This window comes from Leucobacter chinensis (assembly GCF_019049105.1).
GTDB lineage: Bacteria > Actinomycetota > Actinomycetes > Actinomycetales > Microbacteriaceae > Leucobacter_A > Leucobacter_A chinensis.
This window is the reverse complement of record NZ_JAHQZR010000002.1, coordinates 286920-344590: the sequence shown is the minus strand read 5'-3', so window position 1 is coordinate 344590 and position 57671 is coordinate 286920. Positions and strand designations below refer to the sequence as shown.

Genomic DNA, 57671 nt, shown 5'->3' with positions numbered 1-57671 from the left:
TTGTTGCGTCGCTCGGCTTTCCCGATTCGTACACGAGCGGCACGACCTCATCGGTGAGTCTCGTTCGTGAGATCGAAGAAGCGGCCATTCGAACCCTCCAAGTAGCACCTTCAACGGGCACGTTTGAACCCCTTCCCATATATTCCGAATAGAGTAGGTGGGTGCATTACGTGAAACGACACTTTCAGCGATCAGGGCTCACCGCATGAGCGAGGGAATGACGATCAGGCCAAAACGGGGGGAACCGGCCGAGACCAGGGCACTTGCTGCAGCGCACGGTCTACGTATCATCGAGGCAGCTGCGCCTCAGGCGAACGAGGCTACGATCTCGGGAATCACGCTCGATTCGCGAGATGTGAGGCCCGGCGATCTCTACGTCGGCATGCCCGGTGCCAAGCAGCACGGTGCATCGTTTGGCGCGCAGGCGATCGACAACGGTGCTGTCGCGATTGTGACCGATGCTGCTGGGGCTGAGAAGCTCGTCGGTGTGAGCGTTCCGGTGCTCGTGACCGAGGTTCACCCGCGAACGCTGCTCGGCGCTCTCGCGGCCGACATTTACCGCACCAGCGAGCTCGACGCCAAGGTCTTCGGTATTACGGGCACGAACGGCAAGACGAGTGTGGTCTACATGCTCGATGCGCTTCTGCGGCTGGTCGGCCACACGACCGGTATTTCGACGACCGCCGAGCGTCGCATTGGCGACGTCGCGATCGAGAGCAACCTCACCTCTCCTGAGGCCTCAGAAATGCATGGACTGCTCGCTCGCATGATCGAAGATGACGTCACCGCCGTGGCACTTGAGATCTCGGCTCAGGCGGTCGTGAGGCACCGCATCGACGGCATTATGTTCGACGTCGTTGCCTTTAATAACTTCTCGCAGGATCACCTCGACGAGTTCGGTGACATGCAAACCTACTTTGCTGCGAAGCAAGCGCTCTTCACGAAGGAGCACGCGGCACGCGGCGTCGTGGTCGTTGACTCACCGCACGGGAAACGCATCGCGAAAGAGAGCGAGATTCCGGTGACGACGCTCTCGACCGCCTACGGTCAGTCGGCTGACTGGCACCTCGCGATCACGAACCACACGGTCGATGGGGTCTCGTTTGTGTTGCAGGGCCCCGACAACGCGTATTTCCGCGGGCGGGTTCCTCTCTTCGGCACCTTCATGGCAGAGAACGCAGCGCTCGCGATCATCATGATGCACGAGGCAGGAATCGACCTCTCGAACCTTGAAGCGTTGCTCGCCACAGAGCCGATTCCCGTCTCGATTCCTGGCCGGCTTGAACTCATGAACCCCGGTGCAACCGGCCCGAAGTTCTTCGTTGACTACGGTCACACCCCCGGCAGCTTTGAATCGATGCTTGACGGTCTCGGCGATGTCGCGACCGGCAACATCATCTTCATGTTCGGTGCCGATGGCGACCGCGACACGACGAAGCGAGCCGAGATGGGACGCATCGCCGCTGCTGGCTCGAACACCCTCATCATCTGCGACTACCACCCGCGCTTCGAAGACCCGGCGTCAATTCGGGCGCAACTGCTCGAGGGAGCACGGCAAGCCGGTGGACGAACGAGCATTCACGAGATCGCTGACCCCCGCGAGGCGATCCGCTTCGCGATCAGCGAGGCAGGACCCGACGACATCATCGTCTATGCGGGGCCGGGGCATGAGACCTACCAGGAAGTGGCGGGGCAGATGCTCCCGTATTCAGCAAGGGATGAAGTACGCGGGGCACTCCGCGAGGCAGGACTGATGGCGTGATTACACTCACACTCGCCGAGATCGCAACCGCGGTCAACGGTACGTTGCTTTTGGGCTCAAGCGGGCTCACGGCCGATGCCACGATTGACGGTATCTCACAGACCGACTCACGAGAGGTGGGGCCTGGCCAGATCTTCTTCGCCCGCCGTGGTGAAGAGACCGACGGCCACCGCTTCGTGGAGTCTGCGGTCGAACGAGGCGCAGCGCTGCTCGTCGTTGAGCGCGATGTGCTCGACACGGTGCCGCAGATCGTGGTGAGCGACGCGACTGACGCGCTTGCGATGCTCGCGACCGAGGTGCTCGCTCGCGTGAACGCGGGAGGCCAGCTCCTCACCGTAGGTGTGACCGGCTCGAACGGTAAAACCACCACCAAGAACCTCCTGCAGCGCATGGCCGAAACGGTCGGAGCGACCGTGGCGTCAGAGAAGTCGTTCAATAACGAGGTCGGAGGGCCGCTCACGGCACTTCGTGTCGAAGAAGATACTCGGGTGCTTGTCGCCGAGATGGGGGCGAGCGTCGAGGGTGATATTGCTCGTCTCGTGCGCATGGCGCCCCCGAGCATCGGTATTGTGCTCACGGTCGGTCTCGCTCACGCGGGCGAGTTCGGCGATATCGAAGCAACGTTCCGAGCAAAGAGCGAGATGGTTCGTGATCTTGCGCCGACTTCGGTTGCAGTGCTCAACATTGACGACCCCCGCGTTGCCAAAATGGCGGCGCTCACGCAGGCAAGGGTGCGCTGGTTCGGCATGTCAGACCGTGCTGATGTCTGGGCCGACGACGTGACGACGAGTGCTAAAGGCACCCGCTTCACGCTGCACGCCGACGGGCAGCAAGCACCCGTCACGTTCCCGGTACTCGGTGAACACCACGTCATGAATGCCCTCGCGGCTGCGACCGCGGCGCTCGAGCTCGGCGTGACGCTCGACACGATCGTCGCAGTGCTCGAAAAGACCACTCGGCCAGCGAAGTGGCGCATGGAGGTGCTCGGTGGCCGCGATAACATCACGATCATCAATGACGCTTACAACGCGAGCCCTGACAGCATGGCGGCTGGACTCAAAACGCTTGCACAAATTACGCCGCCAGAAGCGCGCACCGTGGCCGTACTCGGCGCGATGAGCGAGCTCGGTGAGTATTCGGGTGCTGAGCATGACCGGATCGGTCTGCTCGCCGTGCGCCTGCGTATCAGCCAGCTCGTGATCGTCGGTGCCGAGGCTCGCCGCATGCACATCAGCGCGATCAACGAGGGAGCATGGGACGGCGAGAGCGTGTTCTTTGAAACCCAGGACGAAGCCTTTGAATACGTCCAGGGGCTCCTGCAACCCGGCGACACCGTATTGGTAAAGTCGTCAAATGCCGCTGGTCTGCGCCATCTCGGGGATAGACTTGGGAAGGAATTCTCATGATTGCTATCATCGTTGCCGCAGCCTTCTCGCTGCTTTTCTCACTTACTCTCACCCCGGCCTTTATTCGGGGTTTCAAGCGACTGCAGTGGGGCCAGTTCATTCGTGAAGACGGGCCAAAGTCGCACTACTCGAAGCGGGGCACCCCAACGATGGGTGGCCTCATCTTCATCTCTGGCTCGGTGATCGCCTACTTCGTCGGTCACCTTGTTGCGGGTTCGCCCCCAACCGCCTCGGGCCTGCTCGTCATTCTCATGACGGTCGGCCTCGGCATCGTCGGCTTCATCGACGACTTCCTCAAAACCCATAAGCAGCAGTCACTCGGGCTCGGCGGCTGGGCAAAGATTTTTGGCCAGGTCGTTGTCGCGGTGCTCTTCGCGCTGCTCGCGATCCGCTTCGCGAACGCTCGCGGTCTCACGCCTGCTTCGACGAGCATCTCGCTCTTTCGAGACCTGCCCTTCGAATTCATGCAGTTTGGCCTCATCGCAGGCACGATTCTCTTCGTGATCTGGATCATCGTGATCGTCACGTCGACCTCGAACGCGGTCAACGTGACCGATGGCCTCGACGGTCTCGCAACGGGAGCCTCGATTCTCGCGCTCTCGGCATACGTCATGATCGGCTTCTGGCAGCATAATGAGGCCTGCGCCATTCGCATTGAGCCCGGCTGCTATGACGTACGCGATCCGCTCGATCTCGCCGTCATTGCCGCAGCACTCATCGGCGGCCTCATCGGCTTTCTCTGGTGGAACACGAGCCCCGCACACATTTACATGGGCGATACCGGGTCACTCGGCCTCGGCGGCGCGATCGCGGCACTCGCTATTCTTACGCAGACCGAGCTCCTGCTCCTGCTTATCGGTGGCCTCTTCATCATCGAGACCGGTTCGGTCATCGTGCAGAGGCTTTACTTCAAAGTCACGAAGGGGCAACGCATCTTCCTGATGAGCCCGATTCACCACCACTTCGAGCTCAAAGGCTGGGCTGAAGTCACAGTCGTTGTGCGGTTCTGGATCATCGCCGGTGTGCTCGTGCTCGCGGGCATCGCGCTCTTCTACGGTGAATGGGTGCTGCAGCAGTGAGCGAGTGGAATGCAGAGCGTGTTCTCGCGCTGAACAGCTGGCACGACGATTGGAAGGGCCTGCGTGTCGCGGTGCTCGGCCTCGGGGTGACCGGTTTCTCGGTTGCAGACACCCTCGCTGAGCTCGGGGCAACGGTGCGGGTTATTTACGCCACGCCTGACCCCGACAACGAACGCATTCTCGACGTGCTCGGCGTCTCGCACACGGCAATCGCCGATACCGAGGGGCAGCTTGCCGACCTCAAGGCTTTTGCAGCCGACCTCGTGGTCGTTTCACCCGGCTATCGCCCCGATCACCCGCTCACCGTGTGGGCAGAGCAAGAGGGCGTTCCCGTGTGGGGCGATATTCAGCTCGCCTGGCGGCTGCGCGACAAAACCAGCCGCATCGCCGAGTGGGTATGCGTGACCGGGACCAACGGCAAAACGACGACCTCGCAGCTCACCGCGCACATGCTTCAATCAGGTGGGCTCAAAACCGCGCCCGTTGGCAATATCGGCGTGCCCATCCTCGACGCGATCCGCGACCCCGAGGGCTTCGATGCGCTCGTGGTTGAACTCTCAAGCTTTCAGTTGCACCGCCTCGGTGAAATCTCGCCGCACTCGAGCGTCGTGCTCAACATCGCCGACGATCACCTCGACTGGCACGGTTCACGCGAGGCCTACGAGCTCGCAAAGGGCCGCGTGTACGAGAACGTGCGCTTTGCCTGCGTGTACAACCGGGCCGATGCCGTGACTGAGCGACTCGTGGGCGATGCCGACGTGGTCGAGGGAGCACGGGCCGTGAGCTTTGGGCTTGACACCCCGCCACCGAGTGGCCTTGGCGTCGTTGAGGGCTTGCTTATCGATCGTGGATTCCACGAGGAGCGCCGCTCGACGGCCCTCGAACTGCTCAGCGTCGAAGAGCTCGAGGAGCGTGGCATGGCTGCGCCCCACCTCGTCGAAGACGTCCTCGCAGCGGCAGCGCTCGCGAGGTCGCTCGGGGTGACCCCTGAAGCGATTGCGGCCGCGGTACTCACCTTCGTGCCTGACGCACACCGTGTACAGCGTCTTGGAACGCATGACGGAGTCGCTTGGATCGATGATTCGAAGGCGACGAACCCACACGCGGCTGCGGCCTCGCTTCGGGCGTTTAGCAGGGTGGTGTGGATCGTCGGTGGGCAGCTGAAAGGTGCATCGATCGATGAACTCGTGGTCCAGAATCTTGCGCGGCTGCGCGCGGCAGTCGTGATTGGTGAAGATCGGGGGGAGGTTCTCGCGTCACTCGGCGCGCATGCCCCCGAGCTCACGGTCGTGGAAGTGTCAGAGACCCAGACCGAGGCGATCATGCCGCTGGTTGTCAAGGCTGCCAGTAAGCTCGCGACCTCGGGTGATACGGTTCTGCTCTCACCGGCCGCCGCCTCGCTTGACCAATTCGCCGGATACAGTGACCGCGGTGAACGCTTTCAGGCAGCGCTTCGAGACATGATGGAGGGGGACGATAATGCCGAACACCGAGCAGAATCCCCAGGAGCCACAGACGACGCCGCTGACCGCTAGGGTCGTTCGCATTCGGCTCACGAAGGGTCGTGTTGCCGAGTCGAACGTCACCGTGCTCATGCTGTGGGGCATCACCCTGCTCTTTGTGGCTTTCGGGCTCATCATGGTTCTCTCGGCATCGTCAATTACCTCGTACCTGAACGGTGCTGGTTTTCTCGGTGGCTTTCAGCGCCAGGCGATGTATGCGCTCTTCGGTCTCATCTTGATGGTCATTGCTTCTCGTATTCCGCTGTGGTTTTGGAAGAAGTGGGCCTGGGGGTTTTTCGGCCTCGGTCTGGTGCTGCAAATGCTCGTGTTTACGCCACTCGGCTTCGAGGTTGGCGGTAACCGCAACTGGGTGCGCATTACCGAGACGATCGGCCTGCAGCCCTCGGAGTTCTTGAAACTCGCGATGATCGTGTGGATGTCAGCGGTTCTGCAGTTTAAAGAGAAGCTCATCGCGAAGCCGATTCACGCGCTCATTCCAGCGGTCATTCCTGGCGCGGTGCTCGCTGTCGCAACCGTGCTCTTCGGCGGTGACCTCGGTACCGCAATGGTCATGTTTGCGATCGTTATTGGCGTGCTCATTTTTGCCGAGATCGACTGGAAAACACTCGGTCTCGTGATCGCGGCGGCTATTGCCGCGGCTCTCCTTTTCCTTGTGACGAGCGAGAACCGTATGCGTAGGCTCATGGGCCTCGTGAGTAATGAAGAAGACTACAGCGGTCACGACTGGCAGCCATTGCACGGCATCTGGGCGCTCGCTGGGGGAGAGATGTTTGGCTCGGGCCTCGGGAGCTCGAAGGCCAAGTGGTCCTGGCTTCCTGCCGCCGACAACGACTACATCTTCGCGATCATTGGAGAAGAGTTCGGCTTCGTCGGCGCTGTTGCCACGATGCTGCTGTACGTCGGCCTCGCCTACCTGCTTTTTAAAGTCATCGCGATGTCACGCGACCGCTTCGGTAAGGGCGTCGTCGGTGGGGTACTCGTGTGGATCGTGGGGCAGGCACTGCTCAACATTGGTGTCGTCGTTCGGCTGCTTCCCGTCATCGGCGTTCCCCTGCCGCTCATTAGTTCTGGAGGAACAGCCCTCGTCGCGACGCTCATTGCGATGGGCGTTGTCTTATCGATTGCGCGTGACGGCGCACAATATCAAGAGGAATTGCGCACGGGAGCCGTGCCAACGAAAGGAACGGGTGCATGACGACGTATCTTCTCGCGGGGGGTGGCACCGCGGGGCACGTGAACCCGCTGCTCGCCCTCGCCGATCTCATTCGTGAGCGGGAGCCCGAGAGTAAGATTCTCGTTCTCGGAACCAAGGAGGGGCTCGAGGCGCGCCTCGTACCCCAGCGCGGTTACGAGCTGCGCACCATCGACCGGCTCCCGTTCCCTCGAAAGCCGAGTGGGTACGCACTCAAGTTTCCAGCGAAGTACTTGCGGGCGGTCTCGGTCGTGCGCGAGATGATCCGCGATGAAGCCGTTGATGTTGTTGTCGGTTTCGGCGGGTACGCTTCTGCTCCCGCCTACCGCGCCGCAAAGCTCGAGAACGTGCCGACGGTCATTCACGAGGCGAACGCGAAGCCTGGGCTCGCGAACCGTCAGGGCGCGAAACGAGCGGCCGCCGTCGCCGTGACCTTTCCCGGCACCCCGATTCAGGGCGCGATTGTCACGGGCATGCCGCTTCGCCCTGAGATCACCTCGCTCGACGTTAAGGCTGCGAGGCCTGCCGCGCGCGAGCACTTCGGGCTTGACCCCGAACGCACCACGCTGCTCGTGACGGGCGGCTCGCTCGGCGCAAAGGCCATCAACGAGGGCATCTCGGCAAACGCGCGTGCGCTCGTTGCCGAGGGCATCCAGGTGCTGCACGTGTGGGGCGGGCTCACCGAGATCGTCGACCCCGGCGTCGAGGGCTACCACGTCATCGAGTACTGCGATCGCATGGACCTCGCGTTTGCGGCCTGCGACCTCGTGGTTTCGCGCGCGGGCTCAACCGCGGTGAGCGAGATTTCGGGTCTCGGCATTCCGTCGATTCTCGTTCCCTACGGCTTCGGCAATGGTGAGCAAGCGTTCAACGCGAGTTCGGTTGTTGAAGCGGGCGGCGCGATTCTCGTCGCCGACGAGGTGCTGACGCCGGAGTGGGTGCTGCGCGAACTTATTCCGCTTGCGACAGACGAAGAACAACTTGAACGCATGGGCGCCCTCGCCAAACAGGTCGGCACGCTGACGGGCACGGAGCAGCTCTATGACGTCGTGCTCGACGTGCTACGAGCACGCTAACACCCCAGAGCCGCGCGGCTCAGCCCGACTACAGCCGTAACGCGCTACCCTCGACATCGAAGAGCTTAGGAGCCCAGCCCATGATCTACCCTGACCTGAACGTCACGATTCCCGAATCGCTCGGTAACGTTTGCCTCGTTGGCATCGGCGGATCGGGCATGAGCGGTATTGCGCGAATGCTACACGCCGCTGGTGTTCAGGTGAGTGGGTCAGATCGAAGCGAGAACGCGAACACCAGGGCGCTTCAGGAGCTCGGCATCTCGATTGGCATTGGGCACGACGAGAAGCACGCGCACGGGGCAGATACGCTCGTCGTGACCGGCGCGCTGTGGCAGGACAACCCTGAGTACCAGTATGCGCTTCGAAACAACATCCCGGTGCTGCACCGCTCGCAGGCGCTCGCGTGGTTGTCGCGCGGCAAGCGAACGATCGCCGTTGCTGGGGCTCACGGGAAGACCACGAGCACCGGTATGACAGTCAACGCGCTGCATGAGCTGAAGCGTGACCCCTCATTCGTGAACGGCGGTGTCATCGAATCGCTCGGCGTGAGCGCGGCGCACGGCGACGACGATCTCTTTGTGCTCGAGGCAGACGAGTCAGACAAGTCGTTCCTGCTCTATGACACGGCGATCGCGCTCATTACCAACGTTGACCCTGAGCATCTTGATTTTTACGGCAGTCGCGAGGCGTTTATGGACGCGTTCGTCGAGTTCGCCGACGGTGCTCGCGAGCGCATCGTCATTTCGGGCGACGACGCCGGAACCCGCGAGATTCTGCCGCGGCTCGATGCCAAGAAGGTCTTTACGTTTGGCGAGAGCGAGGGCTGCGACCTGCGCGTTGTCGATATCGACGACACCGACACGGTTCGGCTCACGCTCGAGTACGACGGTCAGCGCGCGACTACCGGTCTGTCGGTCTACGGCAGGCACAACGCCGTCAACGCTGCGGGTGTTGTCGGTGTGCTGCTCACGCTCGGCTTCACTCTCGAAGAGGCTGCGGCCGCGGTGGCATCGTTCGGGGGAACGAGGCGCCGGTTCGAGTTTCACGGCGAGGTCGCGGGCGTTCGGGTCTACGACGACTACGCCCACCACCCGACCGAGGTCGAGGCGCTGCTCAGCTCGATCAGGCCAGTGGTAGGTGAGGGGAGATTGATCGCGATCCACCAGCCTCACCTCTTTAGCCGCACGCAGATGTTCGCGCAGGAGTTCGCCAACGTGCTCGAGCAGAACGCCGATTACACGCTCGTGCTCGCGATCGACGCTGCCCGCGAAGACCCTGTTGAGGGCGTCACCGGCGAGATCGTGAGCTCGAAGTTTCGCGACGAAACGAAGGTGTCGTTCCAGCCTGAGTGGCAGGGCGCTGCCGAGCACCTTGCTGAGATCGCGCGGCCCGGTGACGTGTGCGTGACGATGAGCTGCGGCACGGTGTACCAGATCATTCCGCAGTTGCTTGAATCGCTCGAGCGAAAGTTTGCCTAGGGGCGCCCTGTGAAACGGCCTAAGGGATTTCGGTATTCAGAAGGAACCCCGGGCGAGTGGCCACGGCCTCGTGATCACGAAGAACCGAGGGAAGCGGAGCCGGCGGGCGAGCCCGAGGCGCCGAGCATTGCCCCTGGAGATGCCGGTGTGGAGCACGACGAGACAACGGCTGAAACGGTGCAGCTTTTAAGTGCAACTTCGGTGCGTTTCGATCGGTTTGGTGAGCTGCCAAGTCTTGACGACGACCTCGACGCTGGAGCCTTTGACGCACGGTTGGGCGACAGTGAAGCTCACACTGATGCAAATGAGAGCGCATGGGCCGAAGATGAAGACGCCCAGCCAACGGTCTCGATCGTGCCCGCCGGAGGTTCGCGCCTCAGGGGCAAGGCAAGCTCTCAGCTCGAGGCTTTCACTGACCGTCGTGCTGCTGATGCCCAGTACCGTGAGGCAAAGAAAGAAGCTCGGGCCGCAGAACGTGGCCGGAAAAAACGCGAGCGTCACGAGCGCTTACGGTTCTCGCATCATCAGCGGTTAAGGAGACGGAGGCAACTCATCGCGTTGAGCGCAGTAAGCATTCTTGTGCTCTCTGTGCTCGTCGGGGTATTTACGCCGCTTATGTCAGTTCGGGTTATCGAGGTGCGTGGGGTAGATCGCGTGCCCGAGGCTGCAGTCATCGATGCGCTCGAAGGGGTGAAAGGTCGGCCGCTCGCGCTCGTGACCGATGATTCGGTGCATGAGAAGCTTGAGGGGCTCACGCTTTTGCAGAGCTTTGAAGTTGAGAAGATTCCGCCGCACACCCTTGCGGTTGTTGTTCAAGAGCGCGTGCCCGTTGTTGCCGTGCCACAGAACGAAGAAGTCATGCTCGTTGATGCATCTGGAGTTCGCATAGACGTGGTGCCACAGGCCGAACGGCCAGAGGGCATTCCTCTGGTGCGTGGCGTCGGAACCGACTTTAGCTCTGATGCGTTTACGGCCATGGCGACCGTATTGAGCGCGATGCCCGAGGTGACGCGAAACCGCATCACTGAGATCAGCGCAGAAACCCCGCAGCAGGTGCAGGTTACGCTGGGGTCTGGTGTGCCGGTCTTGTGGGGCGACTCGGCAAATAATGCGAGAAAATCTGCGGTTCTCGAAGCGATGCTCACGGCGCTCGGTGACGTGGCATTGCAAAGTATCGATGTTTCTTCGCCTGACGCACCCGTGTACATTCCTGCGGGGTAGCGTCGAATCTCAATGTTTCAGCAAAAAAGTTGTCTCATCGGTGTGTCGTGCTGAGCCTTCGGGCATCACGCCGTACCGTGAAGGCATAAAGGTATACGCAGCATATACTTTAACCCTCTAGTTGAGGTTTAAGGTTGCAGAAAGAGCGGAGACGAACTTGTCCACCCAGAACAACCTCGCCATTATCAAGGTCGTCGGCGTTGGCGGCGGCGGCGTCAATGCGGTGAACCGCATGATCGAACTCGGGCTTCGCGGCGTCGAGTTTATCGCGGTCAACACTGACGCTCAGGCCATGCTCATGAGCGAGGCCGACGTTAAGCTCGGCATCGGGCGAGTGCTTACCGGTGGGCTTGGAGCCGGGGCAGACCCCGAGGTGGGGCGGCGCTCTGCTGAAGATCACGCTGACGAGATCGAAGAGGCGCTCTCGGGCGCTGACATGGTCTTCGTGACCGCGGGTGAGGGAGGCGGTACCGGAACCGGTGCGGCTCCCGTTGTCGCTCGCATTGCTAAGTCGGTTGGGGCTCTCACCATTGGTGTTGTCACGCGCCCCTTCGGCTTCGAGGGTAAGCGTCGGTCGGCGCAGGCCGATGCAGGCGTTGAAGCTTTGCGTGAAGAGGTCGATACCCTCATCGTCGTTCCAAACGACCGACTGCTTGAAATTACCGACCCCGGTATCAGCATGATTGAGGCATTTGCCGCAGCTGACCAGGTGCTGCTCGCCGGTGTGCAGGGCATCACTGATCTCATCACGACCCCCGGTCTTATTAACCTTGACTTCGCCGACGTAAAATCGGTCATGCAGGGTGCCGGGTCGGCGCTCATGGGTATTGGCTCGGCGCGCGGTGCTGACCGCGCGATCAAGGCGGCTGAGCTCGCTGTTTCGTCACCGTTGCTTGAGGCTTCGGTTGAGGGTGCGCACGGTGTGCTGCTCTCGATTCAGGGCTCATCGAACCTTGCGCTGCACGAGATTCACGAAGCTTCATCACTCGTGCAAGAGGTCGTGCACCCCGAAGCAAACATTATCTTCGGTACGGTCATCGATGACACACTCGGCGATGAGGTGCGCGTGACCGTCATTGCGGCAGGCTTTGACGACAATAAAGCCGTGGCTGAGCCGCAAGTCGAGCGTGGCCGTCGAGGCATTCACGTTGATCCCTTCACCGCAGCGGCCGAGGCTGAAGAAGAAGTTGTTGCTTCAATTACGGGAGACTCGTCACGAGATGCGGCTGTTGAAGGGCTCCTCAGTGCCTCAACGCCGACCGAAGATGATGCTTTCGTGAGCGGCGATGACAGTGACCTCGACATTCCCGATTTCCTCAAATAGGCCAACGTATCTGAGCCCGAACGCGAAGAAAGGGTATTGCTGTGACTGAAGAAGCGCATGTTTACGCCGAGCGGATCGCCGAAATCGAGCAGCGCATTGAGCGGGCATGTCGCGAGAGTGACCGCTCGCGAGATGAGGTGACGCTCATCGTCGTGTCAAAGTTTCACCCTCAAGAGACGGTTCGCGCTCTGGCGAGCATTGGAGTCAAAGACTTCGGTGAGAATCGCCACCAGGAGGCCAGAGCAAAAGCCCGCGAGACTGAAGACCTCGACATTCGGTGGCACTTTGTCGGGCAGTTGCAGAGCAACAAGGCCCGTCAGGCTGCGCAGTATGCCTCGTCGATCCACTCGCTCGACCGTGAAGCAGTCATTGACGCCTTGGCGACAATCGAACAGCCCATTGATGGATTCTTGCAAATCAATATGACGGCAGACGAGGGACGCGGGGGCGTTGAGCCGGCTGACCTTGAGCGCATGACCGAGCACGTGCTCGGTGTCGAGACAATCACGCTGCGCGGTGTCATGGCGGTTGCGCCTCTCGATGAAGAGCCGGGGCGGGCATTTGAACGCTTGCGCGGCTACTCTGAACGGGTTCAAGCGCTTGCTCCCAGCGCCTCATCGATTTCTGCTGGCATGACCCACGACTTCGAAGAAGCCTTGCGATGGGGTGCGACACACCTGAGAATTGGCAGCGCAATCACCGGAAATAGAGCTTACTAACACTACGCTCGAAGTATCGAGACACGAAACGCAGGGAGAAATCCATGAGCAATCCACTCAAGAAGACGATGGTCTTTCTCGGCCTTGCCGAAGAAGAACTCGAAGAGATGCCCGTGGAGCAGCCCAAGAACCAGGCGCCAAAAGAAGAGAAGAGTGCGCCGGTCGCGCCTGTCGCCACTGAGGCGAAGGCCCCCGTCACGCCTCTGCGTCGCGTGACTCCAGTCACGAAGCCAGCAGCAGGGACGATGAACGAAATTTTGACCATGCACCCCACGCAGTACAGCGACGCCCAAACCGTCGCCGAGAACTTCCGTGCGGGCATCCCAGTCATCTTGAACCTCTCACGAATGAATGAGAACGACGCTAAGCGTCTCATCGACTTCTCGAGTGGTCTCGTGATGGGCCTCGGCGGCAAGATCGAGCGCGTCACAAGCAAGGTTTTCTTGCTGAGCCCCGAGCACATCGAAGTAAGCGGCCCGCAGGAGCAGGTGAGCCACGAGTCTGGCTCAGGTTCCTTCTTCGTAACCGCTCAGTAAGCCGTGTCGATTCTTTTCGGTATCAGCTTCGGTCTCCAGATCGCGCTGCTCATATACACCTACGTTTTGTGGGCGAGGCTCATTCTCGATTGGGTTGTTGTACTTAAGCGCGACTTTCGGCCAAAGGGCTTTTTTCTCATTCTCGTTGACGGCGTCTACCGTCTGACTGATCCACCCTTGAGGCTCGTGCGCAAGGTGATTCCACCCATCAGAATCGGCAACATCATGCTTGATATTGCGTGGATCGTCGTGATTGTTGCCTGCCGGATCATCATCGCAATCCTTCCGTAACCGAGTGCCGTTACCCGATCTGATTGCGCTGCTCTCTCATTTATTTGGTAGCGTATATGCAGAACGCTTGGCATGAAATCCCAACGAAAGAAGAAGTAGGACATGGCCCTTACCTCAGATGACATTCTGAACCAGAAGTTTGCCATCACGAAATTCCGTGACGGCTACGACATGGATCAGGTTGACGACTTCCTCGACAAGATTGGCGAAGACCTGCGCCAGGTTGAGGTCGAGCGTGACGAACTGCGTGCCAAGGTTGAAGAACTGACCGCACAGCTCGAAGAGCAGCGCGCTGCCGCTCAGGCACAGCCAGTCTCAGCCGTTCCTGCAGCGCCGCAGGCTGCCGCTGCTCCCGAGGTGCCTGCAGCAGCCACCGCAGAGGCTGTTGGCGCGACCAATCCCGATGCGATCAAGTCGAGCGCAATGCTGCAGCTCGCACTCGAACTGCACGACAAGTACGTCAACGAGGGTGAATCGACCCGCGACGAACTCATCTCAGTTGGCGAGAAGAAGGCACGCGAACTCGTTTCAGAAGCAGAGAAGCAGCGCTCAGACGTGCTCGATGACCTCAACGGCCGTCGCCTCGACTTGCAGAACCGCATCAACGACCTTCGCGACTTCGAGAGCGAATACCGCGGCACGTTGCGCTCATACATTGAGGCGCAGCTGCGCAACCTCGATGGTTCGCCAGAACCCGGCGATAAGCCGGGCAACCTGAACTAGTCGCGTATTTTGGAGCCCCTCGCGTCTCCGAACGACAACGTGGCAGCGAGCACGGTGGCACCACGCTACCGTGCTCGCTGGACCGTGTTTGCCGTTATCGTTGCGGCCTTGGTCATTACCACTGATCAGGTAACGAAACAGTGGGCACTGCACAACCTCACCGAGGGAACTCCGGTTCCGGTGTTCGGCGAGGCTCTGCAGTGGATGCTCATGTTTAACTCTGGAGCTGCATTCTCATTCTTGAGTAACGCGACCTGGCTCTTCACGATCGTTTCGAGTCTCGTTGTCGTCGTAATCGCCTTCTACCTACGTAAAGCGCAGTCGACTGTGTGGGCTGTGGTCGGAGGCCTCGTGCTCGGTGGTGCACTCGGGAATGTGCTCGACCGGTTCTTCAGGGAGCCCGGTTTTGCGCAGGGCCATGTGGTTGACTTCGTCTACACGCCATGGATGCTGCCAGCCATCTACAACGTCGCCGATATTGCGGTTGTCTCAGGCATGGGCCTCTTTCTTATTTGCATGCTCTTCGGTGTGGGGTTCGATGGCAAGCGCGAGCCCCATGAATCAAAGGCCGCAGATGCTGCAACCGACACTGCGCATGCCGACGGTGAGATGGGCCTTGAGCAGCGATGAGTGAGCTTCGCCATCTTCCCGTGCCCGATGGGCTCGTGGGGGAGCGTGCCGACGCTGCCCTCGCAAAGCTGCTCGGCTTTTCTCGGGTCTTTGCTCAGCAGGTGATTGCAGCCGGGCAAGCAACGCTCGACGGTGTGCAACTGCAAAAATCTGATCGTCTGCACGCTGGGGGCATGCTTGTGGTCGAGTGGACCCCAAAGGCTGAGCCGACGATTGAACCCGTCATAGTTCCCGAACTCTCGGTCATCCACGACGATGAGCACATCGTCGTTATCGACAAACCGGCCGGTGTCGCAGCACATCCATCGCTTGGTTGGAGTGGCCCAACGGTGCTTGGTGCGCTCGCGGGAGCGGGTTTTCGTATCTCGACCTCGGGCCAACCAGAGCGACAGGGCATCGTGCAGCGTCTCGATGTCGGAACGAGTGGGCTCATGGTCGTCGCGAAGAGTGAGCACGCCTACACGATGTTGAAGCGAGCCTTTCGTAATCGAGAGGTCGAAAAAACGTACCATGCGGTCGTTCAGGGGTACCCTGATCCGCTTTCTGGCACCATCGATGGCCCGATTGCACGCAACCCAAAGCATGAGTGGAAGTTCGCGGTCGTGCACGGCGGGAAACCCTCGATCACGCACTATGACACACTCGAGGTGTTTCGCGCTGCTTCGTTACTCGAGGTCGGTCTTGAGACCGGACGCACGCACCAAATTCGTGTGCACATGTCAGCACAGCGGCACCCGCTCGTGGGAGACCCGATGTATGGCAGTGACCCTGTGATCGCTGAACTCGTTGGGCTCGACCGCCAGTGGCTGCACGCGGTGAAAGTGGGGTTTGACCACCCTGCAACGGGCGAGTGGGTCGAGTACGAGAGCGGCTATCCCGACGACCTGCAACACGCCCTAGAGATCCTTCGCGCACAGTAGTCTCAGCGCAAACGTCAGTGGGGCGCGGTACCCTTGAGATGCGTGATTTGGAGGATGAGTGGCCGAAAAAAGTTTTGTACACCTGCACTCGCACAGTGAGTACTCGATGCTTGACGGGGCTGCCCGCGTTAAGCCCCTCATTGATGCGGTGGCCGAGCAGAACATGCCGGCGGTCGCGGTAACCGACCACGGTAATACCTTTGGCGCGTTCGATTTTTGGAAGACGGCAACCGACCGCGGTGTGAAACCGATCATCGGTATCGAGGCGTATGTGACGCCCGGCACGCACCGTTCAGAGCGCACCCGAGTGCGCTGGGGCGACGGGGCAGGCGACGACGTTTCGGGTGCCGGTGCCTACACCCACATGACCTTGCTCTCAGAGACCACTGAGGGTATGCACAACCTCTTCAGGCTTTCATCGCTTGCATCGATTGAGGGCTACTACTTTAAGCCGCGCATGGACCGGGAGCTGCTCCAGACTTACCACAAGGGTCTCATCGCCACGACCGGCTGCCCTTCTGGCGAGATCCACACGAGGCTGCGTCTCGGCCAGTATAAAGAGGCACTTGCTGCCGCTGCTGAGTTCCAAGACCTCTTTGGCAAAGAGAACTACTTCTGCGAGATTATGGATCACGGCCTTGAGATTGAGCGCAGGGTCAAGACTGACCTGCTCGCGATCGCGAAAGACCTCTCGATTCCCCTCGTCGCGACAAACGACCTGCACTACGTGCACTCAGCCGACGCCGAGTCGCACTCGGCGCTGCTGTGCGTGCAGTCGGGCTCGACAATGAACGACCCCAACCGGTTCCAGTTCAGCGGCAACGGCTACTACCTGAAGAGTGCGGCAGAGATGCGGCACCTCTTTCGTGAGCTACCGGAAGCGTGCGACAACACGCTACTCATCGCTGAGCGATGCGAGGTGGCCTTCAACACGAGCGCCAACTATATGCCGAAGTATCCCGTTCCCGATGGTGAGACCGAAGAGACCTGGTTCATCAAAGAGATCGAGAAGGGCCTGCACTACCGCTACCCTCAAGGCATCCCCGATGCCGTGCGTAAGCAGGCAGAGTACGAGACCGGCGTCATCGTGCAGATGGGCTTTCCCGGCTACTTCCTCGTCGTTGCCGACTTCATCAACTGGGCGAAAGACAACGGGATTCGCGTGGGCCCGGGGCGTGGTTCGGGAGCAGGCTCAATGGCCGCTTACGCAATGCGCATCACCGACCTTGATCCGCTTGAGCACGGGTTGATCTTCGAGCGGTTCTTGAACCCAGACCGTGTCTCGATGCCCGACTTCGACGTCGACTTCGATGATCGCCGCCGTGGCGAGGTTATTAAATATGTGACCGAGAAATACGGCGACGAGCGTGTAGCGCAGATCGTGACCTACGGCACGATTAAGTCGAAGCAGGCGTTGAAAGACGCCTCGCGCGTGCTGGGCTTTCCCTTCGGCATGGGTGAGAAGCTCACGAAAGCGATGCCCCCTGCGGTCATGGCCAAAGACATTCCGCTCGCTGGCATCACCGATTCGAAGCACCCCAGGTACAAAGAGGCCGCTGAATTTCGAACGGTTCTCGACGAAGACGCTGACGCCAAGCTCGTTTACGAGACCGCGCTCGGGCTCGAGGGTCTGAAGCGGCAGTGGGGCGTACACGCGGCAGGTGTGATCATGTCGAGCGATCCGCTCATCGACATCATTCCGATCATGAAGCGCGAGCAAGACGGGCAGATCGTCACACAGTTCGACTACCCGACCTGTGAAGGCCTCGGCCTCATCAAGATGGACTTTCTGGGGCTGCGCAACCTCACGATTATCTCTGATGCGCTCGAAAATATTCGCTTGAACCGTGGCGAAGATCTTGACCTCGAACACCTTGAACTTGATGACCGGGCTTCGTACGAGCTACTGGCAAAGGGCGACACGCTCGGGGTGTTCCAGCTTGATGGTGGGCCCATGCGTGGGCTGCTGCGCCTTATGAAGCCCGACAACTTTGAAGACATTTCGGCCGTTCTCGCGCTGTACCGTCCGGGCCCCATGGGCGCCGACTCCCACACGAACTACGCGCTGCGAAAGAATGGGCTGCAAGAGATCACCCCGATCCACCCAGAGCTTGAAGAGCCGCTCAAGGACATTCTCGACACGACCTACGGCCTCATCATCTACCAGGAGCAGGTGATGTCGATTGCCCAGCGGGTTGCGGGCTTCTCGCTCGGCCAGGCAGATATTTTGCGCCGTGCAATGGGCAAGAAGAAGAAAGAGGAGCTCGACAAGCAGTACGAGGGCTTCGCCGGGGGCATGAAAGATCGCGGCTTCTCAGAGGCAGCGATCAAGGCGCTCTGGGACATCCTGCTGCCCTTCTCTGACTACGCGTTTAACAAGGCACACTCAGCTGCCTACGGTGTGATTTCATACTGGACCGCCTATCTGAAAGCCCACTACCCGGGTGAGTATATGGCGGCGTTGCTCACGAGCGTTGGCGACTCGAAAGACAAGCTTGCTGTGTACCTCAACGAGTGCCGCCGCATGGGCATTCAGGTGCTTCCTCCCGACGTGAACGCATCATTCGCGAACTTCTCGGCGGTCGGCAACGATATTCGCTTCGGTTTGGGCGCTATTCGTAACGTTGGCGCAAACGTGGTTACCGGTATTCGTGAGGCGCGTGAAGCGAAAGGGTCGTTTGAGTCATTCCACGACTACCTCAAGAAAGTGCCGCAGCAAGCAATCTCAAAGCGCACCGTTGAAGCTCTCATTAAAGCCGGGGCTTTCGATGAGATGGGTGCGACAAGGCGAGCACTCTTGCAGATTCACGAGGGTGCCGTAGACCAGGCCTCGAAAGAGAAGAAAGACGCAGAGCACGGAAACCTCGGTTTCGACTTCGACTCCCTGTTCGCAGAAGAGGGCGACACCAGCAACATCGACTCGCGTATTCCCGATACTCCCGAGTGGTCAAAGCGTGACAAGCTTGCCTTCGAGCGCGAGATGCTGGGGCTGTACGTCTCAGACCATCCGCTGAAGGGCCTTGAACTCGTGCTCGCGAAGCAAGCCTCGACGACGGTGCTCGAGGTCGCCGAGAGTGAGGCCGACATTGACGGTGAAATCGTGACGCTCGCGGGCTTGCTGACCAGCGTGCAGCACCGCACTGCGAAGTCGGGCAACCTTTACGGCATGGTGACCCTCGAAGACTTTAGCGGTGAAATGCAAGTGCTGTTCATGGGCAAAACCTACCTTGAGTTTCAAGACGTGCTGCAGCCTGACGTCATCGTGTCGATTCGTGGGCGGCTGAACCAGCGCGACGACGGTGTGGCCATGCACGCGTACGGAGTGAAACCCGTTGACACGGGGCAGATTGACGACGGTGGTGAACTCACCATCTCCCTCACTGAGACACGTGCGACGCCGGCGGTGATGGAAGACCTCAAAGCAATGCTCGAGCGTCACCGCGGCCCTCACCCCGTCACGCTCCGGCTGCATACCGATACGTCGATTCGGCTCTTCGAACTACCGATGCAGGTCAAGATTGCGAGTGACCTGTTTGGCGAGCTGAAGGGGCTGCTCGGCCCGAACTGTTTGAGCGCATAGGAGAAACCGCATGACATCACGTGCAGACATTGCTGAAGCCCTCGGTGTGGCCACCGAGGTACAACCGCATGCTGAGATTCAGCGACGTGTCGACTTCCTCGTCGATTATGCGAACTCGATTCCCGGTAACCGAGGCTTTGTACTTGGAATTTCTGGGGGTCAAGACTCCACGCTCGCCGGAAAGCTGTGCCAGCTCGCGGTCGAACGTTTGCGAGAGAACGGGCGCGACGCGAAGTTCTACGCAGTGCGTCTGCCGTACGGCGTGCAGAGCGATGAAGATGACGCGCAGCGTGCCCTCTCGTTCATCGCTCCCGACGTCTCGTATGCGGTGCAGATCAAAGACGCTGTTGACGCGACGGTTGAGTCGGTTGCCTCGGCGACGGGTGAACCCGTGACCGACTTCAACAAGGGCAATATCAAAGCAAGACAGCGTATGGTCGTGCAATACGCGATCGCTGGCGACCGGAATCTTCTCGTCGTGGGCTCTGACCACGCGGCTGAGGCACTGACTGGTTATTTCACGAAGTTCGGTGACGGAGCAGCCGATGTGATGCCGCTTTCCGGGCTCACGAAAGAGCAGGGGAGACAACTCCTGAGAACATTGGGAGCCGACCCAACGCTTATTGAGAAGCCCCCGACAGCCGATTTGCTTGATGAACGGCCGGGAGACCTTGACGAAGACTCACTCGGGGTGAGCTATGAAGCCATTGACGCGTTTTTGACCGGCGAGCCCGTTGACTCAGACGATGAGGGGCGATTAAGCGCGCTCTTCTCCCGTTCTCAGCACAAGCGTGAACTACCCGTAACTCCGAGAGATGATTGGTGGAGAACACTATGACGAAAACAACTGAAACCTTCGTGCTTGCTGGCGGCTGCTTCTGGTGCCTCGACGCGGCTTACCGCGTGCTTCGCGGGGTGACCTCGGTTGACTCGGTGTACACGGGAGGAACGACCGAGAACCCGACCTACGAAGCGGTATGTGCGGGTCACGGGGGCCACGCAGAAGCCGTGCGCGTTTCGTTTGACCCTGAGGTCTTGCCACCCGAAGTCGTGCTCGATGCATTCTTTACGATGCACGACCCGACTCAACTCAATCGACAGGGTGCCGATATTGGCCTCCAATACCGGAGTGAAATGTTTTACGACGGTGAAGCGCAGAAAGAACTGTTCGAGGCCGCGCGTGAGCGTGCAAGGCAGTGGTATCCAGACGAAGTTGTGACCCGCCTTTCGCCCCTTGGTGCCGTGTGGCAAGCCGAAGAGCATCACCAGGATTTCTTCGCGAACAACCCTGAGCAGGCGTATTGCCTCGCTGTGGCGGTGCCCAAAGTGCAGAAGGTTCGCGCGAGTTTTCGTAGCTACATTCTCTAGTGAAGGTGAGTCAGCAACATGATTACGTACTTCTCGTCTTCGAGCGGGTACACGCATCGTTTTGTCAATAAGCTAGGGCTGCCCTCGGTGCGCATCCCCCTTCGGCCTCGCGTTGAAGGCATGATCGAGATTACTGAGCCCTGCGTGCTCATCATTCCTACCTACGGTGCCGGGCCGCATTCAAAGGCTGTGCCGAAGCAGGTCGTGCAGTTCTTGAACCTCGAACAGAACCGTCAATTCATTTGGGGCGTTATTGGGGCTGGCAACACGAACTTTGGCGAGGCCTACGGTATCGCTGGAGACATTGTGTCGAACAAGCTCCAGGTGCCCCTCTTGTATCGCTTCGAGATTTTTGGCACGCCAGAAGACGTCGAACGAGTGCGCACGGGAGTTCCCGAGTTTCTTGCAAGGCGCGCTAAAGAGCTTGGCGTTCCCGCGCCCGCTGGTGTTGAAGCGGCGCTCGCCTCGCAGTAGCCTCGTTCTTCGTTCACAGGAACGGTCTCGCCGTGCTTACGCAAAGGCCCCGTGCATAACTGTTGCACGGGGCCTTTGCCTAGCAACACTGGTGGTGCGGGAGATCCCGCGCTCAAGAAAGCGAGAACCCTATGTCTACTAGCGTCAGCGTCGTTGGAACCGTAGCGACTGCACCTAAAACCGTCACCCTTCCCTCAGGGGCAGAACTCTGTACTTTCCGTCTCGCCGATGGTGAGCGTCGCTACGACGCTGAGAAGAAAGAATGGATCGACGGCCACACCAACTGGTTTACCGTCAATGCCTTTCGTGCGCTTGCAACACACGCCGGCGAGTCCCTCAGTAAAGGAGACCGGGTGATTGTTTCTGGTCGATTGCGCGTCAAACAGTGGGAGAAAGACGAGCGCAGCGGCACCTCTGTTGAAATTGATGCCGATGCTCTCGGGCCGGAGCTGCGGTGGGGTACGAGTGTGTTCACGAAGCGAACGCATGCGAAGCAGGGAGGCGCAGCAGCTACTGCGTCTCAGGCAAACGCCGTCCAGGGCGATGACAGCGGCGCTGAGCTCGCGGTAGGCGAGGAAGCCGGGTTTGCCCCTGAGTCTGACGCTGGGGGAGCCGCCACCGATGAAAGCTCCTCAGGTCCTGGCTGGTTTGTTCCTGAAACGAGTGATGATCCTTTTGACGAGACATCGTGAGCTGTCAGGCGTATTCCGACAGTTGTTTTCAGCCAGTGACAATATGATGACCACGTGCTGAAAAAACATCTGCAAAACCGCAAGTCCGGGCTCCGGTCGGCTGCGACCGTTGCGTCTGCCGCTGTCATTGCCGTCTCGCTCGCGGGTTGCTCACTGCTTGATGGGCCGACACCCGAACGTCCCGACCGTCCGGTCGTCGTAGCCCCCGATGAAGAAGCGACGTATGTTGAGGGCGGCTCTGCAGAAGATAACCTGCCGGTCTTCCTGAAAACGCTCAGTGACGCGTCTAAGCAAGAAGGCGCCTTTGAGTCACGGGCACTTGCTCAGCGCTTTATCGACGTCGGCTTTGCCGTTGAGAGCATGCAGGTGTCGCAGGATCGTACCAAGACCGACCTTGAGACCGAGAGCATGTTTGTGAGCGCTCGGTTTGGCGAGCAGTGTCTCGTCGGTCAGATTGTTACGGCCGACCGCACCATCGAGGCTGAAATTATGCCCACGGTTGGCCCCGACAACGATCTGTGCCTGATCGGAAAAACAGAGCCGCTGACCGACGAGTGATCGTGGGGGCTCTTGCCCTCCCCGATCCGCTCAAGCATTGTTCTGGCGAACCTTGGAGGCAGGGTGCGAGGTGCCGGGCGAACGGTGCTGAAAAGCCGTGACCTCTTCATAGGCGCGGTGAGGTACCCTAGACAGGTACTGACAAAGACCACGTATTTCAAGGAGATAGGGCGCTTCGTGTGCCCACAATTCATATGGCTGAATACATTTACCAGATGGTTCGCGCGAGAAAAGCGCACGGCGACAAAGTTATTCTTGATGACGTAACGATGGCCTTCCTGCCCGGGGCAAAGATTGGTGTCGTCGGCCCGAACGGTGCTGGAAAATCGACGATCCTCAAGATCATGGCAGGCCTTGATACTCCCTCGAATGGCGAGGCCATTCTCACTCCCGGCTACTCGGTCGGTATTCTCATGCAGGAGCCAGAGCTCGACGAAGAGAAAACTGTTCTCGAGAACGTGCAAATGGGTGTTGCCGAGATCAAGGGCAAGGTTGACCGTTTTAACGAGATTTCTGCAGAGATGGCAAACCCAGACGCCGATTACGACGTGCTGCTGCCAGAGATGGGAGAACTGCAGGAAGCAATCGATGCGGTTGACGCTTGGGACCTTGACTCGCAGCTCGACCAGGCCATGAATGCGCTGCGTTGCCCTCCCTCAGACGCTCAGGTGAAGCACCTGTCGGGTGGTGAGAAGCGACGCGTAGCGCTGTGTAAGCTGTTGCTTGAAAAGCCCGACCTGCTCCTCCTTGATGAGCCCACGAACCACCTTGACGCAGAGAGTGTGCTCTGGCTGGAGCAGCACCTTTCGAAGTACCCCGGTGCCGTTATGGCCGTGACGCACGATAGGTACTTCCTCGACCACGTCGCAACCTGGATCTGCGAGGTTGACCGCGGTCGCCTCTATCCGTACGAGGGCAACTACTCGACCTACCTTGAAAAGAAGGCCGAGCGCCTCGAAGTTCAGGGTCGTAAAGACGAGAAGATGCAGAAACGACTCAAAGAAGAGCTTGAGTGGGTTCGCTCGAACTCGAAGGGCCGCCAGGCGAAGTCGAAAGCACGTCTCGCACGGTACGAAGAGATGGCTGCCGAGGCTGAGCGCACTCGCAAACTTGACTTCGAAGAGATCCAGATTCCAGCGGGGCCCCGACTCGGTAACCTCGTGTTGGAAGCCAAGAACCTCAACAAGGGATTCGACGGGCGAACACTCATCGACGGTCTTTCGTTCACGCTTCCGCGCAACGGCATCGTCGGTATTATCGGCCCGAACGGTGTTGGCAAGACGACGCTCTTCAAGACGATCGTTGGCCTCGAGCCTCTCGATGGCGGCGAGCTGCGCATCGGTGAGACAGTGAAGCTGAGCTACGTTGATCAGTACCGCGGCGGCATTGACCCCGATAAGACGGTTTGGGAAGTCGTTTCAGACGGCCTCGACTACATGCAGGTTGGCAACACCGAGATTCCTTCTCGCGCCTATGTCTCAACGTTCGGCTTCAAAGGGCCCGATCAGCAGAAACCAGCCGGTGTGCTTTCAGGTGGTGAGCGAAACCGTTTGAACCTCGCCCTGACGTTGAAGCAGGGCGGCAACGTGCTGCTGCTCGATGAGCCGACGAACGACCTCGATGTCGAAACACTGTCGAGCCTCGAAAACGCGCTGCTCGAGTTTCCCGGTTGCGCCGTGGTGATCACGCACGATCGCTGGTTCCTCGACCGCATCGCAACGCATATTCTGGCGTATGAGGGCACCGAAGAGAACCCGGCGAACTGGCACTGGTTTGAGGGCAACTTTGAGGCCTACGAGGCAAACAAGATTGATCGCCTCGGCCCAGAAGCAGCCAAGCCTTCAAGTGTTACCTACCGCAAACTCACGCGCGACTAGGGCTCGTTCATGGCGAGAATTCACGTTGAATTGCAGCAGCGTTGGTCTGATATGGATGCGTATCAGCACGTCAACAACGTTGCCTACGCGAGGTATTTCGAAGAAGCTCGAATCAAGCTCTTCTTCATGGGGAACACCCGTGAAGATACCGGCCTCGAGAAGCTCTTTCGCGACGATAGCCCCGACGGTATGAAAATGGTGGTTGCGAGTCAGACGATCGATTTTCTTGAGCCGATCGTGTATTCGTCAGAGCCGTTGACGGTGGAGCTGTGGCTCGGCCGTTTGGGTGGCGCGAGCCTTGATATTTATGGCGAGCTCTTTACTCACGGCCCCGAAAAGCGTGTTGCGGCGAGGTGCGTCACGACCGCGGTTGTGGTCGACGGAACCACGATGCGCCCGAAACGGCTGAGCGAAGAAGCCCGTGCAGCGGCTTCGAAGTGGACCGACGAGCCACTGAAGCTCGGGCGACGCTAGGCACAGCAAAAGGGGCTGGGCATCAGGGGAAACACCTGCCGCCCAGCCCCTTTCCTGTATTGAAGGCTCACTCTTCGGGCAACCGCACCGCGGTTTCCTGCGAAACGCTCGCGACGAGCTCGCCGTTTGTATTGAAGAAACGCCCATGCGAGAGACCGCGGCCTGACTGTGCTGTTGGAGAGGTGATCTCGTAAAGCAACCACTCGTCAACTTTGAAGGGGCGGTGAAACCACATCGCGTGGTCGAGACTCGCGCCCTTCATGCCGGGTGTTGCCCAGGGAACACCGTGTTTGCGCATGACCGGCTCCATGAGAAGGTAGTCGCTCGCGAAGGCCAACGCGGCACACTGAAAACTGTGGGGGCCTGGCATATCGTTGCGTGAGCGAAGCCAAACGTGTTGTGTTGACCTGTTTTCAGGGACGTTGAGCACGATGTCTCCCTCGACGTGCCGAAAATCGAAGGGGCGATTGAGAATCCAGCTCGCTTGCCGGTCAAGCGTAAGGTGACCATAGCGATCCCAAATGCTCGGAATGCTCTCTGGCTCGGGAAACTGGTTGATGTCGATGCTGTCTTGGTGCTCGACGCCTGCACTCTCGTCTTGAAATGACGAGATCATCGACATGAGTACCTCGCCGTTTTGGTAGGCCTGAGTGCGCCGGGTCGAATACGTGCGCCCATCGTGCAGACGAGCAACCTCAAAGGTCATGCGTTTCTCGCTGTCGCCCGGCCTCACGAAATAGCCGTGCATCGAGTGAATCTTGCGCCCCTCTGGCAGTGTCTCGCTGGCGGCTGCGATTGCCTGGCCGAGCACCTGCCCTCCAAATGCGCGGCCGTGGGGCGTGGGGAGGGCGGGACCGGTGAAGACGTCGTATCGGGTGCGTGCGTCTAGGTCGATGACCGCGAGCATGTCGCCGAGGTCGGGAACTCCAGCAAGCATCTTGCCTCCTTCAGTGCTGACAATGGCACTATTCTATGCGTTCTCGCCGATGCTCGCGTTTGCGAGGCATAAGCGGCGAGCCGCGTCTCGAACAGTATGAATGTGTCAGCGTTTATGGGCTTTCCTCAAGCAGCCCGGGGTAGCGTGTGCGTGTGAACGAAGTTTTTCTAGAAGACGAACACGCGGTGAGTGACCTCGTGCAACTCATGCAGCGTCTCGATCGTGTTGGCGGATCAGAGGTGCGTCTGAGAGCAGAGAACGGATCTCTCGCCTTATTCGGAAGCACCCAGGCGCCCGCCCACTTGGGCGATGCGACGCAGTTGGTGCTTGTGCACCGTGCGGTTGGCCTCGGGGCCCCGCTCGCTGAAGCAGTTGACACGGTGGTTGAGACCCGTGCGGTGCTTGATCGGCTTGCTCGCATTGATGAGGCTCCATGGGTTCTGCCGATTCCTCCGGTAAATCTTGCTGTTGCCTGGGCGGGTATGCTTCCTCCACGTTCTGGGTGGCAGCAAGAAGCAACGCTCGAGGCTGCTCCTCTGCATGACATCGCCATTCAGGGGGCTGACCGCGTTGCCCAGATGCTGCCAGAGAACCCGGGTCAGCTGCTCGTCGATAAAGCGAGGGCGGCAGTCTGGTCGTTGGAAGTTGCGCCGGGTATTCCTGCAGCGGCTGCACTCGCTCTTGACTCGATGGGGTTTTTGCGCGACCAGAAAATCGTGCTCGTTTCGAGAAGCCGCACGTGGCTGCGTCTCACTACCGAATACGGTGACGTATTTGTGCGCGATCAGCTTGGAATGCTGTGAGGCTTTCAGGCTGCAGTGTCAGTCAGGTAAGATAGAGAGTTGGAACAAGGAGAACACTATGTCGAACGGTATTATCGAACCCCCCATCGACGAGCTGCTCAAGCACGTTGACTCAAAGTACGCACTCGTGACGTTTGCCGCGCAGCGTGCACGCCAGATCAATAGCTACTACACCGATCTGCACGACGGAAACCTCTTCGACAACGTGGGCCCTCTCGTTGACTCGTCGGTTGATGACAAGCCTCTCTCGATTGCTCTTCACGAGATCGTCGAGGGCAAGCTGCAGATGACGCAGATCGACGAGGAGTAACCTCGCTTAAACACTGACCCCAGAGTTCAGCCTCGAGTGTCAGTGGCGCCAGCTATCTTTGTGAGAGAGCTGGCGTTCTTTTATTTCTTAGTAACGCACGAACCTTCAGACGGAGCACACCATGGCACTGCGACTTTTTACCTCAGAATCGGTCACCGAGGGGCATCCCGACAAAATCTGTGACCGCATCTCAGATTCGATCCTCGATGCGATGCTGCGCGATGACCCTGCATCTCGCGTCGCGGTTGAAACACTTGCAACAACGGGCCTCGTGCACGTTGCCGGTGAAGCTCGCACGCAGAGCTACGTTGCCGTCGCAGACGTCGTGCGCGAGGTGTTGAACGAGATTGGGTTCGTCTCAAGCGAGATGGGCTTTGACGGTAACTCGTGCGGTGTTTCAGTGTCTATTGGACAGCAGTCGCCTGACATTGCTGCCGGGGTTGATACCTCACTCGAAGCACGCGAAAACCGAGGGGCTGACGAACTTGACCAGCTTGGGGCGGGCGATCAGGGCATCATGTTCGGCTACGCCTGTGATGAGACCACCGAGCTGCAGCCGCTTCCAAGCTGGCTCTCACATCGCCTTGCTGAGCAGCTCACCGCGGTGCGCAAGAACGGTACGCTCGCGTACCTTCGCCCCGACGGCAAGACACAGGTCACCGTGGGTTACGAAGGCGAGACTCCGGTGTCGGTTGAAACGGTTGTTGTTTCAACGCAGCATGCTCCAGGCGTGACCCAGGAACAGATTCACGAAGACATCGAGCGGGAGGTCATTCGCCCGGTTCTTCAGTCGGTTCCTCAGCTCACTTCAGACGGTGCGCAGTTGCTCATTAACCCTGCGGGACCTTTCGTCGTTGGCGGGCCGATGGGCGACGCCGGTTTGACCGGCCGCAAAATTATTATTGACACCTATGGTGGTGCCGCCCGCCACGGGGGTGGAGCCTTCAGCGGTAAAGACCCCTCAAAGGTCGACCGTTCAGGTGCCTACGCGATGCGCTGGGTCGCCAAGCACTGTGTTCGCGCGGGCCTTGCTCGCCGCATTGAGGTGCAGGTCGCCTACGCGATCGGTCGGGCAGAGCCGGTTGGCATTTACGTCGAGGCATTCGGTACTGAGACCGTTCCGCTTGAGACGATTGAGCGAGCTATTCGCGAGGTCTTTGACCTGCGACCGGCTGCCATTATTCGTGATCTCGACCTCTTGCGGCCAATCTATGCGTTGACCTCTGCTTACGGCCACTTCGGTCGTGAGCTGCCAGAATTTACATGGGAGCACACGCCTCGGGTCGACGAGCTGCGTCTTGCAGCAGGGCTCGAATAGGGGCGAGCGCGGTGGAGCTTCAGGTGCATACCCCAGCAATACCGAGGGTTGCGCGTGTGCTCCTGGACTCTGGGCTCCCGCAGCTCGATCATCTTTTTGACTATGAGGTGCCCGAGCCACTGAGGCAAGAGATACGGGTGGGGCAGCGCGTTAAGGTGCCTCTTCGGTCGCGGCAGCGTGACAGCCTTGGCTTCGTCATCGAACTCGTCGATGAATCAGCGTTCCAGGGCGAGCTTGCGCAACTCTCGCAGATTGTCTCGCCAGTGCCCATGCTCACGCCGGAGGTGTGGCATTTGGTGAGGGCTGTTGCCGACAGAGCTGGCGGTAGTGCAGCAGACCTTATTCGTCTCGGGGTGCCAAACCGGCACGTTCGAGCCGAAAAAGCGTACTTTGCCTCGAAAGAGGGCGAGTGTTCGTGCGAAAGTGAGAGTGGGCAGCACCGAGAAGGAGCTATCTCGGCTTTGGCGAACGAAGGCGACGGGGGCTTAGCGGCAGAACCCTTACGCATCGCCAACACCGAGGCGGTGAGCGCGGCCGAACAGCTGTGTGGTGGAGCACGTCTCGCTCTTACTGTCTCTGGCGCGCCCGTGCGGCTCGAAACCGGAGAGTGGGTGAGCGCATGGGCTTATCACTTTGCCTCAACCGCGCTCGCAACGGTCGCCTCTGGACGAAGTGCCATCGTCGCAGTGCCCGATTACCGTGACCTTGATCAACTCGATGACACGCTCAAAGCGCTTGGAGCGCAAGAGGTTATTCGGCTCGACGCCCGCCGCCCGGCTGCTGAGCGATACACGAGCTTTCTCAACGCGCTTGAGGCGCGCCCGAGGTTGCTCATCGGTAACCGTTCTGCGCTCTACGCTCCAGCCCATGAGCTGGGGGCGATGCTGCTCTGGAACGACGGCGATCCGCTCTTTGAAGAACCGCTTGCTCCTTACGTGCACGTGAGAGATGCTGCGCTCGTTCGAGCGCAGCAGAGCGGGGCAGGGCTACTGCTTGGGGCGCATGTTATGAGCGCAGAGGCGCAGCGCTTCGTTGACATGGGCTACTTCGCTGAGGGAGCCACGGGGGCACGGCGGCAAAAGATCATGCACTCGGGCTCGCTCACCGCAGACGAGCGGGTGATTGGTCGCATACCGGAGTTCGCAACGAAGAAGCTTCGCGAGGGGCTGCTCGAGGGCCCGGTGCTCGTGCAGGTTGCGGCTCCTGGCTACGCGCCGGTCATGGTGTGTGGCGAGTGCCACGATATGGCGCGGTGCTCACACTGTCGCGGCCCGCTTGGGCAGTCGGCTGGCGGTACCGTTTCGTGTCGCTGGTGCGGTTCGAGCGCTCGCGGGCTCTCTTGCGAAACCTGCCGTGGCACTCGATTTGAGATACGTGGCGCCGGCTCTGAGCGCACTGCAGAGCAGTTTGCGCAAATGTTTCCCGAGACAATGATTGTCGTGAGCGACGGGAACCATCAGCGAAGCCGAGTCGACGCTCGGCCACAGGTCGTGGTGGCCACGCGAGGCGCTGAGCCCATCGCCGCAGGAGGCTACCGCGCAGTCGTGTTGCTCGATGTCGACCGAATCGTGAGCGCCCCTTCGCTGAAAGCGGGCGAAGACGCGCTGCGCTGGTGGCACGGGGCAGCCTCGCTCGCGAAAGAAGGGGCTCCAATCGTGATTACCGGCGGTGCAGGGCCCATGGTGCGCGCATTCGTGACCGGACGTGAACATGAGTGGCTGCGCAGTGAGCTCCAGGATCGCAAGCAGCTACGTTTTCCGCCGATGGTTCGCATTGCAACCGTGACGGGTGCTCGCGAGCTGGTGCAAGAAGCACTTGACGCGGTATCGGGGGTTCAGAACCTCGACGTGCTAGGGCCAACACCGGCACCAGACTCAACCGTACGAGCCATCGTGCGTTTCGGGTACTCGCAGGGGGCTGAGGTCGCCGCGAAGCTTCGCGCGGTTCTCGTCTCGCAAGCCGCATCTTCGGCAGCGAAAGCATATGCGGCACGCAAAAAAGGCGCAAAACGTGGGGCTCCAGCAGGTGCCCTGCGACTACGATTTGACGACGCACAGGCGTTTGACGAACAAGGAGACGAACTCGAATGAGGGTAGTGTTTGCAGGAACGCCTGAGGTTGCGACCTCGGCTCTCAATCAACTCGTGGCCTCACGCCATGAAGTTGTAGGGGTGATCACGAGAGAAGATGCCCCTCTTGGAAGAAAGCGGGTGCTTACCCCGTCACCCGTGGCGACGCTCGCCGACGAGCACGGAATTCCCGTGGTTAAAGCGAACCGGCTCACCGAAGAGGTCACCGAGTGGGTTCGTGAACGTAACGCTGATCTGGGCGTTGTGGTTGCCTACGGCGGCCTCCTGAAGTCAGCGTTGCTTGAAACGCCACGCCTCGGGTGGGTGAACCTTCACTTCTCATCGTTACCACGCTGGCGCGGTGCGGCGCCCGTGCAACGCGCGCTCATGAACGGTGAGCAGGAGCTTGGGCTGAGCGTGTTCCGACTCGTTGAAGCACTTGACGCTGGCGATATTGTTGCTAACGCGACGGTGAGATTCGAACCTGGCACCACGGCAGGCGCTGCGCTTGAAGCACTCGCCGTCGAGGGTGGTCCGCTCATTCTGCAGGCGCTCGAAACGCTTGAAACAAATCCTGAGGCGGGCACGGCGCAGGCAGGAGAAGTGAACTATGCGCACAAGCTTGAGCGCGGTGATGGCAAACTTGATCCAACCGAATCCGTGGAGTCCTTCATGGCCCACTGGGCAGGCGTGACCCCCGAGCCAGGAGCCTTCGTGCTTGCTGACGGTGAACCGGTGAAGCTTCACGAAATCCGAGCGGGAGAGACCGAAGCGCCCCTCGTTGCCGGTACCGCACGCATCGTCGGTAAGCGGGCCTTGCTCGGTACAGCCTCTGGCCCGGTAGAACTCGTCCGTGTGCAGCCAGCAGGCAAGGGTGCAATGGACGGGGCCGCGTGGCTGCGGGGTCGCGGCGGCGAGCAGGTGATCTCATGAGCGGGGCACGCCAAAGCAAGAAACCCCACTGCTCGCCGGCACGTTTTGTTGCTTACGAGGTGCTGAGAGACGTTGCCGATCGTGACGCCTACGCCAACCTCGCGCTGCAAGCCCGTATTCGTGAGGCGCGGCTGAACGACCAAGACGCGGCCTTCGCGACCGAGCTCACCTCGGGAACGCTGCGCTTTGCAGGGAAGTACGATGCCATCATCGAACTCGCTACGGGCAGGAAGATCTCGGCGATCGACCCGGCGGTACACACGGTGTTGCAACTCGGCGTGCACCAACTCGTCACGCTGGAAACCCCAAAACACGCCGCGATTCACGAACAGGTTGAACTCGCGAAGGGAGTCGCAGGAATGCGCACCTCGGGCTTCGTCAACGGGGTGCTTCGCACGGTTTCTCGCACGAGTCCCGAAGACTGGGAAGCGCGTATTGTCGAGGGCATCGGCAATGACCGAGACCGGCTCGCGACGCTGTATTCGCACCCAAGGTGGATCGTCGACGCCCTCGCTGATGCGCTTGACGCTGAAGATCGTGGCAGCGAACTCGAAGCGACGCTCATCGCCAATAACGAGCCGCCGAGAGTGCAGCTCGCGATTCTCGAGGGCGAGATGACCCCTGAGCTTGCAGGTGAAACACTCACCGCTACCGGTGTTTCACCGCTTGCGTATGAGCTCAGCTCAGGCAACCCAGCTCAGGTTATTGCAGCGCTCACTGGTGCCGGCGTTACCGCCAAGGTGCAAGACCAGGGGTCGCAGCTCGCAGCTCTTACCCTCACCGAAGCGGCACCAGTGCGCGATGGCGAAGCATGGCTTGATCTCTGCGCTGGGCCCGGCGGCAAAACCGCGGTACTTGCGGCTACCGCAAGACAGCACGGGGCGACCGTTCGCGCGAACGAGGTGACCCCACACCGTGCCGAGCTCGTGCGTTCGTCGGTGAAAGACTTTACCGACGTCGTGACCGTCGTTTCGCACGATGGGCGCTCCGAGGAGGCTTACGGTGCAACGCAGTACGATCGCATTCTCGTTGATGCACCGTGCAGCGGGCTGGGGGCGTTACGCCGCAGGCCAGAGGCACGGTGGCGTAAGAAACCGGCTGACGTCGAACCGCTGCACACCCTCCAGCGCGAACTCTTGTCGGCTGCCACCGCACACCTGGCGCCCGGTGGATTCCTGGCATATGTGACTTGCTCACCGCACCTGCACGAAACACGAGACGTTATTGAGCAGCACCTGCGCGAACACGAAGAGCTCGAACTCTGCGAGAGCACGGTTCGAGTGAACGGTGCGGGCGACCACGCGGCTACCGTGCAACTGTGGCCGCACCGTGATAACGCCGACGCAATGTTTATTGCCCTCATGCGTAAGAAAGACGCGCGCGGGGCAGAGCTCACCGAGAAGCCTTAGGATACATAGTTGTGAAGAGCCCCCGCATTAACCCCAGTATTCTCTCTGCCGACTTCGTCAATCTCCAGGCAGAACTCGAGGCGATCGCTAGCGCAGACCTCGTGCACGTCGACGTGATGGACAACCATTTCGTGCCAAATCTCACCATGGGGCCACCCATTGTCGAGCGCATCCAGGCGGTTTCGCCCGTGCCCCTCGACATGCACCTCATGATCGCCGACGCTGACCGCTGGGCACCAGGGTATGCAGAACTCGGCGCCTATTCGGTGACCTTTCACGCAGAAGCAACGAACGATCCAGTCGCTCTTGCTCGAAAGATTCGCGACATTGGCGCCCGTGCCGGCATCGCGCTCAAGCCCGGCACCGACGTTGCACCATACCTCGATCTGCTGCCGGAGTTCGATCAGCTGCTCGTTATGACCGTCGAGCCAGGCTTTGGAGGTCAGGCGTTCATGCCCGACATGATGCCCAAACTGCAGCGGGTCGCCGAAGCGAAAAAAGCGCACGGGCTCGATATCTGGCTTCAGGTTGACGGAGGTATTACGGTCGATACCATTGGCATGGCCGCCGAGGCAGGCGCAGACACCTTCGTTGCTGGTTCGGCCGTGTACGGTGGGGTTCCAGAGCAGCGCATCGCTGAGCTGCGAGCAGCAGCAAACGCACATGTGCACACCAAGGCCTAAGAATCGCGGTACGATGGTGAACGTGAAAACCTTTGACACACTCTTTGTCGAGCTGACTGAGAAAGCACGTACGCGCCCAGAGGGCAGCGGAACGGTGAAGCAGCTCGATGCCGGAGTACACGCAATCGGCAAAAAAATTGTCGAAGAGGCAGCCGAGGTATGGATGGCTGCGGAGTACGAGAGCGACGAAGCGCTCGCTGAAGAGATCAGCCAGCTGCTGTACCACCTTCAGGTGATGATGGTCGCGAAGGGTCTGACGCTCGACGATGTCCATCGACATCTGTGATCGAACGCACTCAAACCCTCTGTTACCTCACTCTGAAAGGCCCCCATGCTTCGCGTAGCGATTCCAAATAAGGGTTCACTCTCTGAAATTGCGGCACAAATGCTTGCAGAAGCCGGCTACAACGGCCGTCGCGACTCACGAACACTCGTTTCAGCCGACGAACGAAACGGCGTTGAATTCTTCTACCTTCGCCCGAGGGACATTGCGACCTATGTGGCATCAGGTGCTCTCGACGTTGGCATCACCGGCCGAGACCTCTTAAGGGACTCGGGAGCCGGGGCCTACGAAATTGCCGAACTGCAGTTCGCAGACTCGACCTTCCGCTTCGCTGCTCCCGCCGACAGCATCACCGAGCTCGCGCAGCTCGAGGGCAAACGCGTGGCAACGAGCTACCCGAAGCTCGTTGACGACTTCTTGCTTGAGCGCGGTATTCATGCGGTCACCGTCAAACTTGACGGAGCCGTCGAATCTGCGGTGCGTTTGGGAGTTGCCGACGCGGTCGCCGATGTGGTCTCGACCGGGGCAACCCTCCGGGCAGCGGGTCTCTCGATTTTCGGGCCGGTGATTCTCGAATCAACCGCGCTGTTGATCGGTGGGCCGAATGAACACAACGGCGCCGTCGATCGCCTCCTACGCAGGCTGCAGGGTGTGCTCGTAGCACGCAACTACGTGATCATGGATTACGACCTGCCCGCCGAAAAGCTTGAAGAAGCAACCTCGATCGCCTCAGGATTCGAATCACCCACGGTCCAGCCGCTCTTTGACGAAGAGTGGGTCGCCGTTCGCGTCATGGTGCCGGCCAACGAAGCCGCCGACATTATGGACGAGTTGCAGGCCATCGGGGCGAAAGCCATTCTCGTAACCGCGATTCATGCTGCGAGGATTTGACACTACACACTCATTCCGAAGGGAGCTGAAATGGCAGCCGTGCACGTAATTCCATGTCTGGACGTTAACGGGGGGAGGGTTGTCAAGGGTGTGAACTTTGTCGACCTTCAAGATAAGGGCGACCCCGTTGAATTCGCGAGGCGCTATGTCGCCCAGGGCGCAGACGAACTCGTCTTTCTTGATATCTCGGCCACGGTTGAAGAACGCGGCACCACGGTCGACATGGTGCGTCGCGTCGCAGCCGAGATTCCGATTCCGTTCTCGGTCGGCGGCGGCGTTCGCTCGGTTGACGATGCGAAGAAACTGCTTGAGGCAGGCGCCACGAAGGTTGGCGTCAACAGCGCTGCGATCCAGCGTCCTGAACTCGTGACCGAGCTCTCAGAAGCCATCGGGCCCGAAGCACTCGTGCTCGCGATCGACGTCAAAGTCGATAAGGCGCAGGACTCGGGTTACACCGTGCTCACCCACGGCGGTAAGACCTCAGCGAACGTTGACGCAGTTGCGTGGGCCGAAGAGGTTGCCTCGCGCGGCGCAGGCTCGATTCTGCTGACCTCGCTCACAGCCGACGGAACCCTTGACGGTTACGACCTCGACATCACAGCCCAGATTGCGGCTGCCGTGCAGGTACCCGTGATTGCCTCGGGCGGAGCGGGCAAGCTTGAAGACTTTGCACCCGCGGTGCAGGCAGGCGCGGCACACGTGCTCGCGGCCTCGGTGTTTCACGACGGTACGCTTACGGTTCAAGACGTCAAAGAGACTCTCGCGGCAGCTGGGTGTGAGGTAACCGAATGACACTGTTTCGCGACGAGGTGTCAGAAGAAGAGATCACCCCGTATCTTGACCGCATCACCTTCACCGATGACGGCCTCGTGCCCGCGATCATTCAAGACGATGAGTCGCTCGACGTGCTCATGCTCGCGTGGATGAACCGCGAAGCACTCAGGCGCACTCTCACCGAGGGGCGCGTGACCTTCTGGTCGCGCTCACGCTCTGAGTACTGGCGCAAGGGCGATACCTCTGGGCATCGGCAGTACGTGCGTTCAGTATCGTTTGATTGCGATCAAGATACGATGCTCATCAGAGTTATTCAACAGGGCGCCGCGTGTCATACCGGCACTCGAACCTGCTTTATTGACGGCTATGTTCCTGCTGTCGTCACCGAAATCACCGACGAGTAAGCGATCCGATGACCCTCACGACAACCCGCGCCGCCTTTGACCAGGCGGCCGCAACGAACCCGATCGTTTCTGTGTGCCGTGAGGTATTCGCAGACTCTGACACGCCGGCGAGCATTTACCGAAAGGTTGCGGCATCGCGGCCCGGGACTTTTCTGCTCGAATCGGCTGAACAGGGCGGGGTATGGACTCGCTTCTCGTTCGTCGGCGCCGGCTCCTTCGGTGTCCTGAGCGAGCGGGACGGGCACGCCTACTGGGCCGCGAGCCCTGATTCGGTGATGTCTGAAGAACGACTATTGCCAGGGGGTGTTGCCTCGCTTGAGCCGCTCGAAGCGGTGCAAGCCGCCTACGAGCGCTGGAAGGCCGATCAGGTCGACGGGCTTCCGCCGCTCGCAAGCGGGTTCGTGGGGTACATCGGGTGGGACACGATCCGCCAAATCGAGACCACACTGCCAGACCCAGGTTTTGGCCCCGCAGAGGTTCCTGTGCAAGGTTTGAGCTTCGTCTCTGAACTCATCGTGATTGATCACCGCGAGGGGTCGGTCATTCTCATCGCCAACGTTGTGACCGACGAAGAGGCTGCTCCTCTCGATAACGCCTGGGACGATGCTCAGGCCCGCCTTGACGAGCTGCAACGTTCACTTGCGGCGAGTGCTGCGGCGCCGGTTTCGACGCTTAACCGTGATGCGGTGACCGATGCGAAGCGCGTCACGCCACAGACCGAGTACCTCAGGCTCGCGCAACTCACGATCGACCGTATTCGCGAGGGTGAGGCCGGTCAGGTCGTTGTCTCGCAGCGGTTCGACACCGAATGTACAGCTGATCCACTCGATGTGTATCGCGTGCTGCGACACCTCAACCCGAGCCCGTACCTCTACCTGCTCTCGTACGAGGGGCACGATGGCGAGCCGTTCTCGGTCGTCGGTTCGAGCCCCGAGGCCCTGATCACGGTCAACGGTGGGCGAGTGATTACGCACCCGATTGGCGGATCGAAGCCACGCGGAACCGACGCGAGTCACGACCTGCAGCTCGAGAAAGAACTGCTCGCCGACAACAAAGAGCGCACCGAGCATGAGATGCTGGTGGGTCTTTCAAAGCGTGACCTTTCGACGTTCTGTGTGCCCGAGAGCGTGCATGTGAGCGACCTCATGCGCATCGAGCGTTACAGCCACGTCATGCACATTGTCTCGACGGTTGAGGGCGAGCTTCGACCGGAGGAGTCTCCGGTTTCGGCGCTCAGGGCAACGTTCCCGGCGGGTACGCTGTCGGGCGACCCGAAGCCGAAGGCGCTCGCGATTATCGATGAGCTCGAAACGGCAAGCAGGGGAGTGTACGGCGGGGTTGTCGGGTATTTCGGTCTCGGGGGCGATGCTGACCTCGCGATCGCGATTCGAACGGCGACGATCCGCTCAGGTATTGCAACGGTTCAAGCGGGCGGCGGCATCGTTGCAGATTCGGTTCCCGCCTCAGAAGACGAGGAATGCCGTAACAAGGCGGCTGCGCCGTTGCGGGCCGTAGCGATCGCAAACACGCTTGTTGAGGAGAAGTAACCTAGGCATGACCAAACGCAACCTTGTTTCGCTGCTGCTCCTGCTTGCGGTAGCGATGCTCTTCGTGATTACGAGGCCCTGGCTTGAGCTCCAGCTCATTCCAAGCGCTGCCGCGCACGGTGACGTGACGGTGACGGGAACCGCTGGGAACAAGGCCCTCATGCCGGTGGCGATTGCGCTCTTGGCTATTGGCGCCGTGCTCGGCATCGCGGGTCGCGCGCTGCGAGTCGCCCTCGGTGCGCTCACCGCGGTGTTTGGAGGGTGGATCGCCTGGTCTGCGTTCTCGGGAGTGCTCGGCGGGCAAGACGCTGAGATCGACTTTGCAAAAGCCTCGATCGCTGAGGCAACCGGCATTCTCTCATCATCACCCATTGACGTTGTTGACCTCATGCAAGTCACGGTGTGGCCGACGGTCACGGTTGTGCTCGGCCTGCTCGTGCTGCTCGTGGGCCTCGCGGTCGCGGTGTTCGGCTGGAACTGGGCGCAGGGTGGCAAGCGCTATGAGGCGAAGGGGTCGCAGGGCAAGAAGAAGACGCGGCGCCCTGACGGGTCAGCCGACCGCATTGCTGACTGGGATGCGCTCTCTGAGGGTGACGACCCGAGCGATGAACTTGGGCCAGAAGACTTCAGCGGGGGCGACGACGGTGCGGAAGCGCCGGGCCGCTCCTGAACCACGCCGGGTGAGAGTTCGCTCATTTGCGAGTGACCGGCTAAACTGTGATGTGAAGACTTGATAAAAGGAGATTCATGACTGACCGCCTTGATGAGTATGGCCACGGAGATTCACCGGCTGCATGGACTGCAGTGCTGATTATGCTGCTTGCATTTGCTGTGGGCACGGTTGCTTTCTTCTTCCACCAGGCTTGGCTGGTGTGGATCAGCGCCGGCGTGCTTGTGCTTGGTCTCCTGGTAGGCGTGATCATGGCTAAAGCAGGCTACGGCGTAAAGGGACCAAAGTTCGTTCCTAAGTCTCACGACTAAACCGTGCTAGACGACCTGCTTCGCGGGGCGCTTGACGATGCTGCTTCGAGGGAGGCTCAGCTACCACTGAGCCACCTCGAAGCGCTTGCGTTAGAGGCCCCTGCAGCGTTGAACGCGCTTGAGTTTCTTGCTCCCGCCGATCACATGAAGGTGATTGCCGAGGTGAAGCGCGCGAGCCCCTCACGCGGTGACCTCGCTGCGATTCCCGAACCCCACGAACTTGCGATGCAGTATGAGGCTGGAGGTGCGAGCACCGTGAGTGTGCTCACCGAGGGTCGCAAGTTCAAAGGCTCGCTCGACGATCTGCGCAGTGTTCGCCAGAACGTGAATATTCCCGTGCTGCGCAAAGACTTCATTGGTAACGCGTACCAGGTGTACGAGGCGAGGGCTGCTGGGGCAGACCTCGTTTTGCTCATCGTCGCAGCGCTTCCGCAATCGACGCTCGAATCGCTCTACAAGCTCATCATTGAGCTCGGGATGACGCCACTCGTTGAGGCTCACTCCGACGAAGAGGTTGAGCGCGCGATTCAGCTTGGTTCCAAGCTCATTGGCGTGAACGCGCGCGACCTATCGACTTTTGAACTCGACCGCGAGCTGTTTGGTCGCGTGAGTGACGTGATTCCGAAGGGCACCATCAAGGTTGCTGAATCGGCTGTTCGTGGAGTCGACGACGTCGAGCATTACCGCCGTGCTGGCGCTGACGTTGTGCTCGTCGGCGAAGCACTCGTGATCGAGGGCGCACCGCGCGAAGCTGTTCGCGCTTTCACCCAGGTTGCCTAACCATCAGATAACACAGATAGAGGTTTCGATGACGAAGCAAGAGGGGCTCGGCCAAGCTCAGGGCCCATACTTCGGAGATTTTGGCGGTCGGTTTGTTCCCGAATCGCTCATTCAAGCGCTCGACGATCTTACGGTTGCTTGGGAAGCCGCGAAGGCTGACCCCGCATTCCACGAAGAACTCGACGCACTGCTCAAGGACTACACGGGACGGCCTTCGCCGATTACCGAGGTGCAGAAGTTTGCAGCGCTCGCTGGGGGTGCGCGCATCTTCTTGAAACGCGAAGATCTGAACCACACCGGCTCGCACAAGATTAACAACGTGCTGGGCCAGGCCCTGCTGACAAAACGTATTGGTAAAGATCGCATCATTGCCGAGACCGGTGCTGGGCAGCACGGTGTCGCGACCGCGACGGCGGCAGCGCTGTTCGGCCTCAAATGCACCATCTACATGGGGGCGGTCGATACCGAGCGCCAGGCGCTCAACGTTGCTCGCATGCGTCTGCTCGGAGCCGAGGTCATCGCGGTTCAGGCGGGCACCCGCACGCTCAAGGACGCGATCAACGAGGCTTTTCGTGACTGGGTAACCAACGTCGAGACCACGAACTACGTGTTTGGTACGGTCGCAGGCCCTCACCCTTTCCCTGAGATGGTGCGTGACCTGCAGCGCGTTATTGGTGTCGAAGCGCGTGAGCAGATGCTCGAGCGCACCGGCAAGCTTCCCGACGCGATTGCTGCCTGTGTGGGCGGCGGGTCAAACGCGATGGGCATCTTCCACGCCTTTCTCGACGACGAAGCGGTTGCGCTGTACGGTTTTGAAGCCGGCGGCGAGGGCGTCGAGACCTCGAGGCACGCGGCAACACTGACGCTCGGTAGGCCCGGCGTGCTGCATGGCGCGAAGAGCCTGCTGCTGCAAGACGAAGACGGCCAAACCCTTGATTCCCACTCGATCTCGGCAGGGCTCGACTACCCGGGCATCGGCCCCGAGCACGCGTGGTTGCACTCGATTGAGCGCGCTCGATACCAGCCCGTGACCGATGCCGAGGCGATGCAGGCGCTGCTCGATCTCTCTCGTACTGAAGGAATTATTCCCGCAATCGAGTCTTCGCACGCGCTCGCAGGCGCACTCAAACTCGCCGCGACGATGAGCCCAGACGAGACGGTGCTCGTGAGCCTTTCGGGCCGAGGCGACAAAGACATGGAAACCGCGGGCCAGTACTTCGGCCTCTTCGATCAAGCAGACCAGGAGGCGTGATGAGCCAGGTCACGAACATGATTCGCACGCGCCGCGACGACTCGCGTGGCGCCCTCATCGGGTACCTGCCGGTCGGGTTTCCTGATGTCGCGACGAGCATTGATGCCGCAGAAGCCCTCGTGCGCGGCGGTGTCGATATTATCGAATTCGGCCTCCCGTACTCCGACCCGGGCATGGACGGTTCGGTGATTCAGGCAGCCACCGTCGAGGCGCTGAAAAACGGGGTCAAGGTCTCTGACGCCTTCACCGCGATCGAAGAGCTCACGAAGCGTGTTGACGTTCCGGTCGTCATCATGACGTACTGGAACCTCGTCATGAGCCAGGGCGTTGAATACTTCGCCGAGCGCCTCAAGAACGCTGGTGGCGCGGGGCTCATTACCCCAGACCTCATTCCTGACGAGGCGGCTGAGTGGATCAGTGTCTCTGATGAGTTCGAGCTGGATCGCATTTTTCTCGCGGCCCCGACCTCGACTGAGCAGCGGCTCGAGCGCATTAGCGAGTTGAGCCGTGGCTTTGTCTACACGGTCTCGACCATGGGAGTCACGGGTGCTCGAACCGACGTTGACAACGCCGCTCGTGAGCTTGTCGGCAGACTCCGTGACGTCGGCTGCGAGAACAGCTGCGTCGGTCTCGGCATTTCGTCCGGGGCTCAGGTGCGCGAGGTGCTCGAATATGCCGACGGCGCCATCGTGGGTTCTGCGCTCGTGAAGGCTCTCGCCGAGGGCGGGGTGACGCGGGTGCAACAGGTTGCTGAAGAACTCGCGACTGGAAAACTGCGCTAGACGAACCTTGGCAGAGCCTCAACGCTCAGCCGCACGCTGGTATTACGCCGTCTAAGATGGTGTGAGACGTTACCGACAAGAAAGTAGGCTGCATTGATGCTTTTCATGAGCATTCCGAGCCCTGACACGAACTCGTTCAACATCGGGCCTGTTCCGATTGCATACTACGCACTGTGCCTCATCGCGGGCATGGTCGTTGCTCGCATCTGGACGGGCTCACGCCTCACGAAGCGTGGGGGAGAACCGGGCGTTGCGCTCGATTTCACTCTTTGGGCAGTCGCGCTCGGCATCGTTGGTGCGCGCCTCTACCACGTGCTTACACACGCGGGCGACTACTTTGGTCCTGGCAAGAATCCCATCGAGATTATTCGTATCGATCACGGCGGTATCGCGATCTTCGGTGCGCTGCTCGGCGGTGCACTCGGTATTCTCATCGCGTCACGTCTCACGGGTGTTCGATTCTTCTCGTTCGCAGACGCGCTCGTGCCTGGTCTGCTCCTTGCGCAGGCTGTCGGCCGCCTCGGTAACTGGTTCAACCACGAGCTTTTCGGTGGCCCTACGACGCTGCCCTGGGGCCTCGAGATCGAGACGACGAACCCGGCCTTTCCGGTTGGCATGCCCGAGGGTACGCTCTTTCACCCGACGTTCCTCTACGAGATCATCTGGAACATTCTGGGCATTGTTGTTCTGCTCGCGATTGAGAAGCGCCTTGCGCCTCGCTGGGGTCAGTTCATCGCACTCTACTTCATCTGGTACGGCATCGGCCGCGCGTGGATCGAATCGGTGCGCGTCGACCCGAGCTACCAGTTCTTCGGCTTCCGCACCAACGTGCTCATGGCCTTTGCGATCATTCTGCTCGGCGTCGTGCTGTACTTCGTCCAGCGCCGCAGGCACCCTGGCCTCGAAGCATCGGTGTACCTGCCCGGCCGCATGCGCAACGATGAACTCGCGCTCGTCGCAACGAACGACCCAGAAGAGTACTACCACGTGCTCGAGCACACCTCACCAAAGCTCAACCCTCAGCCGGCCAACTAGGTCATTAGGAGCATCATGCGTCACGCAAAGATCGTCGCCACGTGGGGCCCAGCGGTTTCAAGCTACGGCAACACCCTCACCCTCATTCAGGCCGGTGTGAACGTCGCGAGGATGAACCTCTCGCACGGCGAGCACTACATTCACGAGGGCGTCTTTCGCAACATTCGGCGTGCTGAAGAAGAGGTTGGTCGGCCGATCGCGATTCTCGCCGACCTGCAGGGGCCAAAAATTCGCCTCGGCAAGTTTGAGGGCGGGCCGTACTCGCTCGAAGAGGGCGACGAGTTTGCGATTACGACCCGCGACATTGTTGGCGACGCAACGATCTGCGGCACGACGCACAAGGCGCTTCCGGGCGATGTGAGTGTCGGCGATCCGCTGCTCATTGACGACGGTAAGGTGACGTTGCGCGCGACCCGAGTGACCGAAGACACCGTGCACACGGTTGTCGAGGTGCCCGGTGATGTCTCGAACAACAAGGGCATCAACCTGCCTGGCGTTGCCGTGAATGTTCCTGCGCTCTCTGAGAAAGATGAAGACGACCTGCGTTGGGCTCTTGAGCTCGGGGTTGATTACATCGCACTCTCGTTCGTGCGTGACGCGAAAGATGTTGAGCGCGTGCACGAAATCATGGACGAGGTTGGCGTTCGCCTGCCCGTGATCGCCAAGATCGAGAAGCCACAGGCCGTTGAGAACCTCGAAGAGATTGTCGATGCTTTCGACGGCATTATGGTTGCCCGTGGTGACCTCGGTGTTGAGTTGCCGCTGGAACAGGTTCCGGTTGTGCAAATGCAGGCAATTTCGCTGGCTCGCGAGCACGCGAAGCCAGTTATCGTCGCGACCCAGGTGCTCGAATCAATGATTGAGAACCCGCGGCCAACGCGCGCCGAGGCCTCAGACTGCGCGAATGCCGTGCTTGACGGCGCCGACGCGGTCATGCTGTCGGGCGAGACGAGCGTTGGTGCCTGGCCCATCGAAGCGGTCTCAACCATGGCCCGCATCATCAAGTCGACCGAGGAGCAGGCGCTGGAGCGCATTGAGCCGATGCGCACGCGGCCGAAGACCCAGGGTGGCGCGCTCACGCTTGCTGCGGCAGAAGTCGCGGCAACGCTCGGCGCGAAGAGCATCTGCATCTTCACCGAGTCGGGTGACACGGTTCGCCGAGTTTCACGCTTGCGCACCCCGATTCCCATCTATAGCTTTGCCCCGAGTAGCTCGGTGCGCCGACAGCTCGAGATGACGTGGGGCGCGAGAAGCTACGAGACGGCACGCGTCGCTTCGACCGACGAGATGTTCGCCCAGGTCGATGACGTGCTGCTTGAACGGGGCCTTGAGCACCTCGGTGAGACGGTCATCGTGATCGCGGGCACGCCCGCGGGTGTCGTCGGCACGACGAACACGCTGCGCATTCACCGACTGGGTGAAGCGAGCGGTCGCCTCGAGCCCGGCGCAAAGGTCGCGTCAGAAACGAAGTAATCGCGAAACAAATTTTTACGGAGGGGCTGCCGTAGGGTAGTGTTACTTCGTGGCCGAAAGGCCGAATGCCGGATTGGCGGAATCGGTAGACGCGGCGCACTCAAAATGCGTTGTCGAAAGACGTGTGGGTTCGAGTCCCACATCCGGTACCAAACACGAGGGGCCCTCTCGCTTCATTGCGGGAGGGCCCCTCGTTTACGTTCCGAGAAGCGGCTGCGGATCGATCGCGATTGCCGTGGCAACATCGCTCTAGCGAGGCGCGAGAAACCCGCAAACGAAAGAACGGCGTTCATTTTTTCAACAGTGGTCGGCCAGAATAGAGCATTCTCGCAAAAAAACTTCACGGAGCTGTGAGGAATCAGCATGGAGTTTTCACGTTTGTGGCGTACGCTAGTGGTGTGACTGACGAAGAAATTACCCCTAGTACCAAACGCCGCGTTGTCGTGGCCGAAGACGAGTCTCTCATCCGCATGGACATTGTTGAGACCCTTCGCGACAACGATTTCGACGTTGTCGGCGAAGCCGGCGACGGTGAACGTGCTGTTGAGCTGGTGCGCGAGCTTGAGCCCGACCTTGTTGTCATGGACATCAAGATGCCGAAGCTTGACGGTATCTCTGCGGCAGAAGAGATCAACAAAGAGCACCTCGCTCCCGTTGTTCTCCTGACCGCCTTCAGCCAGAAAGAGCTTGTCGAGCGTGCAACTGACGCGGGCGCTCTTGCCTACGTGGTGAAGCCCTTCACTCCTGCTGACCTGCTGCCGGCCATCGAGATCGCGATCTCGCGCTTCCAGCAGATTACGGCGCTCGAGAACGAGGTCGCTGACCTTGCAGAGCGCTTCGAGACCCGTAAGCTCGTTGACCGTGCCAAGGGCATTCTCAACGACAAGATGGGGCTCAGCGAGCCTGAGGCGTTCCGCTGGATCCAGAAGGCGTCAATGGACCGCCGTCTGACGATGCAAGACGTTGCAAAGACCATCATCGATCAGCTGGGGGCGCAGACGAAGGCGTAACGCTTCGCTTGCTTGCGGGCAGTCAATCTGTGCCCGCAAGCATCGCACCATCGATCGAGAAGACCTGTCCCGAACCTAGTTCGAGGGCAGGTCTTTGTACATGTTCGTGATGCGAACGGTTGAGCAGCGCCGCCCGGCCTCATCGCTAATGACGATCTCATGAACGCTCAGTGAGCGGCCCACGTGAATCGGGGTACAGACGGCTGTCACCGATCCGCTGGTTGCCGAACCGGTGTGCGTCGCATTGATGTCGATGCCCACGCCAACCTTGCCCTTGGGAGCGATGAGGTTCGAATGCATCGACCCGAGGGTCTCTCCGAGCACGCAGTAGGCGCCGCCGTGCAGCAGCCCGATCGGCTGAGTATTACCGTCGACCGGCATCGTTGCCACGGCGCGCTCACGCGAAAACTCTTTCATGGTGATGCCCATGCGGTCGGCGAGAGCTCCGAGCCCACGTGTGCGAACGAATTCGAGACCGTCGAGGTTTTCTGCTGGCGTGTGCTGTGTCATCTTTGCTCCTGAATGTTTCGGCGAAGACTTGTAGTCTTAGAGGGTGTCGAATACAGCTCAGCCTACACTCATGATCATTGACGGGCACTCGCTTGCCTTCCGTGCTTTTTACGCGCTTCCCGTCGACAGTTTTCGTACCGCCGACGGTCAACACACGAATGCCATTCACGGCTTCATCTCGATGTTGTTGAGCCTTCTGCAAAACGAGAACCCCGATGCCCTCGCGGTCGCCTTTGATATCTCGCGGCACTCGTTCCGCACCGAGGAGTACCCCGAATATAAGGGAACTCGCGGCGCGACGCCCGAAGAGTTCAAGGGGCAGATCCCGCTGCTCCAAGAGGCACTGCACTCGATGGGCATCACCACGATCGAAAAAGAGCAGTACGAGGCCGACGACATTCTCGCGACCCTTGCTACCCAAGGTTCGGCCGAGGGCTTTAAGGTGCTCGTAGTGAGCGGTGATCGTGACACGATTCAGCTCGTCGACGATAACGTGCTGCTGCTGTACCCCTCAAAGCAGGGCGTGTCTGAGCTGACCCGTTACGATGCCGACAAGGTCATGGAGCGGTACGGGGTGCGCCCCGAGCAGTACCCCGAGATCGCCGCGCTGGTCGGCGAGACGAGCGATAACCTGCCCGGCGTACCAAAGGTGGGCGAGAAGACCGCGGTGAAGTGGATCAACCAGTTTGGTTCGCTCGACGAGATTCTGCGCAGGCAAGACGAGATCGGTGGCAAGGTTGGCGAGAGCCTGCGCGAGAACGCGCACCTCGCCGAGCGTAACCGCCGCCTGAACCGCCTCGTGCGCGACGTCGAGCTCGACGTGGCGCCGAAAGACCTCATGCGGTCTGAAATCGATATGACGGCAGTGCAGCCCATGTTCCAGCGACTCGAGTTCCGCACCCTGCTGCAGCGCGTTGCGAAGCTCTCGGGGCAGGAGGTTCCCGCCGCGGGTAGCGACGCCGGAGCCGCAGCCGAGGTCGCAACCCCAGAATTTCCCGAGCCGAAGCTGCTCATTGACGAAGAGCTTGATGCGTGGCTGCGCCGCGTCGAGAACCCCGCACTCACCGTTGTCGCCGAGGGGCCGCAACTGACGGTCGGCATTGCGACCACCGACGAGGCGGTTGAGTTCGTGTGGGAGCCTCAGGGGCGCGACTACGCTCTGTTCGAGGCATGGCTCGCCTCTGATGCCCCCAAGGTGGTCTACCAAGCGAAGCCACTCGTGAAGCTGCTCGCGGGCCACGGTGTCGAGCTCGGCGGCCTCGCCGGCGACGCTCATCTCGCCGCATGGCTCGTGCGCCCGACGCAGGCGGAGAAGAGCTTCGCCGACGCCGTGCTGCGCTATCTCGGTGAAGAGGTTCCCGAGGGTGATCCGCAGCAGCTCGTTCCAGAGGAAGGGTCGATCGCGACCCCCGCGATGCTCGCGTGGTACACACGCCGCCTGCACACGCAGGTCGAGACCTTCTTTGAAGATCGCACCGGTGAGGTCTACCGCGATATTGAGCTGCCGCTCGTGACAGTGCTCGCGAAGCTTGAAATGCGTGGCGTCGAGATCGACACCCCGCTGCTCGAGGCGCACCATGCCGAGCTCACCGACCGTGTTCAGTCGGCTCAGCAGCGCGCCTTTGACGCGATTGGTCGCGAGGTGAACCTCTCGTCACCTAAGCAGCTGCAAGAGGTGCTCTTCGACCAGCTCGACATGCCCAAAACCCGCAAGACGAAGAGCGGCTACTCTACCGACGCCGCGTCGCTCGCCGATCTGCAGGTGAAGAGCCCGCACGCCTTCCTTGACGCGCTGCTTGAGCACCGTGACGTGAACAAGCTGCGGCAAATCGTCGAGGGCCTCATGAAAGCCGTCGGCGACGATGGCCGCATTCACACGACGCTGCAGCAGATCGGCGCGAGCACCGGTCGCCTCGCCTCGTCAGAGCCAAACCTGCAGAACATCCCGGTGCGCTCAGAAGAGGGCCGCCGTATTCGCGAGGCCTTCACCCACTCGGCCGAGACCGAGTGCCTCATGACCGCCGACTACTCGCAGATTGAGATGCGCATCATGGCGCACCTCTCGGGCGACGATGGGCTGATCGAGGCATTCAACGCGGGCGAAGACCTGCACCGTTTCGTCGGCTCGCGCATCTTCGGCGTCGAACCCGCCGACGTGACCTCAGAGATGCGCTCGAAGGTGAAGGCTATGTCATACGGCCTCGTCTACGGCCTCTCAGCATTCGGCCTCTCAAAGCAGCTCGGCATCTCTGCCGGCGAGGCCAAACAGCTCATGCTCGACTACTTCGACCGCTTCGGAGGGGTGCGCGACTACCTCCGCTCTGTCGTCGAGCAGGCCCGCGTCGACCAGTACACCGAGACGATCTTCGGCAGGCGCCGTCCCTTCGGCGATCTCGCAAGCCCGAACCGGGTGCTTCGCGAGAACGCGGAGCGTGCGGCCCTTAACGCGCCGATTCAGGGAAGCGCGGCCGACATTATCAAGCTCGCGATGATCCGCATTGAGCACCGCATCGCCGAGGCGAAGCTCGCCTCGCGCATGCTGCTGCAGATTCATGACGAACTGATGTTTGAGGTGGCCCCCGGTGAGTGGGACGCGCTCGAAGCGATCGTGCTCGCCGAGATGGGCGGCGCTGCCGAGCTGGCCGTGCCGCTCGAGGTGCAGGTGGGTCGCGGCGAGAACTGGAACTCGGCGGCGCACTAGCTGGCCGGTGGTCGCCCGCTGCTGGCTGCTGGCTGCTCGCCGGTCGTTGCCCGCCGGTCGCTGTCGTTTCGCCGGTCGCTGTTCGCCGGTCGCTGCTCGCGTTTTTCCCGTTTACTTGACGGAAAGCAGGGTGTTCACGCGCAAACACCCTGCTTTTCGTCAAGTGGATGCCGGGGCGGGGTGCGGCGAGGGCGAAAGCCCCGCAACAGCGCCGCAAGAACCCCGCAACAGCCCAGAAACAGCCCCCAAAACGGCGGCGGATCGCGCCGCTTTCACCCGGGGGCAAGCGGTCGTTTGCGGCCGCGAGCAAGCGCCCCGCGACACGCCCGGGCGAGAAGGCCCGACCCGCTTGAAGTTGCGCAGAAAACTGCGGTAAGCTGAGATGTCACTTTTGTGATGATTTCTGTCCACTGCGCGTGGAATCCAGGGGCCAAACCGCAACGGCTTCTCCATGCGCCCGATTACATACTCATATCGGAGTTTAATTACATGAAAAACGAAACGACCGCCAAGGCGCCGAAGCAGGTTGCGATCAACGACATCGGCTCTGCAGAAGACTTTTTGGCCGCGGTCGAAGAGACGCTGAAGTTCTTCAACGATGGCGACCTCATCGAGGGCACCGTTGTGAAGATCGACCGCGACGAGGTTCTGCTCGACGTTGGTTACAAGACTGAGGGTGTTATTCCCTCACGCGAACTTTCAATTAAGCATGATGTGAACCCCGACGAGGTCGTTGAAGTTGGCGACACCGTTGAGGCTCTCGTGCTCCAGAAGGAAGACAAAGAAGGTCGTCTTCTGCTCTCGAAGAAGCGTGCACAGTACGAGCGTGCATGGGGCGACGTCGAGAAGATCAAGGAAGAAGACGGCGTCGTTACCGGTACCGTCATCGAGGTTGTCAAGGGTGGTCTCATCGTTGACATCGGACTCCGTGGCTTCCTTCCTGCTTCGCTCATCGAGCTGCGCCGCGTGCGCGACCTGACCCCTTACCTGGGCCAGGAGATCGAGGCAAAGATTCTCGAGCTCGACAAGAACCGCAACAACGTTGTTCTCTCACGCCGCGCTCTGCTCGAGCAGACGCAGTCAGAGAGCCGCTCAAGCTTCCTCCAGGACCTCACTCCTGGCCAGGTACGCAAGGGCGTCATCTCGTCGATCGTTAACTTCGGTGCGTTCGTCGATCTCGGTGGCGTTGACGGTCTCGTTCACGTTTCAGAGCTCAGCTGGAAGCACATCGACCACGCTTCAGAGGTCGTCGAGGTTGGCCAGGAAGTCACCGTCGAGGTGCTCTCGGTCGAGATGGATCGCGAGCGCGTTTCACTCTCGCTCAAGGCAACGCAGGAAGACCCCTGGCAGGTATTCGCCCGCACCCACGCAATCGGCCAGATTGCACCGGGCAAGGTTACCAAGCTCGTTCCGTTCGGTGCGTTCGTTCGTGTCGCAGACGGCATCGAGGGCCTCGTGCACATCTCAGAGCTCTCGGGCCAGCACGTTGAGCTCGCCGAGCAGGTTGTCTCGGTCGGCGACGAGTGCTTCGTCAAGATCATCGACATCGACCTCGAGCGACGCCGCATCTCGCTCAGCCTCAAGCAGGCTAACGAGGGCGTCGACCCAGAGGGCACCGAGTTTGACCCCGCACTCTACGGCATGACCACCGAGTACGACGAGAACGGCGAGTACAAGTACCCAGAAGGCTTCGACCCTGAGACGCAGGAGTGGAAGGAAGGCTTCGAGACCGAGCGCGAGAAGTGGGAGCAGGAATACGCTGCCGCACAGTCACGCTGGGAAGCTCACAAGCTGCAGGTTGCCGAGGCAATCAAGGCAGAGGCAGAGGCCATCGCCAACCCCGCAGAGTCGTCATCATCTTCGGCATCACAGAGCGCACCCGCTTCGGCTGGTACCCTCGCCGACGACGAGGCACTCGCTGCACTCAAGTCACAGCTTGAAGGCAAGTAACTCCCGCTAGTTACGTCGCGAATTGGCCCGGTGCGCACGAGCGCGCCGGGCCTTTTTCATGCCCCGAATCGCGACCCAGGTGAGAACGATAAGCAGTACGAGCCCGATGAGGGGAGCGATGATGGCCGCGAACGAGAGACCTACGGCACCCGTGTCTTCGGCAACGCTTACGATCGGGGCAGCGGCTCCGGCGCTCAGCGTGTTGAGCACGGGCCGCGCGATTGCCTTGAACAGGTGGGGAAGCAGCGCAATGACGATGCCGGCAACCATCGGCCACCAGAACGAGACGTCACTAAAAGCCTCTGGGTCAGCGACCGAAACGGTGTCGCTCGAGAGGCCTGCGCTGAACACCATGCCGCCCGACGCGGGGCGCACCACGGTTTGAACGATATCGTTCACGAAATCGAGTGCGGGCACCTTGTCGACGACGACCTCGATGACGAAGAGCACGGCGAGGGCGATGAGCGCCCAGTCGCTCGCGATCCACGACCATGCCTCAGGTAAGTCGATGAGCTGGGTGAAGCGCGCGAGCAGGCCGAGCGCGAGCAGGGGAACATAAGCGTTGAGGCCAGCGGCCGTGGCGAGCAGGAGTCCGGTGAGCATCGCGATCATGTCAACAGTGTAAGGCGCTTTTTGCTGCAGCTGGGCGGCGGTATCATCGAGAGATGTTCTTCATCGGTCTCACCGGGGGCATTGCCTCAGGTAAATCAACGATCACGCGACGACTTGCGGAACTCGGGGCGGTGACGCTTGACGCTGACCAACTCGCGAGGGTCGTCGTCGAACCCGGCACACCGGGGCTGCAGCAGGTGCGCGAGGCGTTTGGCGACGGAGTTATCGCCGCTGACGGGAGCCTTGACCGTGCGGCCCTCGGGGCTCGCGTCTTTCGTGACCCCGAACAACTTGCGGTGCTCAACGGCATCGTGCACCCGGCGATTCAGCAGCACGTCGCGGGCGTGATCAGCGAACTCGAGGCCGAGAACCCTGACGGGGTGCTCGTGTATGACATTCCACTGCTCGTTGAGAGCGACCATGATTACGTCTGGGATCTCGTAGTCGTCGCCGACGCGCCCGACGAGGCACGCATCGAACGCATGGTCGAGCTGCGCGGCATGACCGAAGACGAGGCGAGGGCGCGCATCGCGAACCAGGCCACGAACGAGGCCCGTCGTGCGGTCGCAGACGTCGTGATTGACACCTCAGGAACCGTCGAAGAGACGATTGCTCAGACCGATGCGTTCTGGAAAAAACTCGTGGCGGATCGCAGCCTTCGCGCAGACAATAGCGAACGCGAAGGCGGCAGCAGGGTCTAGAAGGCGCCGATTCCGAACTCGGTGAAGAGCCAGTTCAAACGGAACTGGGCGGCGGCTGCAATCGCGATGTAGTTGAGCACGATGATGACCCAGGCCCACTGGGTGAGGGTCGTGCCAACGCTTCTGAATCGTTCTGAGCCGCCGAAGAGCCCGCGTGACCAGTTCGAGAAGAGCGAGATCCACCACAGGGGAATCATGACGCTCCACACGACCATGCACCACGGGCACAGGGTGCCGAGGTCGTAGATGCTCTGGTACTGCAGCCAGCACACGAAAACGTAGCCGCCGAGCAGGCCGATCTGGTAAACGATCCAGAACCAGCGCTTGAAGGTTGCCCCGGCAAGCAACGCGACACCGACGATGATCGGGGCCATGAAGGCAGCGACGCCAATGATGGCGTTTGGGAACCCAAAAATGCTGCCCTGCCACGAGGCCATGTTGGGGCCACACGTTACGAGCACCGAGATGTCGCAGTTGGGCGAGTAGTCGGGCTCAACGAGGGTTTTGAGGTACTCGGTGAGTAGCTCGAATGAAGCGAAGAGGCCAATGACGCCAGCAAGAATGCTGAACACGCTGTAGGGGGTGCGTCGTGAGGGGGGAAGCTGGGCGGTTTCGGTTGCCATAGTCATTATTCTTACGCAAGCAACCTGAAACTTTACAACATGTGTGTTGACCCTGACCACATTCCTGCGCCGCATGGCATAATAGACGCAGCACAACATGCAAATGTATGTGCGTTAAGTTTTCTCGCTGATCGATGAAGCGAGCGACCGGCACGGTCGAGCAGGGTGAAATCCCAAAGAATTTTCGCGAGAACCTTCTCGCAACAAGAGTTCCGTGCAACGTTAAAGCACGGGTATAAGGAGTTCACCAGAAATGGTGCAAGAGACACAATACGAATCAGAGCAGAACGAACCCGGGGCAGAGCAGGCCGTGGGCGAGACCCCGGAGGCGGAGTCTCCCGAGACGCAGCCTGAGCCCCAGGCAACGAATGCCGCGACTTCCGAAGCGCAGCCCGAGGCCGTGGCCGATTCGGCTGCATCGCCCGAAAACACAGATCAGGCTGTAACGAACGACGCTGTTGCAGCAGTTGTTGAAGCTGCGGCTGTTGCAGCGGTCCCAGAAACGCCAGCGGCCCCAGAAACGCCAGCGCTCCCAGAAGCATCAGCGCTCCCAGAGGTAACGGCGCACGAAGCACCGCAGGAGTCGGCCGTGGCGAGTGAAGTAACTCCCGAGCCGCTCACCCCACTTGAGCAGTTCATGGCGAGTAAAGAGCTGCTCTTTATTGCACCCGATGTGCCTCCCATTCAGCCCAGGTCGCGTCGCTCAGAGGCGATCGATCTCGACGAACTGCTCGACCGGGAAACGCAGTCGAACGAGAACGACGCGACCTCGCGCCGCACCCGCAACCGCAGTGGCCGTCGTTCATCGCAGGATTCCCAGCGCGCTGACGAGCAGCCCCAACAGCCACAGCGCCAGGAGCGCAAGCAGGCCGCGCCCGTCACCGAACCGCAGCGGCTCAAAGGCTCAACCCGGCTTGAAGCGAAGAAGCAGCGCCGTCGAGAGGGTCGCGAGGCCGGGCGTCGTCGCACCGTCATCACCGAGTCAGAGTTTCAGGCGAGGCGCGAGTCGGTTGACCGCCAGATGATTGTTCGTTCGCTCGACGATCGCATTCAGATTGGTGTGCTCGAAGACAACGTGCTCGTTGAACACTACGTTGCCCGCTCGAGCGAGACCTCGCTCATCGGCAACGTCTACCTCGGTAAGGTGCAGAACGTGCTGCCGAGCATGGAGGCTGCGTTCGTCGACATTGGGCGCGGCCGCAACGCAGTGCTCTACTCGGGCGAGGTTGACTGGTCGTCATTTGACGGTGCACAGTCGGCGCGCAAGATCGAGAATGTGCTGAGCCCCGGCGACAAGGTGCTCGTACAGGTCACGAAAGATCCGGTCGGCCACAAGGGTGCACGCCTGACGAGCCAGGTCTCACTGCCTGGCCGCTTCCTGGTGTACGTTCCTGGCGGTGCCATGAACGGCATTTCGCGCAAGTTGCCCGACACCGAGCGGGCCCGCCTCAAGAAGATCCTCAAGGAGGTTCTTCCCGACGGCGCTGGCGTCATCGTGCGTACCGCGGCTGAGGGTGCCAGCGAAGACCACCTGACGCTCGATGTGCAGCGACTCACCAAGCAGTGGGAGTCGATTCAGGAGCGCTCGAAGAAGGACAACGCGCCGTCGCTTCTGCACTCAGAATCGGACATGCTCATCAAGATCGTTCGCGATGTCTTCAACGAAGACTTCCAGAAGATGATCATCTCGGGCAATGACACGTACGGCGTTATCTCGCGCTACCTCGAACAGGTTGCGCCCGAGCTGTGCGAGCGGCTCGAGCACTACCAGGAAGAGCGCGACATCTTCGATCGCTACCGCATCAGCGAGCAGATCTCGAAAGCGCTCGACCGCAAGGTTTGGCTGCCCTCTGGTGGCTCGCTCGTGATTGACCGCACTGAAGCGATGACCGTTGTTGACGTGAACACCGGCAAGTTCGTCGGCTCAGGCGGCAACCTCGAAGAGACCGTGACGAAGAACAACCTCGAAGCGGCAGAAGAGATCGTGCGCCAGCTGCGTCTGCGTGACATTGGCGGCATTATCGTTGTCGACTTCATTGACATGGTGCTCGAATCGAACCGTGACCTCGTTCTGCGACGCATGGTCGAGTGCCTGAGTCGCGACCGCACGAAGCACCAGGTTGCCGAGGTAACGTCGCTCGGGCTTGTTCAGATGACGCGTAAGAAGCTTGGCCTCGGCCTGCTCGAGTCATTCAGCGAGCCCTGCGAGATCTGTGCCGGCCGCGGCCTTATCGTGCACCAGGAGCCGGTGCACCGCGAAACCCAGCACCGCTCGAGCGGTAAGCGGGGCAAGCAGCAGAACCACCAGCAGCAGCAACAGCAGCAGCAAAGCCAGCAGCAGTCGCAGCCGCACGCGATTAGCGACGGCGCGAAGAACATGCTTGCCCAGGTTGCTGCTTCAACAATCGCTCCCTCTGCTGAGGGAGAGCAGGCAGCTGAGGCTCCCGCGACGAAGCCCCGCAGGGCGCGCGCGAAGTCACAGCAGTCGCAAAAGCGGGCCCAGGCGGCACAGAAAGCCGAAGCCAGCCAGGGCGAGCAGCAGCCGTCAGGTGCCGACCACGGCGCGCGTGACGAGCAGGCTGCCGACATTACCGCGGCCGTTCAGCAGGCGGTTACGGCTCCAAAGACCGTCGACAGGGCCGCGGCAGCGGCTCCGAAAGATCTGCTCGATTCGGTTCTCAACGCGCTCCCAGACGCGCCTGAGACCGGTGAGAGCCGGCTGCGTTCGCGACGAGCGACGCGCAGGCAGCAGGGCGTCGACCCCAAACAGCTCTTTACTGAGCTTGAAGATCAATAAATAATTCAGAGAAAGCTCCGTGTCATTTGACCGAGCCAGCAGTTTTGCCGTAATATTGATTGCTGGTGCAACTCCGCGTGAGTTGCTTGATGAGCAAGGCCCACCCGTGTGGCTAAAGCTCCAACACGGACAAACCAGAGAAAAGGTACACAAGTGGTTTACGCAGTAGTGCGCGCCGGTGGGCGTCAGGAAAAGGTTGAGGTTGGCTCAGTCATCACCATCAACCGTGTTGCTGGCGACGACAAGGGCAAAGTAGAACTTCCCGCAGTGCTTCTCGTTGACGGTGACAAGATCACCACCGACGCTGACAAGCTCGCGAAGGTCAAGGTCACCGCCGAGGTTGTTGAAGACCTCCGTGGCCCCAAGATCGTCATCCAGAAGTACAAGAACAAGACCGGCTACAAGGCTCGCCAGGGTCACCGTCAGGAGCTCACGCGCCTGAAGGTTACCGGCATCAAGTAGTTCGTCTTCATAAACGTTAAGATCTAAGGAGAAAGACCATGGCATCAAAGAAGGGTGTGAGTTCAACTCGCAACGGCCGTGACTCAAATGCTCAGCGCCTTGGCGTGAAGCGCTACGCTGGCCAGGTTGTTAATGCCGGTGAAATCATCGTTCGCCAGCGTGGAACCCAGTTCCACCCAGGTGCAAACGTTGGCCGTGGCGGCGACGACACGCTGTTTGCTCTCTCAGCAGGCGAAGTGGAGTTCGGTACTCGCGGTGGGCGTAAGATTGTGAATATCGTCGCAGCTGCGTAATCGATCATAACCACGTGAAAGGCGAGCTTCGGCTCGCTTTTTGCGTATACAGGAGGAAAAATGGTGTCGTTCGTCGATGAGGCGCCCCTGCACGTACGGGCAGGGCGCGGAGGTGACGGCTGCGTGTCGGTGCGACGAGAGAAGTTTAAGCCCCTCGCCGGCCCAGATGGAGGCAACGGCGGGCACGGCGGCGACATCGAACTCGTGGCTGATCCGCAGGTAACGACCCTGCTCGAGTTTCAGCGGAGGCCGCACCGTGCTGCCGACAATGGCGGCTTTGGTATGGGCGATATGCGGGGCGGCGCGAACGCCGAGCATCTCGTGATTCCCGTGCCGGTCGGTACCGTCGTGCGAGATACTGAGGGCAACGTGCTCGCTGACATGACCGAACCCGACGCGCGGTTTCTTGCCGCAAAGGGCGGTCTCGGCGGGCTTGGCAACGCGAGTCTCGCGAGCCGTCAGCGTAAAGCGCCCGGCTTTGCCCTGCTCGGAACCTCCGGTGAAGAACGCAGCCTGCAGCTTGAGCTCAAGACCATTGCCGATGTGGCCTTCGTAGGCTACCCCTCGGCAGGCAAGTCGAGCCTTATTGCCGCGATGAGCGCCGCGAAGCCGAAGATCGCCGACTACCCGTTCACGACGTTGCGCCCGAACCTTGGCGTTGTCGAGGCCGAAGAGTTCCGATTCACGGTGGCCGACGTTCCCGGTCTCATCGAGGGTGCCAGCGAGGGCAAGGGGCTCGGCCTCGAGTTCCTGAGGCACGTCGAGCGGTGCAGCGCACTGCTGCACGTGCTCGATTGCGCGACCCTTGAACCAGGCCGCGATCCGCTATCTGATCTCGAGGTCATCGAGCGTGAGCTCGAGGCCTACGAGGTGCCTGAGGGGCAGGTGCCGCTGCTTGAGCGCCCGCAAATCGTCGCGCTCAACAAGGTCGATGTTCCCGAAGCGCGCGAACTCGCAGAGTTCGTAAAACCAGAGCTTGAGGCGCGCGGGTTCACTGTCTTTCTCATCTCGGCCGCGGCGCACGAGGGGCTTCGTCAGCTCTCGCTCGCGCTCGGTAAGATCGTGACCGACCACCGCCAGCAGGCCATCGCCGAAGCCGAGGCCGCGCCTCGCATCGTGCTCACCCCGAAGGCTGTGCGCGAGCGCCCCTTCGAGATCACGATTGAGGGCGGATCGTACGGCAACCTCTACCGCATCACCGGCACGAAGCCCGAGCGCTGGGTCGAGCAGACTGACTTTGCGAACGACGAGGCCGTGGGTTACCTTTCTGACCGCCTGCAGAAGATCGGGATCGATGACGCGCTCGTGAAGGCCGGGGCAGAGCCCGGTTCGACCGTTGTCATTGGCCCGGGCGCGGGCATCGTGTTTGATTGGGAGCCAAGCCTCACGAGTGCAGCCGAGGTTATGCTCGGATCACGTGGTCAGGACGACCGGCTCGATCCGCGTACCAGGCGAACCACCGCGGAGCGTCGTGAGCGCCACCACGCGCGTATGGATGCGAAGCAGGAGGCGCGTGACGAGCTTGAAGAGGAGCGTCGCGCCGGGCTCTGGAGCGAAGACGATGACTAGCGTGCAGAAGATTCTCGAGGCGCGAAGGGTGATCGTGAAGGTCGGCTCTTCGTCAGTAAGCGGCGAGAAGGCTCACCAGATTCCGCAACTCGTTGACCTGCTCGTGCAGCTGAAGACACGAGGCATCGAGGTCGCGCTGGTTTCGTCGGGTGCGATCTCGACCGGGGTACCATTCATGCAGCTCGAAGAGCGGCCTGACGACCTCGCGACGCAACAAGCCGCGGCGGCTGTGGGGCAGAACGTGCTCGTGAACCGCTACCAGCGTGCACTGAGCGAACACAACGAGATTGCGGGGCAGGTGCTGCTCACCGCTCAGGACATTGAGAACCCGACGAGTCGCGATAACGCCCGCCGCGCCCTTGAACGATTGCTCGAACTCGGTGTGATCCCGATCATTAACGAGAACGACACCGTCGCCACGCACGAGATTCGCTTCGGCGATAACGACCGGCTCGCTGCCCTTGTCTCGCGCATGCTTGAGGCAGACGCACTCATTCTGCTTTCTGACATCGACGCGCTCTACACCGCGCCGCCGACCGAGATTGGTGCTGAGCGCATCGCCTCGGTGCCGTACGGCGACACCCTCGAGGGCGTCAAGATCGGCGATGCGCAGTCGGGCTGGGGCACTGGCGGAGCCGTGACCAAGGTTTCGGCCGCCAGGCTGGCAACCGAGAAGGGTGCGACCGTGCTGCTTACCGAGGTGAGCCTGCTCGCGGGCGTGCTCGAGGGTGCCGACGCAGGAACGTGGTTCGAGGCGGCTGACGCGATCGTCTAGAATGGTGCCCATGGCACTCAGCGACGATTTTTACACCCTGCTCGGCACCACCCGTAAGGCGGCCCGCGGGCTTGCGACGGTCAACACGCAGCAAAAGAATGC

57 protein-coding genes and 1 tRNA gene (2 of these 58 cut by a window edge) are annotated in these 57671 nt (G+C 60.5%); 54 read left to right on the top strand and 4 right to left on the bottom strand.

The genetic code is table 11. From position 1 onward, the window contains the following. The 24 genes from KTJ78_RS03595 to KTJ78_RS03480 form a co-directional block, all read left to right on the top strand. Positions 1-152, top strand: partial view of a peptidoglycan D,D-transpeptidase FtsI family protein gene (locus KTJ78_RS03595; protein WP_217132640.1) — the 3' end only. Its footprint begins 1645 nt before the window's first position; the window shows 152 of its 1797 coding nt (coding positions 1646-1797); its start codon lies beyond the left edge, outside the window; its stop codon occupies positions 150-152. Positions 153-205: 53 nt separating this feature from the next. Continuing rightward, positions 206-1762, top strand: a complete 1557-nt coding sequence (locus KTJ78_RS03590) for a Mur ligase family protein (RefSeq protein ID WP_217132639.1) — start codon at positions 206-208, stop codon at positions 1760-1762. After that, entirely contained in the window at positions 1759-3168 is a 1410-nt protein-coding gene (locus KTJ78_RS03585) for a UDP-N-acetylmuramoyl-tripeptide--D-alanyl-D-alanine ligase (protein WP_217132638.1), read from the top strand. Before KTJ78_RS03590 ends, KTJ78_RS03585 begins: the two co-directional genes overlap by 4 nt. Beyond that, the gene (gene mraY / locus KTJ78_RS03580; protein WP_217132637.1) at positions 3165-4247 is read left to right on the top strand and encodes a phospho-N-acetylmuramoyl-pentapeptide-transferase; all 1083 of its coding nucleotides are present in this window, start codon (positions 3165-3167) and stop codon (positions 4245-4247) included. The genes KTJ78_RS03585 and mraY overlap by 4 nt, the downstream gene beginning before the upstream one ends. Beyond that, positions 4229-5782, top strand: a complete 1554-nt coding sequence (murD, locus tag KTJ78_RS03575) for a UDP-N-acetylmuramoyl-L-alanine--D-glutamate ligase (protein ID WP_217132635.1) — start codon at positions 4229-4231, stop codon at positions 5780-5782. Before mraY ends, murD begins: the two co-directional genes overlap by 19 nt. Further along, entirely contained in the window at positions 5727-6965 is a 1239-nt protein-coding gene (locus KTJ78_RS03570; protein WP_217132633.1) for an FtsW/RodA/SpoVE family cell cycle protein, read from the top strand. The genes murD and KTJ78_RS03570 overlap by 56 nt, the downstream gene beginning before the upstream one ends. Next, positions 6962-8038: a UDP-N-acetylglucosamine--N-acetylmuramyl-(pentapeptide) pyrophosphoryl-undecaprenol N-acetylglucosamine transferase gene (locus KTJ78_RS03565; RefSeq protein WP_217132631.1), complete on the top strand. Its 1077-nt coding sequence runs from the start codon at positions 6962-6964 to the stop codon at positions 8036-8038. Before KTJ78_RS03570 ends, KTJ78_RS03565 begins: the two co-directional genes overlap by 4 nt. An 80-nt stretch (positions 8039-8118) precedes the next feature. Further along, a complete protein-coding gene (gene murC / locus KTJ78_RS03560; RefSeq protein WP_217132629.1) occupies positions 8119-9516 on the top strand; it encodes a UDP-N-acetylmuramate--L-alanine ligase in 1398 nt (465 codons plus the stop codon). 9 nt (positions 9517-9525) lie between these two features. Then, positions 9526-10737 carry a cell division protein FtsQ/DivIB gene (locus tag KTJ78_RS13855; protein ID WP_217132627.1) on the top strand — a complete coding sequence of 404 codons (1212 nt, stop codon included), beginning with the start codon at positions 9526-9528 and terminating at the stop codon, positions 10735-10737. 157 nt (positions 10738-10894) lie between these two features. Further along, positions 10895-12061, top strand: coding sequence for a cell division protein FtsZ (ftsZ, locus tag KTJ78_RS03550; RefSeq protein ID WP_254259313.1), 1167 nt, complete (start codon positions 10895-10897; stop codon positions 12059-12061). 41 nt (positions 12062-12102) lie between these two features. Further along, positions 12103-12780: a YggS family pyridoxal phosphate-dependent enzyme gene (locus tag KTJ78_RS03545; RefSeq protein ID WP_369807957.1), complete on the top strand. Its 678-nt coding sequence runs from the start codon at positions 12103-12105 to the stop codon at positions 12778-12780. Positions 12781-12824: 44 nt separating this feature from the next. Beyond that, on the top strand, positions 12825-13316 hold the full coding sequence (locus tag KTJ78_RS03540) for a cell division protein SepF (protein WP_217132623.1): 492 nt from the start codon (positions 12825-12827) through the stop codon (positions 13314-13316). Between the two features lie 3 nt (positions 13317-13319). Continuing rightward, positions 13320-13607, top strand: coding sequence for a YggT family protein (locus KTJ78_RS03535; protein ID WP_217132621.1), 288 nt, complete (start codon positions 13320-13322; stop codon positions 13605-13607). Between the two features lie 102 nt (positions 13608-13709). Beyond that, positions 13710-14330: a DivIVA domain-containing protein gene (locus KTJ78_RS03530; protein ID WP_217132619.1), complete on the top strand. Its 621-nt coding sequence runs from the start codon at positions 13710-13712 to the stop codon at positions 14328-14330. 39 nt (positions 14331-14369) lie between these two features. Continuing rightward, positions 14370-14960: a signal peptidase II gene (gene lspA, locus KTJ78_RS03525; RefSeq protein ID WP_369807956.1), complete on the top strand. Its 591-nt coding sequence runs from the start codon at positions 14370-14372 to the stop codon at positions 14958-14960. Further along, a complete protein-coding gene (locus KTJ78_RS03520) occupies positions 14957-15880 on the top strand; it encodes an RluA family pseudouridine synthase (protein WP_217132617.1) in 924 nt (307 codons plus the stop codon). The genes lspA and KTJ78_RS03520 overlap by 4 nt, the downstream gene beginning before the upstream one ends. A gap of 106 nt (positions 15881-15986) precedes the next feature. After that, positions 15987-19460 (top strand): DNA polymerase III subunit alpha, encoded by a 3474-nt coding sequence (gene dnaE / locus KTJ78_RS03515; protein ID WP_254259354.1) that lies wholly within the window; start codon positions 15987-15989, stop codon positions 19458-19460. Positions 19461-19470: 10 nt separating this feature from the next. Continuing rightward, a complete protein-coding gene (gene nadE / locus KTJ78_RS03510) occupies positions 19471-20298 on the top strand; it encodes an NAD(+) synthase (RefSeq protein ID WP_217132613.1) in 828 nt (275 codons plus the stop codon). Continuing rightward, the gene (gene msrA / locus KTJ78_RS03505) at positions 20295-20828 is read left to right on the top strand and encodes a peptide-methionine (S)-S-oxide reductase MsrA (protein ID WP_217132611.1); all 534 of its coding nucleotides are present in this window, start codon (positions 20295-20297) and stop codon (positions 20826-20828) included. Before nadE ends, msrA begins: the two co-directional genes overlap by 4 nt. Before the next feature lie 18 nt (positions 20829-20846). After that, the gene (nrdI, locus tag KTJ78_RS03500; protein WP_217132609.1) at positions 20847-21302 is read left to right on the top strand and encodes a class Ib ribonucleoside-diphosphate reductase assembly flavoprotein NrdI; all 456 of its coding nucleotides are present in this window, start codon (positions 20847-20849) and stop codon (positions 21300-21302) included. 131 nt (positions 21303-21433) lie between these two features. Then, entirely contained in the window at positions 21434-21994 is a 561-nt protein-coding gene (gene ssb, locus KTJ78_RS03495) for a single-stranded DNA-binding protein (RefSeq protein WP_217132607.1), read from the top strand. A 54-nt stretch (positions 21995-22048) separates the two neighbouring features. Then, positions 22049-22552 carry a DUF6993 domain-containing protein gene (locus KTJ78_RS03490; protein WP_217132606.1) on the top strand — a complete coding sequence of 168 codons (504 nt, stop codon included), beginning with the start codon at positions 22049-22051 and terminating at the stop codon, positions 22550-22552. Positions 22553-22746: 194 nt separating this feature from the next. Beyond that, complete coding sequence (gene ettA, locus KTJ78_RS03485; protein WP_217132604.1) at positions 22747-24429, top strand: energy-dependent translational throttle protein EttA; 1683 nt, start codon at positions 22747-22749, stop codon at positions 24427-24429. A gap of 9 nt (positions 24430-24438) precedes the next feature. Beyond that, positions 24439-24903 (top strand): acyl-CoA thioesterase, encoded by a 465-nt coding sequence (locus KTJ78_RS03480; RefSeq protein ID WP_217132602.1) that lies wholly within the window; start codon positions 24439-24441, stop codon positions 24901-24903. 67 nt (positions 24904-24970) lie between these two features. Here the strand turns inward: KTJ78_RS03480 and KTJ78_RS03475 are convergent, their stop codons facing one another. After that, entirely contained in the window at positions 24971-25840 is an 870-nt protein-coding gene (locus tag KTJ78_RS03475; protein ID WP_217132600.1) for an acyl-CoA thioesterase, read from the bottom strand. Between the two features lie 152 nt (positions 25841-25992). Here KTJ78_RS03475 and KTJ78_RS03470 point away from each other — a divergent pair, with 152 nt between their 5' ends. The 21 genes from KTJ78_RS03470 to KTJ78_RS03370 all read left to right on the top strand — a co-directional run bounded on the left by KTJ78_RS03470 (position 25993) and on the right by KTJ78_RS03370 (position 44576). Then, positions 25993-26643, top strand: coding sequence for a DUF8185 domain-containing protein (locus tag KTJ78_RS03470; RefSeq protein WP_217132598.1), 651 nt, complete (start codon positions 25993-25995; stop codon positions 26641-26643). Between the two features lie 58 nt (positions 26644-26701). Further along, positions 26702-26953 (top strand): DNA-directed RNA polymerase subunit omega, encoded by a 252-nt coding sequence (gene rpoZ / locus KTJ78_RS03465; protein ID WP_217132596.1) that lies wholly within the window; start codon positions 26702-26704, stop codon positions 26951-26953. Positions 26954-27074: 121 nt separating this feature from the next. Next, on the top strand, positions 27075-28271 hold the full coding sequence (metK, locus tag KTJ78_RS03460; protein WP_217132594.1) for a methionine adenosyltransferase: 1197 nt from the start codon (positions 27075-27077) through the stop codon (positions 28269-28271). Positions 28272-28294: 23 nt separating this feature from the next. Next, a complete protein-coding gene (locus KTJ78_RS03455; RefSeq protein ID WP_369807955.1) occupies positions 28295-30361 on the top strand; it encodes a primosomal protein N' family DNA-binding protein in 2067 nt (688 codons plus the stop codon). Then, positions 30358-31272: a methionyl-tRNA formyltransferase gene (locus KTJ78_RS03450; RefSeq protein WP_217132591.1), complete on the top strand. Its 915-nt coding sequence runs from the start codon at positions 30358-30360 to the stop codon at positions 31270-31272. The genes KTJ78_RS03455 and KTJ78_RS03450 overlap by 4 nt, the downstream gene beginning before the upstream one ends. Beyond that, positions 31269-32681, top strand: coding sequence for a transcription antitermination factor NusB (locus tag KTJ78_RS03445; RefSeq protein ID WP_217132590.1), 1413 nt, complete (start codon positions 31269-31271; stop codon positions 32679-32681). Before KTJ78_RS03450 ends, KTJ78_RS03445 begins: the two co-directional genes overlap by 4 nt. A gap of 11 nt (positions 32682-32692) precedes the next feature. Then, positions 32693-33364 (top strand): ribulose-phosphate 3-epimerase, encoded by a 672-nt coding sequence (gene rpe / locus KTJ78_RS03440; RefSeq protein ID WP_217132589.1) that lies wholly within the window; start codon positions 32693-32695, stop codon positions 33362-33364. A gap of 22 nt (positions 33365-33386) precedes the next feature. Further along, positions 33387-33650, top strand: coding sequence for a phosphoribosyl-ATP diphosphatase (locus tag KTJ78_RS03435; protein ID WP_217132588.1), 264 nt, complete (start codon positions 33387-33389; stop codon positions 33648-33650). 45 nt (positions 33651-33695) lie between these two features. Then, positions 33696-34538 (top strand): ATP phosphoribosyltransferase, encoded by an 843-nt coding sequence (hisG, locus tag KTJ78_RS03430; protein ID WP_217132587.1) that lies wholly within the window; start codon positions 33696-33698, stop codon positions 34536-34538. Between the two features lie 30 nt (positions 34539-34568). Further along, the gene (gene hisF, locus KTJ78_RS03425) at positions 34569-35330 is read left to right on the top strand and encodes an imidazole glycerol phosphate synthase subunit HisF (protein ID WP_217132586.1); all 762 of its coding nucleotides are present in this window, start codon (positions 34569-34571) and stop codon (positions 35328-35330) included. After that, positions 35327-35716 carry a phosphoribosyl-AMP cyclohydrolase gene (gene hisI / locus KTJ78_RS03420; protein ID WP_217132585.1) on the top strand — a complete coding sequence of 130 codons (390 nt, stop codon included), beginning with the start codon at positions 35327-35329 and terminating at the stop codon, positions 35714-35716. Before hisF ends, hisI begins: the two co-directional genes overlap by 4 nt. An 8-nt stretch (positions 35717-35724) precedes the next feature. Then, entirely contained in the window at positions 35725-37263 is a 1539-nt protein-coding gene (locus tag KTJ78_RS03415) for a chorismate-binding protein (RefSeq protein WP_217132583.1), read from the top strand. Between the two features lie 7 nt (positions 37264-37270). Next, entirely contained in the window at positions 37271-37933 is a 663-nt protein-coding gene (locus KTJ78_RS03410; protein ID WP_217132581.1) for a Trp biosynthesis-associated membrane protein, read from the top strand. A 77-nt stretch (positions 37934-38010) separates the two neighbouring features. Further along, positions 38011-38244, top strand: coding sequence for a DUF6704 family protein (locus KTJ78_RS03405; protein WP_217132579.1), 234 nt, complete (start codon positions 38011-38013; stop codon positions 38242-38244). Between the two features lie 3 nt (positions 38245-38247). Further along, entirely contained in the window at positions 38248-39024 is a 777-nt protein-coding gene (gene trpC / locus KTJ78_RS03400) for an indole-3-glycerol phosphate synthase TrpC (protein ID WP_217132577.1), read from the top strand. A 28-nt stretch (positions 39025-39052) separates the two neighbouring features. Further along, positions 39053-40276, top strand: coding sequence for a tryptophan synthase subunit beta (gene trpB, locus KTJ78_RS03395; protein WP_217132576.1), 1224 nt, complete (start codon positions 39053-39055; stop codon positions 40274-40276). After that, positions 40276-41058, top strand: coding sequence for a tryptophan synthase subunit alpha (gene trpA, locus KTJ78_RS03390; protein WP_217132574.1), 783 nt, complete (start codon positions 40276-40278; stop codon positions 41056-41058). The genes trpB and trpA overlap by 1 nt, the downstream gene beginning before the upstream one ends. Before the next feature lie 105 nt (positions 41059-41163). After that, positions 41164-42093, top strand: coding sequence for a prolipoprotein diacylglyceryl transferase (gene lgt / locus KTJ78_RS03385; protein ID WP_254259312.1), 930 nt, complete (start codon positions 41164-41166; stop codon positions 42091-42093). Positions 42094-42108: 15 nt separating this feature from the next. Next, positions 42109-43566, top strand: coding sequence for a pyruvate kinase (gene pyk / locus KTJ78_RS03380; protein ID WP_217132569.1), 1458 nt, complete (start codon positions 42109-42111; stop codon positions 43564-43566). 67 nt (positions 43567-43633) lie between these two features. Then, a tRNA-Leu gene (locus KTJ78_RS03375) sits at positions 43634-43718 on the top strand. Positions 43719-43964: 246 nt separating this feature from the next. Beyond that, a complete protein-coding gene (locus KTJ78_RS03370; protein ID WP_217132567.1) occupies positions 43965-44576 on the top strand; it encodes an ANTAR domain-containing response regulator in 612 nt (203 codons plus the stop codon). A gap of 75 nt (positions 44577-44651) precedes the next feature. On the opposite strand, the gene KTJ78_RS03365 is transcribed toward KTJ78_RS03370, so the two are convergent. After that, the gene (locus KTJ78_RS03365) at positions 44652-45086 is read right to left on the bottom strand and encodes a hotdog fold thioesterase (RefSeq protein WP_217132565.1); all 435 of its coding nucleotides are present in this window, start codon (positions 45084-45086) and stop codon (positions 44652-44654) included. Positions 45087-45156: 70 nt separating this feature from the next. On the opposite strand from KTJ78_RS03365, the gene polA reads away from it, so the two are divergent. Then, positions 45157-47787 (top strand): DNA polymerase I, encoded by a 2631-nt coding sequence (gene polA / locus KTJ78_RS03360; RefSeq protein ID WP_217132736.1) that lies wholly within the window; start codon positions 45157-45159, stop codon positions 47785-47787. 489 nt (positions 47788-48276) lie between these two features. Continuing rightward, entirely contained in the window at positions 48277-49737 is a 1461-nt protein-coding gene (gene rpsA, locus KTJ78_RS03355) for a 30S ribosomal protein S1 (RefSeq protein ID WP_217132563.1), read from the top strand. 6 nt (positions 49738-49743) lie between these two features. Here rpsA and KTJ78_RS03350 read toward each other — a convergent pair whose 3' ends face one another. After that, positions 49744-50349 (bottom strand): DUF4126 domain-containing protein, encoded by a 606-nt coding sequence (locus KTJ78_RS03350; RefSeq protein ID WP_217132561.1) that lies wholly within the window; start codon positions 50347-50349, stop codon positions 49744-49746. A gap of 53 nt (positions 50350-50402) precedes the next feature. Here KTJ78_RS03350 and coaE point away from each other — a divergent pair, with 53 nt between their 5' ends. Further along, positions 50403-51050 carry a dephospho-CoA kinase gene (gene coaE / locus KTJ78_RS03345; RefSeq protein ID WP_217132560.1) on the top strand — a complete coding sequence of 216 codons (648 nt, stop codon included), beginning with the start codon at positions 50403-50405 and terminating at the stop codon, positions 51048-51050. Here coaE and KTJ78_RS03340 read toward each other — a convergent pair. Continuing rightward, entirely contained in the window at positions 51047-51673 is a 627-nt protein-coding gene (locus KTJ78_RS03340; protein ID WP_217132558.1) for a vitamin K epoxide reductase family protein, read from the bottom strand. The genes coaE and KTJ78_RS03340 overlap by 4 nt on opposite strands. 253 nt (positions 51674-51926) lie before the next feature. Between KTJ78_RS03340 and KTJ78_RS03335 the strand changes: the two genes are divergently transcribed. The 6 genes from KTJ78_RS03335 to KTJ78_RS03310 form a co-directional block, all read left to right on the top strand. Beyond that, a complete protein-coding gene (locus KTJ78_RS03335; RefSeq protein ID WP_217132556.1) occupies positions 51927-54470 on the top strand; it encodes an Rne/Rng family ribonuclease in 2544 nt (847 codons plus the stop codon). 153 nt (positions 54471-54623) lie between these two features. Then, positions 54624-54932: a 50S ribosomal protein L21 gene (rplU, locus tag KTJ78_RS03330; RefSeq protein ID WP_217132554.1), complete on the top strand. Its 309-nt coding sequence runs from the start codon at positions 54624-54626 to the stop codon at positions 54930-54932. A 38-nt stretch (positions 54933-54970) separates the two neighbouring features. After that, positions 54971-55225, top strand: a complete 255-nt coding sequence (gene rpmA / locus KTJ78_RS03325) for a 50S ribosomal protein L27 (RefSeq protein ID WP_217132552.1) — start codon at positions 54971-54973, stop codon at positions 55223-55225. A gap of 60 nt (positions 55226-55285) precedes the next feature. After that, entirely contained in the window at positions 55286-56794 is a 1509-nt protein-coding gene (obgE, locus tag KTJ78_RS03320) for a GTPase ObgE (protein ID WP_217132550.1), read from the top strand. Beyond that, entirely contained in the window at positions 56787-57569 is a 783-nt protein-coding gene (gene proB, locus KTJ78_RS03315) for a glutamate 5-kinase (RefSeq protein WP_217132548.1), read from the top strand. Before obgE ends, proB begins: the two co-directional genes overlap by 8 nt. A gap of 10 nt (positions 57570-57579) precedes the next feature. Beyond that, positions 57580-57671: the beginning of a glutamate-5-semialdehyde dehydrogenase gene (locus tag KTJ78_RS03310; protein ID WP_217132546.1), read on the top strand. Its footprint extends 1165 nt past the window's final position; the window shows 92 of its 1257 coding nt (coding positions 1-92); its start codon is at positions 57580-57582; its stop codon lies off the right edge, out of view.

Coding starts and splice junctions, on each gene's coding strand:
- KTJ78_RS03590 (WP_217132639.1), top strand. CDS start 206: ATGAGCGAGGGAATGACGATCAGGCCAAAACGGGGGGAACCGGCCGAG.
- mraY (WP_217132637.1), top strand. CDS start 3,165: ATGATTGCTATCATCGTTGCCGCAGCCTTCTCGCTGCTTTTCTCACTT.
- murD (WP_217132635.1), top strand. CDS start 4,229: ATGGGTGCTGCAGCAGTGAGCGAGTGGAATGCAGAGCGTGTTCTCGCG.
- KTJ78_RS03570 (WP_217132633.1), top strand. CDS start 5,727: ATGCCGAACACCGAGCAGAATCCCCAGGAGCCACAGACGACGCCGCTG.
- KTJ78_RS03565 (WP_217132631.1), top strand. CDS start 6,962: ATGACGACGTATCTTCTCGCGGGGGGTGGCACCGCGGGGCACGTGAAC.
- murC (WP_217132629.1), top strand. CDS start 8,119: ATGATCTACCCTGACCTGAACGTCACGATTCCCGAATCGCTCGGTAAC.
- KTJ78_RS03540 (WP_217132623.1), top strand. CDS start 12,825: ATGAGCAATCCACTCAAGAAGACGATGGTCTTTCTCGGCCTTGCCGAA.
- KTJ78_RS03530 (WP_217132619.1), top strand. CDS start 13,710: ATGGCCCTTACCTCAGATGACATTCTGAACCAGAAGTTTGCCATCACG.
- KTJ78_RS03520 (WP_217132617.1), top strand. CDS start 14,957: ATGAGTGAGCTTCGCCATCTTCCCGTGCCCGATGGGCTCGTGGGGGAG.
- dnaE (WP_254259354.1), top strand. CDS start 15,987: ATGCTTGACGGGGCTGCCCGCGTTAAGCCCCTCATTGATGCGGTGGCC.
- nadE (WP_217132613.1), top strand. CDS start 19,471: ATGACATCACGTGCAGACATTGCTGAAGCCCTCGGTGTGGCCACCGAG.
- msrA (WP_217132611.1), top strand. CDS start 20,295: ATGACGAAAACAACTGAAACCTTCGTGCTTGCTGGCGGCTGCTTCTGG.
- nrdI (WP_217132609.1), top strand. CDS start 20,847: ATGATTACGTACTTCTCGTCTTCGAGCGGGTACACGCATCGTTTTGTC.
- ssb (WP_217132607.1), top strand. CDS start 21,434: ATGTCTACTAGCGTCAGCGTCGTTGGAACCGTAGCGACTGCACCTAAA.
- ettA (WP_217132604.1), top strand. CDS start 22,747: ATGGCTGAATACATTTACCAGATGGTTCGCGCGAGAAAAGCGCACGGC.
- KTJ78_RS03480 (WP_217132602.1), top strand. CDS start 24,439: ATGGCGAGAATTCACGTTGAATTGCAGCAGCGTTGGTCTGATATGGAT.
- KTJ78_RS03475 (WP_217132600.1), bottom strand. CDS start 25,840: ATGCTTGCTGGAGTTCCCGACCTCGGCGACATGCTCGCGGTCATCGAC.
- rpoZ (WP_217132596.1), top strand. CDS start 26,702: ATGTCGAACGGTATTATCGAACCCCCCATCGACGAGCTGCTCAAGCAC.
- metK (WP_217132594.1), top strand. CDS start 27,075: ATGGCACTGCGACTTTTTACCTCAGAATCGGTCACCGAGGGGCATCCC.
- KTJ78_RS03450 (WP_217132591.1), top strand. CDS start 30,358: ATGAGGGTAGTGTTTGCAGGAACGCCTGAGGTTGCGACCTCGGCTCTC.
- KTJ78_RS03445 (WP_217132590.1), top strand. CDS start 31,269: ATGAGCGGGGCACGCCAAAGCAAGAAACCCCACTGCTCGCCGGCACGT.
- hisG (WP_217132587.1), top strand. CDS start 33,696: ATGCTTCGCGTAGCGATTCCAAATAAGGGTTCACTCTCTGAAATTGCG.
- hisF (WP_217132586.1), top strand. CDS start 34,569: ATGGCAGCCGTGCACGTAATTCCATGTCTGGACGTTAACGGGGGGAGG.
- hisI (WP_217132585.1), top strand. CDS start 35,327: ATGACACTGTTTCGCGACGAGGTGTCAGAAGAAGAGATCACCCCGTAT.
- KTJ78_RS03415 (WP_217132583.1), top strand. CDS start 35,725: ATGACCCTCACGACAACCCGCGCCGCCTTTGACCAGGCGGCCGCAACG.
- KTJ78_RS03410 (WP_217132581.1), top strand. CDS start 37,271: ATGACCAAACGCAACCTTGTTTCGCTGCTGCTCCTGCTTGCGGTAGCG.
- KTJ78_RS03405 (WP_217132579.1), top strand. CDS start 38,011: ATGACTGACCGCCTTGATGAGTATGGCCACGGAGATTCACCGGCTGCA.
- trpB (WP_217132576.1), top strand. CDS start 39,053: ATGACGAAGCAAGAGGGGCTCGGCCAAGCTCAGGGCCCATACTTCGGA.
- trpA (WP_217132574.1), top strand. CDS start 40,276: ATGAGCCAGGTCACGAACATGATTCGCACGCGCCGCGACGACTCGCGT.
- lgt (WP_254259312.1), top strand. CDS start 41,164: ATGAGCATTCCGAGCCCTGACACGAACTCGTTCAACATCGGGCCTGTT.
- pyk (WP_217132569.1), top strand. CDS start 42,109: ATGCGTCACGCAAAGATCGTCGCCACGTGGGGCCCAGCGGTTTCAAGC.
- KTJ78_RS03365 (WP_217132565.1), bottom strand. CDS start 45,086: ATGACACAGCACACGCCAGCAGAAAACCTCGACGGTCTCGAATTCGTT.
- polA (WP_217132736.1), top strand. CDS start 45,157: ATGATCATTGACGGGCACTCGCTTGCCTTCCGTGCTTTTTACGCGCTT.
- rpsA (WP_217132563.1), top strand. CDS start 48,277: ATGAAAAACGAAACGACCGCCAAGGCGCCGAAGCAGGTTGCGATCAAC.
- KTJ78_RS03350 (WP_217132561.1), bottom strand. CDS start 50,349: ATGATCGCGATGCTCACCGGACTCCTGCTCGCCACGGCCGCTGGCCTC.
- coaE (WP_217132560.1), top strand. CDS start 50,403: ATGTTCTTCATCGGTCTCACCGGGGGCATTGCCTCAGGTAAATCAACG.
- KTJ78_RS03340 (WP_217132558.1), bottom strand. CDS start 51,673: ATGGCAACCGAAACCGCCCAGCTTCCCCCCTCACGACGCACCCCCTAC.
- KTJ78_RS03335 (WP_217132556.1), top strand. CDS start 51,927: ATGGTGCAAGAGACACAATACGAATCAGAGCAGAACGAACCCGGGGCA.
- rpmA (WP_217132552.1), top strand. CDS start 54,971: ATGGCATCAAAGAAGGGTGTGAGTTCAACTCGCAACGGCCGTGACTCA.
- obgE (WP_217132550.1), top strand. CDS start 55,286: ATGGTGTCGTTCGTCGATGAGGCGCCCCTGCACGTACGGGCAGGGCGC.
- proB (WP_217132548.1), top strand. CDS start 56,787: ATGACTAGCGTGCAGAAGATTCTCGAGGCGCGAAGGGTGATCGTGAAG.